The following is a 57,671-nucleotide window of genomic DNA, read 5'->3' as shown; positions in this document are numbered from 1 at the left end:
GAGCGCCCGTAGCTCAGTTGGATAGAGCATCCGCCTTCTAAGCGGATGGTCGCAGGTTCGAATCCTGCCGGGTGCGCCAACATAAACCCCTGAAGCCCAGAGAAATCAACGGCTTCAGGGGTTTTTCTTTTTCAGTGTCACATGAGTGTCACAGGCCATTCTAAAGCCGGAAATGTCACAATAGTGTCACCGGATTTCCGTCTTGGCAGTCTTGGCCCCAGCCACATAAAAGAACAAAAAATGGTAACTATTCAGCACTGAGCAAAGGCATATTACAGTAATTCCGAACAGCTCTATGAAGTGATTGATATATGTCCATTCCCTGTTTTCTGGCAGACGACAAATAGCTGCGAATCCGTGCAAACATAGAACCACCGTCTGCACTCCTGAAGCAGCCTGAGATTTTCTGCTTTAACTTGGCCATTCGAACATCCCGCTCACTGCCATTGTTATCGAAGGGAATGGTAAAATCTGACATGAAGCGCAGTGTCTCAGCCTTGAACTCAGTGAGTCGTTTGAAGAGATTGTAAGCTTTAGTATTCTTGACTTTCTTGCGCTTAAGCTCCTCTCGTTGCTTCTCCATATAGACGACTTCTTTCATTAGAGCCCGCTGAAGCAACCGGTCATAAATCTTCTCGATTCGTTCACAGACAACACTTGGCATCTGTAGCATACCTATGGTCTTAAAGCCCTTGCAGTAATGCCAGGAAAGCCTCAGTAGCTTCATCAATCGCAACGCCAGTTGATTGCTGTCCCTATCAACAACACCCAAAAGCTCCCTCAGGTGATGGGCATTGCAAAGTACGTGAGTTGCCGCATATGCAAAATAGGATTTCCAATGATCATGAACCAGAACGCCTGCAAATGTTAGCAGTATGCCCATCGTGTCCATGGCCTCACGACCTCGCTTTTCAGACAAGTAGTAGAGCGTCCATTGTTCATCCCGCATAACGTGTAGCCAGTGCAAAGAGCCCTCGGCCCGCATACCCGTTTCATCGGCTCCGGCAACAGACGATTCCCGCAAGGCGTCACGAATAACCTCTTCAGTAGAAGCCAGATTTTCATAGGTTCTGGCCACAAAATTGGCGACAGTGCCTGCACTTACACTCATTTTATAGAGAGTATTAAAATACTCTGACACGCGCTTAAAAGGCAGGAAATGGTATTGGTTAAGATAGACGGCCATAGCCTGTGTGGCTGAGCCATATTGTGCGGCAGCGGTAACACCTTCCGGGAATTCAGCCTGATTCCGACAACCACAAGTGCAGATTTTTACTTCAGCTCTATGGGCCGTTACTTCAAATTCACCCGGTCTCCCTGGTTCAAACACCTGTCGTTCAATATATTTGACCGGCTCACTATCAAGAAGAGACGCCTGACATTTATTGCATTCTTTAACCGGAAGGTACTCAATATAGTCAGGGATATCGACCTGTTTAAGACAAGTGCCCTGATGCCCTTTCTTTCCACCGGCTTTATTACCAGAAGACTGTCTCAGACTTTTAGGATTGGGTTTTTCATCCGATGGATCGGTACCTTTATCTGCGGAAAGGTCGTCAGAATGATCTGGAGAATTACTGTTTTTACAAGGTTTTTGATAACCATCAGACGATGGCGGCTTGCTGCTGTTTTGACTGTTCTTGCCAACCTTTTCTTCCAATTCTCGACATCGCTCTTCCAGACAGGCAACTCTCATCCGCAGCTCTGCATTCTCTTTCAAGAGAATCTCAGCCGACATAGTTGCGGGTAGTTCTGGAATCATGCTGGCGAATATTGTGGAAAAATGGTGCTTAAGAGGATGGTATAAAAATCAGAAAATTCCAGATTTATGTGGGGGTGCTGAACAGTTACAAAAAATGTTCAAAAAGCCCTAAAGTGTGAGTGTGGTGAGGAGTGATTTTTTTTGGATAGATCTTGGCTGGCAAACATTATTTTCATGCATACGTTGGTTCAAAATTAGAAAATAAATTTTGTAGGATTTTCGATTCATCAGATGAAAAAAATGCGGGTCTCAAGACCCGCAATTCTGGACAAGGAGTTTTTGTTTAACTAATGCCTCGCAATTTTTTCAGTGTTGTTAGCTGATCTTCCGAGAGCATTAAATGGGCTTGAATGCTGGCCTCAATATATTCCGGTATTTCACGTTTGCCGTTGCGGTATTCAGACACTCTTGATTGGGACACACATAAAAAAGCGCCCGCATCTTTTTGTCTGGAAACACCAAGACGGATTAGGGCATCTGCAAAAGCTTTTGGTGTCATTGTGCAATCCAATATCCAAAAACAAGACTGACAAGTGACACGGTAAGAGCGATATAAAACAAGGTTTTTGGCTTCATACTTTGCTCAGTATTTTGATTGATCATTTAGAATCTCCAAATTGCAAAATAACTATATCCAAAATGGATATTATTATCAATGGGGGGTTGAAAGCCCGATCAGTGATCGGGCTGCTTTCATAACACTTTTATCAACTCCTTAATCAAGGTTGGTGTCGCACTTTGTCCGGCGGCAATAATTGAGATCCATATTGCCCATCTCCGTAGCTCCTAGCCTAAGAAAGCAAAGCTGTTATATCCATATTAGATATTTTGATCAAGTGTTTTGCTCCCTTTTTTGATCAAAAAATCCACAAAAAAAGCTCCCAGATCGGGAGCTTTGAGTCATTGGAGCCATCAAACCCCAAACTTTTTTCCTGCCTCGGTTCCAGCCACGGTTATCAGTAATTCAGCAGTAAGAGCGACTATTGGCCGGATGGGAGCCTCTCCATTTTCCCATTTCTGATACTGGCGTAACCCGGTACGCATAACATCCGCCATTTTGTTCTGGGTCAGCCCGAGTGTTGCCCGGGCTGCTTTCAGTTCATCAACGGTCACTGCTCTGTCTCCCTTGTATCGATAACAAACCAGGGAGCGTCAGCCCATCTTGGAAACTCATAAACCAGGTAACTGTCACCAGGTTTTATTTGAACACTGATCCGGTTAGCGGCCAGCATGGCTATGGCGATAAAGCCGAGGTAACTATTCAGCACTGAGCAAAGGCATATTACAGTAATTCCGAACAGCTCTATGAAGTGATTGATATATGTCCATTCCCTGTTTTCTGGCAGACGACAAATAGCTGCGAATCCGTGCAAACATAGAACCACCGTCTGCACTCCTGAAGCAGCCTGAGATTTTCTGCTTTAACTTGGCCATTCGAACATCCCGCTCACTGCCATTGTTATCGAAGGGAATGGTAAAATCTGACATGAAGCGCAGTGTCTCAGCCTTGAACTCAGTGAGTCGTTTGAAGAGATTGTAAGCTTTAGTATTCTTGACTTTCTTGCGCTTAAGCTCCTCTCGTTGCTTCTCCATATAGACGACTTCTTTCATTAGAGCCCGCTGAAGCAACCGGTCATAAATCTTCTCGATTCGTTCACAGACAACACTTGGCATCTGTAGCATACCTATGGTCTTAAAGCCCTTGCAGTAATGCCAGGAAAGCCTCAGTAGCTTCATCAATCGCAACGCCAGTTGATTGCTGTCCCTATCAACAACACCCAAAAGCTCCCTCAGGTGATGGGCATTGCAAAGTACGTGAGTTGCCGCATATGCAAAATAGGATTTCCAATGATCATGAACCAGAACGCCTGCAAATGTTAGCAGTATGCCCATCGTGTCCATGGCCTCACGACCTCGCTTTTCAGACAAGTAGTAGAGCGTCCATTGTTCATCCCGCATAACGTGTAGCCAGTGCAAAGAGCCCTCGGCCCGCATACCCGTTTCATCGGCTCCGGCAACAGACGATTCCCGCAAGGCGTCACGAATAACCTCTTCAGTAGAAGCCAGATTTTCATAGGTTCTGGCCACAAAATTGGCGACAGTGCCTGCACTTACACTCATTTTATAGAGAGTATTAAAATACTCTGACACGCGCTTAAAAGGCAGGAAATGGTATTGGTTAAGATAGACGGCCATAGCCTGTGTGGCTGAGCCATATTGTGCGGCAGCGGTAACACCTTCCGGGAATTCAGCCTGATTCCGACAACCACAAGTGCAGATTTTTACTTCAGCTCTATGGGCCGTTACTTCAAATTCACCCGGTCTCCCTGGTTCAAACACCTGTCGTTCAATATATTTGACCGGCTCACTATCAAGAAGAGACGCCTGACATTTATTGCATTCTTTAACCGGAAGGTACTCAATATAGTCAGGGATATCGACCTGTTTAAGACAAGTGCCCTGATGCCCTTTCTTTCCACCGGCTTTATTACCAGAAGACTGTCTCAGACTTTTAGGATTGGGTTTTTCATCCGATGGATCGGTACCTTTATCTGCGGAAAGGTCGTCAGAATGATCTGGAGAATTACTGTTTTTACAAGGTTTTTGATAACCATCAGACGATGGCGGCTTGCTGCTGTTTTGACTGTTCTTGCCAACCTTTTCTTCCAATTCTCGACATCGCTCTTCCAGACAGGCAACTCTCATCCGCAGCTCTGCATTCTCTTTCAAGAGAATCTCAGCCGACATAGTTGCGGGTAGTTCTGGAATCATGCTGGCGAATATTGTGGAAAAATGGTGCTTAAGAGGATGGTATAAAAATCAGAAAATTCCAGATTTATGTGGGGGTGCTGAACAGTTACGCTTAATGATTTGAAAATGAAAGGCTGTGTCGGCTGGAAGGAGCGCCCTCTGTGCTGTTCAGGTAAAATATCTGTGCAAACAACGAAGCACCTGCGAGGTGCAACACAGGGACGCAGTACGATGATAATTCCCAAGCCTGAAAAAATCGAGATCGAATTCACTGACGCTAAACTAACCGGTATGGCTGGGGCTCTTTTTATCGCCCGCCTTGCCCGTCGTTTCAAATTACCTGAGCAGTTATCAACCCATATCCAGCTCAAAAAACGTAACCGAGGTTGTGATGATAAAGACAGCCTGCTGGGACTGATTTACAACTTTTGTGCGGGTAACGGACACCTTTCTGATATGGATATTCTGCAAAAAGACAGGCCAACCGTCAGTCTGCTTGGCCTCGAAGATGTCAGAGGCTCAAGGCGAATGGGAGAGTACTTTCCCGGTTCAAGGCCGATTCTGTGAAGGCGTTGTACGGCGTTATTCGTGATCTCTGCCGACAGGTAGCCCCCGATGTTATTGAACACGTCGTTAAGGAGAAAAGTTACCTTCCGATCTTTCTTGATGGAACGGAGATTGAGGTGGATGGCCATCTGTTTCAGGAAGCTAAAGTCGGCTACAGCGGCAGTCGGCAGTACTGGCTCCACAGTATTTTTATCGGGCACCTGTGGGCCAGTGCCCGCCTCAACCCGGGGCTTCTGACGTTTGTTATGGCTGGCAAGAGCAGCTTGAGAATGATGTCGTGCCTTTGGTGAGTGACGACATCCCCGTTTGGGCCAGAATGGACAATGCCTACTACAGAAAACAGATTGTGGAATGGTTTGAAGCCCGTCCGTGGGACTTCTCTATCAGCGTCACCAATGACAACTACTGCCGTCCAGTACTCGATTGTATTGAGGGTTTACCCAAAAGTGCCTGGACGCCTATCCGCAGTGACAACACAGAAGAGGCGATCCTGTCTTATCACCAGCCTGCCGGGTGGAACCGTCAGCAGACGTATGTCGTGACCCGCCGCTGGCATGACGGAAAACAGTGGCTGGCAGTGCCCCGCTACTCAGTGATACTGGTCAGCCGCTCTGATCTGCCGTTGGCAGAACTGGTGCGTCGCCACCGGGAGAAGCAGGGGCAGGAGAATGCCCAGAAAGGTCCACTGATTGATCTGGATTTGCACCATCCACCCTGTCGCTCATTTCACGCCAATCAGGCTTTTTACGCCTGTGGTCAAATGGCACAGATTTTACTGAGAGCTTTGCAGTACAAGGCTTTGCCAGAGAAAGAGAGAAGACATGGTATTCGCCCGCTGATCAGGAAAGTGATCCGGTCAGTGGGCCGGTTAACCTATAGCGGTAAAAAGTGGACATTGTGGTTCGTCAAAACGGCTGCAGATCTTGGATGGCTGTTGGAGATCAGCAACAGGCTGGACATGAAGCCTCCGCCGATTTGCAGCTGATCAGTCCAAGATTGCCGACTTGACGAATAACACAGAGTGCTGTGGAGCCCTGCTTTACCTAAAGGGTGATAATTGAACGCAAAACACACAGGTTGCACCATGAATACGAGCTGATTTGGATAGCATTTTATCGACCCTGTATGAAAACTGTACAAATTTGCTTCTGGTACAGAGTATCCGATCAGCTATCCATTCTTAAGCGGGAATTAAGGTTATTATGTTTGACCTTGCCTCCACAATAAACGACATTTATCTCTCATTAACCAAGCGGTGGAGAGTCATAAGCCAATGCCGAGCCTGGAGTCACCATGGCTAAACTGCTCAGCGCAAACAGGCTGAATAGTCTAAACATGAATAGTTCCCAAAGAATGTAATGCTTGGTTTCATCCTTATGGAATGCCGTTCAGAAACCGGTTACATTGTTTGCGTTCTCAAAAATTAGCCTTGCAGTCACTACAACACCGTGTGAATTCGATTACGAAACCAGGTAAATATCAGAAGTCTGCCATGAAAATGCCTTTTCAACCTGGAGACCAGGTGACCACCCATTTTTATCCGGTTCAGAAAAACCGCCTCAGAACAGTCATCCGCTGCTATCGCTCCATCGATTGCCCATCAGGCTGGCTGGTTGATACAAAGGACGACAGTGGTAAAATACTCAAAGCCCTGGACGCCAAGTGGTATCAACCAACGGGAATGGAAGAGTCACCAAAAAAAGAAATTATTCTGTAACTGTTCAGCACCCCCACATAAATCTGGAATTTTCTGATTTTTATACCATCCTCTTAAGCACCATTTTTCCACAATATTCGCCAGCATGATTCCAGAACTACCCGCAACTATGTCGGCTGAGATTCTCTTGAAAGAGAATGCAGAGCTGCGGATGAGAGTTGCCTGTCTGGAAGAGCGATGTCGAGAATTGGAAGAAAAGGTTGGCAAGAACAGTCAAAACAGCAGCAAGCCGCCATCGTCTGATGGTTATCAAAAACCTTGTAAAAACAGTAATTCTCCAGATCATTCTGACGACCTTTCCGCAGATAAAGGTACCGATCCATCGGATGAAAAACCCAATCCTAAAAGTCTGAGACAGTCTTCTGGTAATAAAGCCGGTGGAAAGAAAGGGCATCAGGGCACTTGTCTTAAACAGGTCGATATCCCTGACTATATTGAGTACCTTCCGGTTAAAGAATGCAATAAATGTCAGGCGTCTCTTCTTGATAGTGAGCCGGTCAAATATATTGAACGACAGGTGTTTGAACCAGGGAGACCGGGTGAATTTGAAGTAACGGCCCATAGAGCTGAAGTAAAAATCTGCACTTGTGGTTGTCGGAATCAGGCTGAATTCCCGGAAGGTGTTACCGCTGCCGCACAATATGGCTCAGCCACACAGGCTATGGCCGTCTATCTTAACCAATACCATTTCCTGCCTTTTAAGCGCGTGTCAGAGTATTTTAATACTCTCTATAAAATGAGTGTAAGTGCAGGCACTGTCGCCAATTTTGTGGCCAGAACCTATGAAAATCTGGCTTCTACTGAAGAGGTTATTCGTGACGCCTTGCGGGAATCGTCTGTTGCCGGAGCCGATGAAACGGGTATGCGGGCCGAGGGCTCTTTGCACTGGCTACACGTTATGCGGGATGAACAATGGACGCTCTACTACTTGTCTGAAAAGCGAGGTCGTGAGGCCATGGACACGATGGGCATACTGCTAACATTTGCAGGCGTTCTGGTTCATGATCATTGGAAATCCTATTTTGCATATGCGGCAACTCACGTACTTTGCAATGCCCATCACCTGAGGGAGCTTTTGGGTGTTGTTGATAGGGACAGCAATCAACTGGCGTTGCGATTGATGAAGCTACTGAGGCTTTCCTGGCATTACTGCAAGGGCTTTAAGACCATAGGTATGCTACAGATGCCAAGTGTTGTCTGTGAACGAATCGAGAAGATTTATGACCGGTTGCTTCAGCGGGCTCTAATGAAAGAAGTCGTCTATATGGAGAAGCAACGAGAGGAGCTTAAGCGCAAGAAAGTCAAGAATACTAAAGCTTACAATCTCTTCAAACGACTCACTGAGTTCAAGGCTGAGACACTGCGCTTCATGTCAGATTTTACCATTCCCTTCGATAACAATGGCAGTGAGCGGGATGTTCGAATGGCCAAGTTAAAGCAGAAAATCTCAGGCTGCTTCAGGAGTGCAGACGGTGGTTCTATGTTTGCACGGATTCGCAGCTATTTGTCGTCTGCCAGAAAACAGGGAATGGACATATATCAATCACTTCATAGAGCTGTTCGGAATTACTGTAATATGCCTTTGCTCAGTGCTGAATAGTTACATTATTCTTAATAACAAGGAGCAACCAGCAAAACCGGATTGGGATAAAATTGACTATGAACAATTAAACGTAGAATTGGTAGTCGGTACTGGACTTGAACCAGCGACCCCCACCATGTCAAGGTGGTGCTCTACCAACTGAGCTAACCGACTGAATTGACGCATATATTATCAATGCAGCTAAAAAATGCAACACTCCAATCGGCGTAATTCCAACAGGGAAAATACCTACTCTCAGTGTTTTAAGACCTGCTCACGAAGCAAGGCCATTTCATCCCGGACAGCAGCAGCCTGTTCAAACTCCAGGTTACGGGAATGCTCCATCATTTTTGCCTCCAGCTTCTTAATCGTTGCCGCCATGGTTTCAGGCGTCATGGGAACCTGATACTCAGTTCTAGGCTCAGCCACTCTCTGGGCTTTGCTGCCTTTTTTACGCCCGGGCACAACAGCCCCCTCGAGAATATCGGCAACCGATTTGAAGACACCTTTAGGCGTAATGTTGTATTTCTTGTTATAGGCAATCTGCTTTTTGCGACGCCTGTCAGTCTCGTTGATTGCACGCTCCATGGAGCCGGTCATCCGGTCGCCATAGAGAATCGCCCGGCCATTGATGTTTCGGGCGGCACGACCAATGGTCTGGATCAATGAACGATCAGAGCGAAGGAAACCTTCTTTATCAGCGTCCAAAACAGTGACCAGTGAGACCTCTGGCATATCAAGACCTTCCCGAAGCAGATTGATCCCCACCAACACATCAAAGGCACCGATACGCAGGTCACGGATAATCTCCACACGCTCCACGGTATCGATATCGGAGTGAAGATAGCGCACACGCACACCCTGCTCATGCAGGAATTCTGTTAAATCCTCTGCCATGCGCTTGGTGAGCACTGTGACCAATACCCGTTCCTCCTTAGCAACGGTTTTATGAATCTCCATCAGCAGATCGTCCACCTGGGTGGTTGCCGGGCGTACCTCAATCTCCGGATCCACCAGCCCGGTAGGCCTGACCACCTGATCAACCACCTGTCCCTGATTCTCTTCTTCATACTTACCCGGTGTCGCAGAAACAAAAATAGTCTGCGGCCGCCGCCCTTCCCACTCCTCAAACTTTAATGGCCGGTTATCGAGGGCAGAAGGAAGCCGGAAACCATACTCAACCAGTGTCTCTTTTCGGGAACGGTCTCCTTTATACATGGCGCCTATTTGCGGCACAGTAACATGGGACTCATCAATCACCAGCAAGGCATTATCCGGAATATAATCGAACAGCGTTGGCGGCGCTTCTCCGGGTTTATTGCCGGAGAGATAGCGGGAATAATTCTCAATACCGGTGCAGTAACCCAGCTCAATCATCATCTCCAGATCAAACTGCGTCCGTTGTTCAAGGCGCTGAGCTTCCACCAGCTTGTTGTTATCGCGCAAAACCCTGAGCCGATCGACCAGCTCGATCTTAATGGCTTCCACTGCATCCAGAATCGTCTGCCGGGGCGTGACATAGTGCGTTTTTGGATAGATCGTCGCCCGGGGCAGTTTTCTCAACACCTCACCGGTCAGCGGATCAAATTCACTGATGGCTTCCAGTTCATCGTCGAACAGCTCCAGACGAATGGCATCTTTTTCCGATTCTGCCGGGAAGATATCAATAACATCGCCCCGAACACGATAAGTTGCCCGTCGAAAATCAGCGTCATTTCGTGTGTACTGCAATTCTGCAAGACGACGCAGAATGGTTCGCTGATCAACCCTATCGCCACGGTCCAGATGCATCATCATTTTAAGATAAGATTGTGGATCACCCAAACCATAGATGGCTGACACCGTTGCCACAATAATCGCATCCTGCCGTTCCATCAGGGCCTTGGTCGCAGAGAGGCGCATCTGTTCAATATGTTCGTTGACCGACGCATCCTTCTCAATATAGGTATCTGAAGTGGGTACGTAAGCTTCTGGCTGGTAATAGTCATAGTAGGAAACAAAATACTCCACGGCATTCGTTGGAAAGAATTCCTTAAACTCACCATAGAGCTGCGCTGCCAATGTTTTGTTATGAGCCATGATGATCGTCGGCCGCTGTATTTTCTCGATCACATTGGCAACGGTAAATGTCTTGCCGGAGCCCGTCACACCCAGCAGTGTTTGACAGGCAAGGCCTGCATCAACGCCCTTGACCAGCTGCTCAATGGCAACCGGTTGATCACCCGCAGGACTGAAGCGGGAAGAAACTTTAAACAATCGACTCATGCCAAGGCCAACTCTTCCATCTGGAGCAGAAATTTTTTTACCGACAGCAACCGACAAACGGATGTCAACAGAACACTGTATTGTGTATGATGCCTTTTGTTGTTCGCACGACGGATACTCGCTACCTGTCACCGTTATAGTACAGGTATTGATAGATAGTTTCCGCCATAGGGAGTCTAACCAAACCAGCACAGATGCTTCCATTGGCTCACCAGGCACGATGCCACCCAGCGAATTTCTCCGGTCAATAGCGAAAGACAAATATCATTATAATTTTTAGTGTTACGACCCGTAAGTGTTACGACCCATAAGTGTTACAACCATAAACGAGGAAAACTGTGACTGGTCATCCATCCCAACGCGTGCAAATGGTCAAACCATCTCCTACGCTGGCGGTCACCGCCAAGGCTGCAGAGCTGAGATCTGCCGGACATGACATTATTGGCCTGGGTGCCGGAGAGCCCGATTTCGACACTCCGGAACACATTAAAGCGGCAGCGGTCAAAGCCATTGCCGAAGGGAAAACAAAATACACTGCCGTGGATGGAACCACCGAGCTGAAACAGGCAATTATTGACAAATTCAAGCGTGATAACGACCTTGACTATGGCCACAACCAGGTTCTGGTTTCCTGCGGCGGCAAGCAGAGTTTCTTCAACCTGGCCCTGGCGCTGCTGAACAAGGGCGATGAAGTCATTATTCCAGCCCCCTACTGGGTATCTTACCCGGACATGGTTGTCATCGCCGAGGGTGTGCCGGTTATCGTGGAAGCCGGTCTGGAAAACCGCTTCAAAATCACGCCCGCACAACTCGAAGCAGCAATAACTGACAAAACCAAACTGGTTGTACTTAACAGCCCCTCCAACCCAACCGGAACCGCTTATAACCGCAAAGAGCTCGAAGCACTGGGTGAAGTACTTAAAAAGTACCCTGATGTAATGGTGGCAACCGATGATATGTATGAGCATATCCTCTGGACCGAAGATCCCTTCTGTAACATTCTTATGGCCTGCCCGGAACTCTATGATCGTACGATTGTTCTTAATGGTGTGTCCAAGGCTTATTCCATGACTGGCTGGCGTATTGGTTATGCTGGCGGGCCTGAGTGGCTCATCAAGAGCATGAAAAAGATCCAGTCACAGAGCACCTCCAACCCCTGTTCCATCGCCCAGGCAGCAGCGGTTGCCGCATTGAATGGGCCTCAGGATTGCGTGAAAGATATGCTCAAGGTATTTAAAAAACGCCATGACTACGTGGTAGGCCGACTGAATCAGCTACCGGGCGTCAGTGCTATCGAAGGTGACGGAACTTTCTATGCTTTTGCCGATTTCAGCGAAGCCATGAAAAAACTGGGCTTTGAGAAGGATACCGATCTTGCGGCTCTCTTTCTGGAGAAAGGCGTTGCCATGGTTCCCGGATCAGCCTTTGGCTCTGATGGCTGCATGAGACTCTCGTTTGCCACCAGCGATGAGGCACTTGAGAAAGCTCTGGACAGACTACAGGCGACTCTGGCCTGATCGGTTATCAATACTGAGTACCAGTGTCTGGTACTCAATAACTTGACAGGTACATTAGGAAAGGTATCATTTATTAAATTCTTGATCCCCGATAGCTCAGTTGGTAGAGCAAATGACTGTTAATCATTGGGTCGCTGGTTCGAGTCCAGCTCGGGGAGCCAATCAGTCTATTAATTCACGCCTCTTCTTCACATCCTCTACATTTACTGCTTACACCATTAAGCAGTTCACAATGTAAAAAACTTAGCACTCTCCAGACTACTCCCCCTCAAACCCTTGAATAGGGGTTACAGTCCCCCAACAATGACAGCGGGGACATTGCCAGTGCATTTTTTTACCGGAAAACCCGCAACGACCACAGGAAAAGACAGGCTTAAGTTCAAGCATCCTATCCATAAGACGCTGAATCAATGCCAACACATTGTCCGGCAAGTCCCCCTGAAACTGACGGCGAAGATCAATCAGTTCATTCAGCCCTCTCAGCGTAGGACGACGTTCAAGTTGGGCTGTTAAAAAATTAACAGCCTGGGACTCCCCGGACTCCCTGAGCAAAAGACGAGTCATTGCGATAATGATGGCAGTACCGGGTCGTTCATTCAGGCAGCGACCAAGATAAGCCCCAAACCCTCGCATACTTCCTACATGCTCAAAGGATTTTTCCAACAATGGAAGAGAAAGCGGCATGAAGCTGATATCCTGAACCAATATTCTCTGCAACACTTTAATTGCTTCCTTGTATGCTCCTTCATCAAACTCCATTTGACCAAGCAAAAGACTGGCCCTGACACTGTTTTTATCCCGGGAAAACGCCAGACGAATGAAACGACGAGCTGCCACGCGATCATTCTGATCAAGCGCTATTTGACACTGCTCGCAATAATAATGAGCCAGAATTTCAGCGAAATACTCACCCTGGGTTCGTCTCAGCCTTTCTGCAACATCTGCAGCCTTTGCCCACTCCCGCTCCTGCTCATAAACCTTAAGCAATTGTTGTAAAGCCTGATCTTTAAGCTCATGATTCTGACGACTCAAGTCAATCAGAATGCACTCTGCACGATCCAGCAATCCGGCAGAAGAGTAATTAAAAGCCAGCGCCAGTTGAACTTGAAAGGATTGGGTTGATGTCAAGCTTGGGCGAGCGAGCAGGTCCTGATGAACGCGGATTGATTTCTCAACCTCTCCACGCTTACTGAACAAACTTCCCAACGCCAGATAGGTATCCACTGTGTCGTTATTGATATCCAGGGCTTTGATAAAAACATCAATAGCCTCATCGGTCTGTTCGTTAATCAGATAGTTCAGGCCAACAAAATAATCTTTAGAAAGCTGTCCAGAGCTACCCATGAGTCTTCTCTTCTGTTCACGCCCCCCCAGAAAGTAACCAATGACGATAGCCACTAGAATAAGGCCCAATAACGCAATATCAGGCATCCGTTAACCCTTTCAGGGCACTGGATCTCAACTTCTTAAGTTCGGCATCACGCCGGGCAAGCTTTCTTCTCAGACTGGCATTAGCCAGTCGCAAACGAATAACAAGCATCAAAGATACCAGCAAGCCGGCAAAACCACCCAGCACAAAGGGTACCATCACCAGCGTGGAACTGCTTACTGCCGGAATTGTTAATCCACCCATTTCAAGACTGATCTGCTCGGTATTGGACAGAGTAAAGTTGACAAAAAGCACCAGCAGAACAACAAACAATGCCAAAACCAAAAGACGCTTGATCCATACGACTATTGTCGCAAAACCACTCTTGACAAGAGGCAACTCATAGTCAGCCATAAACTTATTTCACGATCAATCCGCTTCAGCCTGTAAGCCGCGATTCACCCTTTCCCGTAGCTCTTTGCCCGGCTTGAAATGGGGAACATATTTACCATCAAGACTTACTGCATCACCGGTTTTAGGGTTACGCCCTACTCTGGGGGCACGATAATGAAGGGAGAAGCTACCAAACCCCCTGATCTCAACTCGCTCGCCATTGGCCAGCGAATTGGACATTTGTTCAATGATAGCCTTTACCGCCAACTCAATATCCTTGATAGAGAGCTGAGGTTGCAACTGGGCAATCCGCTCAATCAATTCAGACCGGGTCATCGTCGTTTTTCCTTTCCCTGCCATTCCCGGAATGTCTAAAAGGTCCTGCAGACCTTGATAGACACCGCTTATTGTTCAAAAGCGCCTTCAATAATCAGACAGCTTCTACACTAGCTAACCCACACTAAGAAATCAAGCAACCCTTTGATTAGCCCACATATTTCATAAAAATGCCTGTTACCCGGTATCCCTGGTAAGTAACACCACATGCAAACACTGAAACACAAGGACTGACTCATACAGCCTGTCGATCAAAAAAAAACCGCGAGACAGGAGCACTCGCGGTTTTTTTTCTACTCTCAAGGACAGCTTTTAAGGACAACAAGAACAAAAAGCGTCTTGAGTGCTATCAGCAAGAAGATGGATTACTTGCCTTCCATCTGAGCCTTGATCAGATCACCAATGGTGGTCGGACCAGCAGCTTCTTCGTCCTGCTTGGTACGCAGCTCTTTCATTGCTGCTTTTTCATCGGCCTGGTCTTTCGCTTTGATCGACAGGCTGATATTGCGGTTCTTGCGGTCGATGCTGATGATACGAGCTTCGACTTCTTCACCTTCTTTCAGAACGTTAGTTGCGTCTTCAACGCGGTCAACACTGATTTCAGAAGCTTTCAGGGTAGCCAGAACATCTTCCGCCAGCTCGACAACAGCCGCTTTGGCAGTGACTTCCTTAACAATACCCTTAACAACAGAACCTTTTTCATTCAGGCCAGCGTAGGCATTGAATGGGTCTTCGGACAGTTGCTTGATACCCAGGGAGATACGCTCACGCTCAGCGTCAATCGCCAGGATAACCGCTTCTACTTCGTCGCCCTTACGGTACTGACGAACAGCTTCTTCACCGGTTTCGTTCCAAGAGATATCAGACAGGTGAACCAGACCATCGATACCACCGTCCAGACCGATAAAGATACCGAAGTCAGTGATAGACTTGATCTTACCAGCCAGCTTGTCGCCCTTGTTGAAGGAGCCGGAGAAGTCTTCCCATGGGTTGGTCTTGCACTGCTTGATACCCAGAGAAATACGACGACGCTCTTCGTCAATGTCCAGAACCTGAACTTCAACTTCGTCACCCAGGTTAACAACCTTGGATGGGTGAATATTCTTGTTGGTCCAATCCATTTCAGAAACGTGTACCAGACCTTCAACACCTTCTTCCAGCTCAACGAAGCAGCCGTAGTCAGTCAGGTTGGTTACGCGGCCAGAAGCACGGGCACCTTCAGGGAAGCGCTTGGTGATAGCAACCCATGGATCTTCACCCAGCTGCTTGAGACCCAGGGATACACGGTTACGGTCACGGTCAAACTTCAGAACCTTAACGTTGATTTCGTCACCAACGTTAACGATTTCGCTAGGATGCTTGATACGCTTCCAGGCCATGTCAGTGATGTGCAGCAGGCCGTCGACGCCGCCCAGATCAACGAAGGCACCGTAGTCAGTCAGGTTCTTAACGATACCCTTAACTTCCAGACCTTCCTGCAGAGAGCCCAGCAGCTGCTCACGCTCAGCACTGTTTTCAGCTTCCAGAACACTGCGACGGGAAACCACCACGTTGTTACGCTTCTGGTCCAGCTTGATAACCTTGAACTCAAGCTCTTTGCCTTCCAGGTGCGCTGTGTCGCGAACCGGACGAACGTCTACCAGAGAGCCTGGCAGGAACGCACGGATAGTTGCCACGTCAACAGTGAAGCCACCCTTGACTTTACCACTGATAACACCCTTAACAACGTCTTCAGCTTCGAAGGCTTTTTCCAGTTCCTTCCAGGCTTCCATACGCTTGGCTTTTTCACGGGACAGACGGGTCTCACCGAAACCGTCTTCTACCGCGTCCAGGGCTACCTGGACTTCATCACCAATAGCGATGGTCAGTTCACCGTTCTCATCCTGGAACTGAGCCTTGGGAATAACACCTTCAGACTTCAGACCAGCGTGAACAGTTACCCAGTCGCTGTCGATATCAACCACCACACCACTGACAATGGCGCCTGGCTTCATTTCGATTTCTTTCAGGCTCTCTTCAAACAGTTCTGCAAAGCTTTCGCTCATGATTTTTCCTGTGACAGTGTACGCATCTGCAAAGTCTCTGCCTTATCAGCAAAAAACCAGCCAATGATAACCGGATAACGTACACTGGTTGTCATCCACACCGCCAGCCGGAGTGGGTTACTTTAATCAGGTCCGATTCTGCAATGCTGGCTTTACGCCAGAAACGAACCTCCAAAAAAAATGTTGAGTACCGCCTACAAACGTACTCTGACCTATTGAAGTGGAAAGCCCACTTCCACGCACCTGAACATTCCTAAAAAAGACCTTTCAGGCGCATCTGTTCCAGCACCTTGTTGAATACCTCTTGGATACTCATTCGGGTACTGTCAAGAATGATGGCATCATCGGCAGGTTTGAGCGGTGCTACAGCCCTCTGGCTATCTCGCTCATCTCTGGCCTGAATATCTGCCAAAAGGCGATCAAAACTAGCATCAATCCCTTTTTGATGCAACTGGTCATAACGTCTTTTTGCCCGCTCTTCAGCACTGGCTGTCAGGAAGACTTTCAGCGCAGCATCAGGAAACACAACCGTCCCCATGTCACGACCATCGGCCACCAGCCCCGGCAGTTCGGCAAAGTCACGCTGCCTTTGTAACAAAGCAGCCCGAACACCCGGCAGCGCTGCAACCCTTGATGCCATGGCACCCACCTCTTCCGTTCGCAGGCTTGCACCCACCCGCTCTCCTTCGAGAATAATGGTCAGACCTGCGCCGGTTTCTGATGGTAAGAACTGAACATCAAGATGGCCCGCCAAAACCTCCAGGGATGACTCATCGGCAAAATCGACCCCATGATTCATTGCCGCCAGGGCGGTTAACCGATACAACGCACCACTATCCAGAAGCTTCCAGCCAAGCTCCCCGGCCAGAAGCGCAGCAATCGTTCCTTTGCCAGACCCACTGGGACCATCAATGGTGACCACTGTCACTGGTGTCTGAGACTCATTCACTGACATTTACCTTTAACCACAATACGCATACCGGCTCGATTTGCCAGACCTGCAAAATCCGGGAATGATGTCGCCACATTTGCACAATCCAGAATGCGAATATCATCCTTTGCCCGCAGAGCTGCCACGGCGAATGACATGGCAATACGATGATCGCCATGACTGTCAATAGTGCCGCCGTTGAATACAGGTTTCACCCGCTGTTCGGAAAGGGAATCACCGGAACCGTTAATCATCATACCATCAGGCAGTGGCTGAGCATCAATGCCCAGGGCAATGAGACCATCAGCCATTGCCTGAATTCGATCACTCTCTTTTACCCGAAGCTCACGGGCACCGGTCAGCAACGTTCTGCCTTCTGCACAGGCGGCTGCAATAAAAAGCACCGGAAATTCATCAATAGCAATGGGAACCAGGCGCTCGGGAATATCAATACCTTTCAACTGAGCAGAGCGCACCACCAGATCAGCCACTGGCTCTCCCCCGACAACAGACTCATTTTCAAGCGTAATATCCGCCCCCATCAGCTGCAGAATCTCAATCACACCGGAACGTGTCGGGTTCATTCCCACGTGGGAAAGCCGGAGCTCTGACGCCTCTGCTATTGACGCCGCCACCATGAAGAACGCGGCTGAAGACACATCGGACGGAACATCAATTCGGGTCGCCGTCAGTTTGCCACCACCTTTGAGTGCAACTATCGTCGTGATATCTGTGGCGATATCTGTGGCGATATCGCTACCATTTTCACCACTGATAATTTCTGCACAGGAAAGCGGGTATCCAAATCCTTCCAACATACGGTTGGTATGGTCACGGACAATACCCGGCGTAACCGTCACCGTTTCACCTTCGGCGAACATGCCAGCCAGTAACAGGCAGGATTGCACCTGGGCAGAAGCCATGGGCAGATGATATTCAATACCTTTCAGCCGGGCACCGCCACTGATCTTGAGCGGGGGACGACCGCCCTCTGCCGTCTCAATGATTGCCCCCATCTGACGAAGAGGATCCACCACTCGATTCATCGGCCGACCTGATAGGGAATGATCACCTGTCAGTGTGACATCAAAGGACTGGGCGGCCATCAATCCTGCCATCAGACGCATCGCCGTACCGGCATTGCCCAGATACATTGGTCCCTCCGGACGCTTGAGACCATACATGCCGACTCCCTGTATGGTTACCTTCCCCTGATAAGGCCCATCAATTTGAACCCCCATATCACGGAAAGCCTTCAACGTTGCCAGAGCATCTTCGCCTTCAAGAAACCCCTCTATAACCGTTTCCCCTTCTGCCAGCGCACCCAACATGATGGATCGATGAGAAATCGACTTATCCCCGGGAACACGCAAGTCACCGGAGATAGATCCTCCGGGGCGAGCAATAAACGTCTGTGTACTCTCTTTCATACTGCCCATAGCGTCTTGTTTTGTATCTTCGTCCTCAACCAGTACAGAACCCGAAAAACCATTGCAAACCATGACAGATTCAGGCAACGACTTCACGCGCTGCTTCCTGCTCTCCAGAAGAGAAGAGAAGTGCTGACGTGCGGATTGCGCACGACTGAATACCCCCAGAAGCGACTGGCTGTCCTTCTGGACAATCGCCTGTCGGAGCACCTGAAGACCTTCGGTAAACTGATCCAGTGCTTGCAACACTGCCTGATCATTTCCCAGCGCAACATCATGCCACATAATAGGGTCGCTGCCAGCGATCCGGGTAAAATCCCGAAAGCCGCCCGCAGCAAACCGGAAAATATCCTGATTATCCGGATTCCCGGCCAATGTATCCACCAGTGAGAATGCCAGGAAATGGGGAAGATGGCTGGTCTTTGCCAGAACCTCATCATGATGACAGGGGTCCATACGGGTGACCACTGCCCCGCAGGCCTCCCAGAGCAGCTTGACTTTTTCCAGTGCCAGGGCGTTGGTATTTTCCAACGGGGTCAGGATCACATCGTGGGCCTGAAACAAGGTAGCTTTTGCGGCACCGACACCACTTTTTTCCGACCCTGCTATTGGATGACCGGGTACCAGCCAGGTGGGAACCCCTCCAAATACCTCAAGTGCAGCATCAAGCAGTGCTTTTTTACTGGATCCGGCATCCGTAACTACTTTCTGAACAGGCAATTCAGCAGGCAAACCGGCAAACGACAGAGAAAGCTGCTCAAGAACAGGCTTCATTGCCAGCATGGGAATAGCCAGCATAATCAGGTCAGCAGCCATGACGCCCTCGGCAAGGCTTTCGCAGCCATAATCGATGATCCCGAGCGCCTGCGCCTCTTCCAGCGAGGTTCGGTTCAGATCGTAACCATACACTTGCCGGCATGCCCCGGCCAATTTTACCGCCGCCGCAAAAGATCCCCCGATCAGTCCCAGCCCAACCACCAGCAGTGTATCAACTGTTTTCACCAACGCACTCCTTACGACGGAAGCAGCTTATGCCAGAATCTGGCCCAGCGCGTCCAGACAGCGACGATTCTCTTCCGGCAGGCCAATTGAGATACGAAGATGTTCAGGCATACCGTAACTGGCGACAGGCCGGACAATAACGCCTCTTGACAACAAACCTTCATAGATCGGCATGGCATTTCGTTTGAAATCAACCGTAACGAAATTAGCCGATGAAGGAATCCAGTCCAGCCCAAGACCAGCCAACCCCTGCTCAAGGTACTTCATACCCTGCTGATTAATCGCAATGGACTGCTGCAGATAAGCATCATCCCCAAGAGCCGCCATCGCACCAGCCTGGGCAGGAAGATTCAGGTTAAATGGCTGCCTTAAACGATTCAGCACATCCGCTATATCAGGGTTAGATATCGAGTAACCGACTCGCGCCCCTGCCAGCCCGTAAGCCTTGGAAAAGGTTCGGGTAACCACCAGATTGGAATAGCGGTCAAGCAATTCACTACCATTAGGCAGATCACCACCCAGCCCATACTCAAAATAGGCTTCATCAAGGACAACAATGACATCTTCCGGCACCTTACCAAGAAAACCAAACAATCCCTGTTCGCTGAAGCAGGTACCTGTCGGATTATTAGGATTTGCCAGAAAAACCATTCGGGTATTTTCCTGAATAGCCTCAGCCATGGCATCCAGATCATGACCATAGTTAAGCGCTGGAACTACAATACCTTCAGCCCCCACCGCTTTAACAGCCAGGGGATAAACAACAAACGCATATTGGGAAAAAACAGCAGAGCTATTTGTATCCAGAAATGACTCGGCGAGCAGCACCAGGACATCATTTGATCCATTACCCAGCGTGAGCTGTTCAGGTGCAACCCGCAATTTTTCCGCAAGGGCCTGCTTTAACAGATAACTACTGCCGTCAGGATAGCGGGCCAGTTCGACAAGAGATTCGGTCATGGCTTGCAACGCTGAAGGCGGCGGACCCAGAGGGTTCTCATTGCTGGCCAGTTTGACAATATCCTCAACCCTTAAGCCCTGCTCCCTGGCAAGTTCCTCTATAGGCTTGCCTGGTTGATAAGGGCTCATCTCTTTTACTCCGGGTACCGCCAGCTCCAGAAAATTACAGGACATATTTGTACTCCGCAAGATATTAGGAAGATCATCTCAATGCGTTATTGCGTCATAACGATTGCAAGCAACTTCCGGGACCAAGACAAATTATTTTTATCATTGAGTTGAGTTCAGAATGAAAGCACACCACCGGGAGGCTGACCGGGAATAGCACCCACAGCGAGGATGGCAGTCTATTCTCGGTCGGCCTAGACAACGCCTTTAGGATAAGAACCAAGCACACGGAGATCATTAGCCCGTTCACCGAGTTTTTCCAGCACCTTTCTGACCACAGGATCTTCCTGATGTCCTTCAAAATCCACAAAGAACACATAGTTCCAGATTCCGGTTCTGGATGGACGGGTCTCAACCCGTGTCAGGTCAATATTGTGCACATGAAAAGGCTCTAGAATTGCATGGAGCGCACCGGGCTGGTTACGCATACTGATGACAACCGACGTTTTGTCATCACCACTGGGCGGAACCGGCTGATTACCAATGATCAGAAACCGGGTTGAGTTATCCGGACGATCTTCAATTTTCTCAGCAATCTTTTCCAGGCCATACATTTCTGCCGCCATATCACCGGCAATGGCCGCCGAATTCCACTCGCCCTTGACCCGCTTGGCCGCTTCCGCATTAGAACTTACTGCAACCCGTTCAGCCATTGGCCAGTGGGAATCCAGCCATTTCCGACACTGGGCAAATGACTGAGCATGGGAGTAAATACGAGTAATATGATCCCGTCGGGTGTTTTCTGAAATCATCATATGCTGATGGATACGCAGAACCACTTCACCACAGATTTTCAGTGAAGAGTCCATAAAGCTGTCCAGCGTATGGCTAACGACACCTTCAGTGGAGTTCTCAACCGGAACCACACCATAGTTGACGGCACCGGCAGCCACTTCCCGGAACACCTCATCAATAGCCGCCATCGGCACACAGACGGCAGAATGACCAAAGTGTTTCAGCGATGCCTGTTGGGTAAACGTACCCTCAGGCCCCAGAAAGGCAACCTTGACCGGTTCCTCAAGCGCCAGACAGGCTGACATGATTTCACGAAACAGACGGGCCATCTCTTCGTCATTCAGGGGCCCATTATTTTTCTTCATTATTTTACGAAGCACCTGAGCTTCACGCTCAGGCCGGTAAAACACAGCAGAGGGGTCAGCGTCTGTTTTTACACGGGCCACTTCCTGGGCGCATCGCGCACGCTCGCTGATCAGGTCAAGGATTTGCTGATCCAGTGAATCAATTTGAATTCGCAACTGCCCCAGCTTCTCTTTCGCCATTATCCGTACCGCCGTTCAAATTCTTTCATGAAATCAATAAGCGTATCCACATGCTGTTCTGGTACTGCATTATAGATACTTGCCCGCATACCACCTGCGGCCTTGTGACCTTGCAGGTAACGAAAGCCTTCCTGTTCAGACTCGGCAAGGAAGGTCGCATCCAACTCTGGCCTGATCAGCGTGAAAGGCACATTCATACGGGAGCGCCATTGCGGAGCCACCGGATTCTGATAAAAACCGGAGCCATCAATCTGAGCATACAGCTTGGTAGCCTTACGTTCATTGAGTGCGTTAATCGCTTCAAGCCCACCCTGCTTTTTCAGCCATTTGAAGACCAGGCCTGCAAGATACCAGGCGAAAATCGGTGGCGTGTTATACATGGAGCCATTGCCAGCCTGCAGCTTATAATCCAGCACCGCAGGGCAGATCAATGAACTGCGCTCCAGCAGGTCATCACGCACAATCACCACGGTCAAACCCGCCGGACCAATATTTTTCTGGGCACCGGCGTAGATCACTCCAAACCGGCTAACATCAAGGGGACCCGAAAGAATATTGGACGACATATCCGCAACCAACGGAACATCACCGGTCTCGGGAATAAATGAAAACTCCAGCCCACCGATGGTTTCATTGGGGGTATAGTGCAAATAAGCAGCATCGTGACTTATCCGCCACTGGTCTTCGGCAGGCATGGCATTGAAGGCACTGGCCTTACCATCAGCGACAATATTCACATCCAGATAGCGCTGGGCTTCCTTGATGGCCGATTGAGCCCAGTGACCACTGTTGACATAGTCAGCAGAGGTTTTATCGCCTTTAAGGTTTAATGGCACAGCCGCAAACTGCCCCCGGGCACCACCTTGAAGAAAAAGCACCTGATAATTACCCGGTATCTTCAACAGTTCACGCAGGTCTTTTTCTGCCTCATGGGCAACCGCGAGAAACTCCTTGCCACGGTGGCTGACTTCCATCACAGAAGCACCCACATCCTGCCAGTTCATCATTTCATCCCGAGCTTGCTGAAGCACCTCATGAGGAATCGGTGCAGGCCCGGCTGAAAAGTTGTAAGCGCGGCTATCCAGTTGCGCCAGAACATCATTTAGACCATCGGTAACACAAGGATTCACAATGACACCCTCTCCACTAAAAAAGGCGGTTTATCCTGATCATTACGAAAAAAATTTATGCATCACTCTGAGTGACTGTCATTATGATAAAAAACGCCAGCACTGGGCTGGCGTTTTGTTAAACTATCAGGGCTCTACCGACCCTTCGTTGTCAACGGAATCACCCTGCCCTTCATTATCTTTAGCACCTTCAACAGCTTCAGCCTCGAACTCAGGACCATTGACAGTCTCAGGCTCCTCGACACGGGCAACACCCACCAGCTTTTCACCTTCAGAAACCCGGATCAGCGTAACCCCCTGAGTATTTCGACTCAGGGAAGAGACACCATCAACCCCGGTTCTTACCAGCGTTCCCTGGTCAGAAATCAGCATAATCTGCTCGCCGCTTTTGACCTGAATAGCACCGACGATTTCACCATTACGCTCAGTGCACTGCATGGAGATAACCCCCTGACCACCACGACTGGTGAGCCGGAATTCATCCACGGCAGTTCGCTTGCCGTAACCTTTAGCACTGGCCGTCAGGATCTGGGTATCTTCTTCTGGAATAATCAGGGAGATAATCCGCTGGCCTTCAGGCAACTTCATGCCACGGACGCCACGGGCAGTCCGACCCATCGCACGCACATCGGTTTCTTCAAAGCGGACCGCTTTACCACCATTGGACAGCAGCATCACCTGCTTTTCTCCAGTGGTAATTTCAGCACCCACCAGCGTATCGCCTTCATCAAGCCCCAGGGCAATCAAACCGGAAGAACGAGGACGGCCAAACTGTTCCAGAGGTGTCTTCTTGACAGTACCATTGAGCGTCGCCATAAAGACGAAATGGCCTTCGGTAAACTCTTCCACCGGCAGCATGGCCGTGATTTTCTCATTCTGCTCCAGCGGCAAAATATTAACGATCGGTCGACCACGGGACGTTCTGCCAGCCTGTGGAATCTGGTAGACCTTCAACCAGTAAACCTTGCCCTTGCTGGAGAAGCAGAGGATCTGGGTATGGGTATTTGCTACCAGCATGTGTTCGACGTAGTCTTCTTCCTTGACGGAAGCAGCTGACTTGCCACGACCACCTCGACGCTGCGCCTGATAGGTATCCAGAGGCGTTGTCTTGGCATAGCCACCGTGAGACAGGGTGACGACCATATCCTCTTCATCAATCAGGTCTTCTACGGTCAAATCGCGACGGGAACTGGTAATCTCGGTGCGACGCTCATCGCCAAACTCATCCCGAACCTGCTCAAGCTCTTCCCGGATCACGGCACGCAGCTTCATGGGGTCACAGAGGATCATAATCAGTTCGGCAATTTTCTCCAGCAGCTCGCGGTATTCAGACAGCAGCTTCTCATGCTCAAGTCCGGTCAGGCGGTGCAGACGCATGTCCAGAATGGCCTGAGCCTGAACCGGAGAGAGGTAGTAGAGACCGTCCCTGAGACCGTAAGCCTCAGGCAGATCATCCGGACGACAGGCATCAGCACCGGCTCGCTCGGCCATCTCCATCATATGACCGGGGTTCCAGCCCCTGGCAATCAACTTCTCTTTAGCTTCTGCCGGTGTTGGTGAATCCTTGATCAGCTGGATAACCGAATCAATATTGGACAGGGCAACCGCCATACCTTCCAGGATGTGGCCTCGCTCACGAGCTTTTCTCAGCTCATAAACCGTCCGGCGGGTTACCACCTCACGACGGTGGCGAATAAACGCTTCAAGAAACTCTTTCAGGTTGAGCAGCCTGGGTTGACCATCAACCAGTGCCACCAGATTAATACCAAAGACGGACTCAAGCTGGGTCTGGGCGTACAGATTATTGAGCACCACCTCGGCATTTTCACCGCGACGAAGCTCGATAACGACACGCAAGCCATCTTTATCAGATTCGTCACGCAACTCCGAGATGCCCTCGATCTTTCGATCTTTTACCAGTTCGGCAATCTTCTCAATCAGTCGCGCCTTATTCAGCTGATAAGGAATCTCAGTGATAATAATGGTGCTTTTGTTTTTCTTTTCATCGTGCTCGATATCGGCCCTGGCACGGATGTAAATCCGGCCACGGCCTGTGCGATAGGCCTGCAGAATACCGGCGCGACCATTGATAATCGCCGCCGTTGGAAAGTCCGGCCCCGGAATGTACTCCATCAGGTCATCAACCGTCAGTGCTTCATCTTCCAGAAGCGCCAGACAGCCATTGACCACCTCAGTCATATTATGGGGGGGAATATTGGTTGCCATGCCCACCGCAATACCGGCCGAACCATTCACCAGCAGGTTAGGCACCCGGGTGGGCAAAACGGCCGGGATCTGCTCTGTGCCATCGTAGTTAGGCACATAGTCTACGGTTTCCTTGTCAAGATCCGCCAGCAACTGATGGGCGATCTTATCCATCCGGATTTCCGTATAACGCATGGCCGCAGCGGAATCACCATCAATGGAGCCGAAATTGCCCTGACCATCAACCAGCATGTAGCGCAGGGAAAACGGCTGCGCCATCCGGACAATGGTGTCATAAACCGCAGAGTCGCCATGAGGATGGTATTTACCGATCACATCCCCGACAACACGCGCAGATTTTTTGTATGGTTTGTTCCAGTCGTTGCCCAGTTCACTCATGGCGAACAGTACGCGCCGGTGCACGGGCTTAAGCCCGTCACGTACATCAGGCAGGGCACGACCAACGATGACGCTCATGGCATAGTCCAGATAGGACTGCTTGAGTTCATCTTCAATATTTACCGGGAGAATCTCTTTGGCAATTTCAGTCATGGAAACCCAGTCGTCCTTTTGCTTACGGCCAACAGATAGCGGTCAGCATCCATTCCAGTTCTGTGGACCAGGATACCGATATTGAAAACTCTCTAATCAGAAGAACGCTAATCAGAAGAACGCTTTCATTCAGGGCATCACTATTCATAGGATCACCCAAGGTGAACCATCATTCGTCCGCTGTTGGAAGAGGTAATTAACAGTCAGGGGATGCCAAACCTGCCTCTTTGGTATTTGAGTGAACAGGCAAAACAGCAACCTCAAAAGCAGGTAGAGGGTACTCCATTCAACCACTTCTCAATGATACAGCGATTGGCTCGACAACCAACAATCGACAACCAACAAGGGAGCAAGGATACCACAGTCCATGCAGTGATCGCGAGATATCTCTGGGATAAAACCGCCAGATTCACTGGTTAGATTTTCAAACATCGCGAGACTGGAAATCAAGACTGTGGTCGACTGCACGATTAACGGTATAATCCGCACATATGGTAGTCCTGACTGCCTCAACCACACTGCTTTGACGGATCAGAACGAATGCCTGAAATGCGCTCAGCCCAAAATGTCGATCCTGGAGAAATTGCCAAGTTTGAAGAACTGGCCAGCCGCTGGTGGGACCCGGACAGTGAGTTCAAACCGCTTCATGAGATCAACCCCCTTCGTCTGAATTATATCGATGAACGTGTTGGACTGGCCGGAAAGCGCGTAGTGGATATTGGCTGCGGTGGTGGCATCCTGAGTGAGTCAATGGCTCGACGCGGTGCTGAGGTAACCGGTATTGATATGGGTGAAGCTCCCCTCTCCATTGCCCGTCTGCACAGCATGGAAAGTGGTGTCGCCGTAAACTATCGGCGAATTACCGCGGAAGAATTAGCCGAAGAGATGCCAGCCCAATTCGATGTGGTTACCTGCCTGGAAATGTTGGAACACGTCCCTGATCCGGCGTCTGTCATCAAGGCCTGCAGCAAACTCCTGAAACCGGGTGGGCAGATCTTTTTTGCAACCATTAACCGAAATCCCAAATCATTTCTCTTCGCCATCATCGGCGCAGAATACCTACTCAAACTGTTGCCTAAAGGAACCCACGAGCACAGCAAATTTATCAAACCCAGTGAATTAAGCCGGGATATGAGACAGTCTGGACTGCACATCCATGATATGACCGGGATGACCTACAACCCACTAACCAAAGTGTACCGGCTTAACCCGAAGGATGTGGACGTCAATTACCTGATTTATGGTGCTAAGCCAGCATCAAAGCAACCACAACCACAACCACAACCACAACCACAACCACAACCACCAAGATAACAACCAAGAGTAATGATGATGAAAGCCATTGAAGGCGTTTTTTTTGATCTGGATGGCACCCTTCTGGACACTGCAGAAGACTTTGTGATTACCGTGAACCAAATGCTGGCTGATCACCAACACCCTGGGATGGATGGCCATCTGATCCGGCAAAATGTGTCAGCTGGCTCGCGGGCACTGATGGGGCTTGCTTTTAACCTCACTCCCGGGGATGAACTGGAACAGAAAAGAGCCCTGTTCCTGCAATACTATGACCGACATATTCAGGACCACAGTCGTACAACATTTGCCCGGCCCTACCCCGGCATACTGCCACTGATCGATGAACTTGAATATCGAGATATTGCCTGGGGTATTGTCACCAATAAGCCCAGGCCCTATGCCCTTGCATTAATCCAGCAAACCGGGCTGCTTGAACGCAGTTATGCCATCGTCTGCCCAGAGGATGTCAAGCAGCCAAAACCCGAACCGGAAGCACTCTTTCTTGCCTGCAAGCAGGCTGGCTGCTCACCGGAGTCCAGCATCTATATTGGTGATCATCTGCGTGATATCGAGGCTGGAAAAAAAGCGGGCATGCTCACCGTTGCTGCTCATTATGGCTACATCAATGAAGGGGACGACCCGATGACATGGGATGCAGACCTTAATATTGACAATGCCCAACAACTGCACCGCTGGCTTGCAGCACACCACTGGAAAATACCGGCAACAACGACCTGAACAGCCACCAATAACACCCACAGTTTCCAAACCCGCAAACCATAGAAAATGCCGGAACTCCAAACCCTGAAAACACAGTACTTCCAACCCGGCATTTTCAAAGGAGTAGCATCATGTTTACATACCAGGCCCCGAAAAACCTTCTCAAGGATAAAGTTATACTGGTAACCGGTGCTGGCCGTGGCATCGGCCGGGTCGCCGCCCTGACCTATGCGCGTCACGGCGCTACCGTTATTCTGCTGGGAAGAAGTACTGAAACACTGGAAGCAGTGTATGATGAAATCGAGCTAAACCAGTGGCCACAGCCTGCAATCTACCCACTGAATCTGGAAAGTGCTGGTGATATTGATTTTTGCCATCTTGCCGAAACCATTGAGACCGAATTCGGTCGACTGGATGGTCTGTTACACAACGCCAGCCTTCTGGGTGAACTGCAACCCATCAGTCAGTTTCCAACAGAAACCTGGAAGCGAATCATGCAGGTTAACCTGAACTCTGCCTTTATGATGACCCGGGAACTGCTCCCCCTGCTGCGCCTCTCTGAAAAGGCTTCCGTGATTTTTACCTCGTCCGGAGTGGGTCACCGGGGACGAGCACACTGGGGTGCCTATAGCGTATCAAAATTTGCCACTGAGGGTCTGATGCAAGTCCTGGCGGATGAGGAAGACGGTATCAGTGCGGTGCGTGCCAACAGCATCGACCCGGGTGGCACCCGCACCTCAATGAGAGCCTCTGCTTTTCCAGGAGAGGACCCGGAAAAACTACCAACACCGGAAGATATTATGCCCGTTTACCTTTACCTGATGGGTGACGACAGCCAGAACATAAACGGTCAGGCTTTTCATGCCCAGCAAAGCTAACAATACAGCCAACCGCTCTGACTGAGCGGTCATGGCATTAAAACAACTGTTTCAACGACTTTGTCAATAAAAAAGAACTTATTCGTCAATGAAATGAGAGCAAACTCTTCCATAAATTGTATTTTTCATCGTCTATTCTGATTCCGTCCTTTTTATCCCAAATAGAATTATGAAAATCAGACGTTTTATGGAAAAGAAAATTGCTAAAAAAGTTTTGCCATTGCTATTTATTGCACCATTGTTAAGCGCACAATCCTTCTTAGCCAGTAGCTTTGAACAGAAAGACTTAAATAATGAAATAATCATTGCAGCAAACTGGCAACAGCATTCCGGTGAGTACTCTGCTTACTTTTACCAGAGCTTTAACAGTGCAACCGATCAAATTGAAGCCATTTTACAAAGCACCCCTGAAGGTAAAAAGCCTGCTATTATCACTGACACTTAAGGTAGACATTAAGCCCCACCCACCGCACAAAGGCCTAATCTTGTACGTCCTGAACAACCATCCCGTGCAGGGTGTTCTCGTTTCGCATTATTTCCCCAGAAGTCCAGTAGCTTTTTAATGCATGAGACCAATGACTTTCCTGCATTCATCAACGATGAAATCACATTACCAAACAGGTGAGTCCCACTTTTCATCACCTTGTGCGTCGAGATTTCCTCAATGCTCCCACTTTCACAGAGGTTCGCCTGTGCAGCATGGGCAAGGTACCTTTTCAACGTCACAACCACAAAGGACATCAGAATCAGGCTAAACACCAGTGTCGCTGATTTGGTGTTAAAACGATGCCACCCTGAATAGGATTTGATCTCTTTGGGTGAAAGTCTCATATTGATTAGTACTAACGTTCAATATTACCCTTCCCTGATGAAAATGGAATCACATTATCACTGACCATATTTACCTTGGCCCGGTACGTTACCGACAGCAGCATCCAGCCACAGTCGAACCAACCACTTTGAATTAGTGACCTGAGTGTCAGAATGCCTTGCCCCCCGGGACACCGCCAACGCATTCCCGAACACTTCATTCGCTGTGTAACCAGCGTTTTACAGGACGCCTCAATGACCCCTGAGCCTATGGGCAGGTTGCGCGACAGGTGTTCTGCATAATTCATCCGTAACCGGTTTTTTCTGAAGTACTTTAACTCTGTCTTTAATTTCGATCGGCGGGGATGCTTGCTATGCTGGTAAGCCAGTGCCTTGATTATTTTTTCAACCCCACCCGGCTCCTCCTTCAGGATATGTCGGTAGGTGCTGAATTTCTCTTTGGACTTCGCGCTATTTTCACCGTAAGCCAGGTCAAATGCCTTCTTCAGGTGTTCTGCCGCATGGTAATAATCAACAATTTCTTCTCCCTCCGGTAGCTCTTTGGTGAAGTATGTCCAATTGTCCCGGGCTCCATCTGCCACTTTGACCAGAGTCAGATTTGGCTTTTGCTGAAGCACCTTATCCAGAAGGTTTGAAAGGGATTTTTTCAATGTCGCTTTCTTGCTTTCAGGCATTCGTCCCATCCTGATCGTAGAGAGGCGATCTCCCTGGTCATCGTAAAACGACAGTGTTCCACAACTGGCCTCCTGACAACCTGCTGGCCCTCGGGTACGTTTGCCTTCAGCAACACTCTTTTCACGTTTCTCCTGACGCTTGCCGTCTTTCATTGGTAGCATCACACCGTCAAGGGAAGCAGCTACCGTCACCGCGTCAGGCGGTACTGTGAGATTCTCCGCGAGAAGGGTCTCGAAAGGGTCAAGGTGCTGCTCCCATTGTTCGTTGAGTTTTTTGGGAAGACGTGCCAGAGAGCTGGTTGAGGGTGACATATTCCCCATTAGATCGAGTAAGCTTTTTACGTCCGCGGGCGGCAACTGGGCAACCATCCATGCTGCTTGCTTCGCAGCCTTTGGTAACCAGTAGCCTTCTACAACGCCAGCCTTGAGCTCTAAAGGGACAATGCACTTATCCCCTGCATTGCGGTAGAGGCTGCGCAATACCCGGACAGGTCCTGCTGCTGACTGGTAGGTTTGATAGCTGCGTAATGCCTGGTGATACACGACCCCATTCACTTCGATAGAAGCTTTATTGATGTCTAATTTTTGCAGTTCTTCTGCCAGTATTTCTCGCTCCGCCTGAATAAAGAGGGAGTGAATCTCGTTTTCATGATCCTCAAAATGCTGGATTGGATTATTGGACTGACGAAGTAGGGTCAGTTTTTGCTGCAGTTGGTCAATAGCAGGACAGGAATCATTGGCGACTTTGGTTAGTGGCTGACATACTTCCATCGGAGCGGCCTCTCACAGTTGACTCTTTGTTTGCTGTTAGAATCATAGCTGTGTTTGGCTGCTCTCCATTCAGTTTGAAAAATTTGGTGTTACGTCTGTTTGCTGTAGCTCAAGGCCTGTGGGTGTGATCAATATGAGACTTTCACCCATCTCTTTGAAAATCAGCTCTATCTGCCACCGTAGACGATAGGCCTGGAGCACATCACTCAAGGTGAACTCCACCCGGTTCAGGTTGGTCACAACGAAAACCCACTTCTGTTTTTTGTCATTCCAGCGGACAACCAAGCGGAATGGCCAGGCTTTGAATCCCGGCCATTCTACATCCAGGTCGAGGCACTGGTCTTTGGGGAAGCCAGACAGTACATCCTTCAGTTTTTGTCCTTTGTAGCGATTGAGATTCTTGCCATCCTCCCGTACCGCGCTGAGTATCGTCGGGTTGATACTCTGAGGTGCCTTGCAGATAAAAGAACCCTCCCTGTCATCAATAGCGGCAAAGAGTTCCAGCTCAAAATAACCGGCATCCATTAGCATCAGGATATAGGCCATGGATGTTGGCAGTGGTGGCAGACAGTCTCTTTCTGAACGGGTATCTTCAGTCAGCTGCACCCGCACCAGGTTGTTGGTGAGAAGATCCATTGTCGTATGAAGCTCGACGGCAGCAGGACTGACCGTTGAGAACCTGCCGAGAAATGCTTCTTTCAGGGCATCATAGACAGCTTGTGACGAACCGTCCTGAATCAGAATGTGCTCAAACTCTGAAAATGGACTGTCTTCATCAAACGCCATGACTTTGCGGGAAAATATTTCCAGACACTGCACCCATAGCCACAGGATAAGAGTAGGCAGCGCGTCCTTTTTAGCTTGATTTGCCCAAGAACGATAAGAGACATTCAGCCCCGTCAACTCGTTAAATTTACGGTGTAGATCCGCCTGGGTATCGCAGTTTCCATCACCAGCGAGGGCATCGATCAGTGAGAGGATAAAATCCAAAGGACGGATATCTCGCTGTCGTATAGTAAAACCAAGCTGTTCCGCCATACTTAGGAGTTCTGACCGGTCGAAACAGGTCAACAGTTTTTTTCAACTAATCTACTATTTGCAGTACTCATCTTGTTCAGCCATTGATAATGGTTTCGAAGCTTTATTGTGGCTGTTCAAGGTGGGTTCTGCCGCCGGAAACGAACCTTTTTTGAGCTTAATGTCTACCCTAAGATCACTGACATTGATGACACATTGATACTAGGCACCCGTTACTTCACCAGCATGGTTGATACCAATGAGTCCAGGAGTATTGAGCGATCGAAATTCTGGTGGAATCATCAGGAAGTTAAAGCGCTGCCGGGATCGGTTGATTTTATGCAAAAAGCGAACAGTCTTGGCATCGAAATATTTTATATCAGCGGCCGCTTTAACGATGTCAAAGCAATCACCATCAATAAACTAAAGCAACTGGGCTATCCGGTTAACAGTGAAAATCATGTTATTCTACAAGAACAAAAGAACATTACCCTTAGCAAAGAAGAAAAACGCCAGCAAATCATGAAAATGGGATACCACCCACTCATGTTATTTGGTGACCAGCTGGACGATCTTGGTGAAGCAGGAAAAGGTCTCTATCCGGAAAAGAAAAGCTGGGTAAATCAACATCAGGATAAGTTTGGTAGCCAATGGTTTATTCTGCCTAATACCGTTTACGGATTCTGGGAAGAAGCAATCAGCAAAAACTACCGAAAACTGTCCCCCGAAGAAAAACACCAGGTTCGAATACAGGAGATTAACTACCCGAATTTACCGGTACCTGTTCCCGAAAGTTACCTCCAGCATATTGTCATGGCGGATCTATGGATCAGAAAATCTGCAGACTTTAATGCTACCGCCCTGCAAACCTACAACCTTGCCAGCAAAGTCCTTGAAGCTGCTGAAAACCGCTATGCCAATAATCGCGCGATTATTGTTGATATTGACGGAACGCTGATAGATTACCCTCCGCTCCATTTGACCCCCCCGCTTTGTAAAACATTCCCCGAACCTGAAGAGAAGATGAGAATCTATGAACAACAGCTTCAATTATCCTCTATTCCGGGTGCGAGAGCGTTTTTAAATAAAGCGGCCGCTCTGGGTTATGAAATCTTTTACGTAACGGCTCGTGAGCACTCTTCCGGTCGTTCAGGCCATACCGGAGATGTAGAAAGCTTCACTCTAAAGCAGCTTGCTTACCATGGGTTCCCGAAAGTCACACAGACTAACCTGCTGAATCGCTCTAAATATTGCCCGGCCAATAAAAAAAGCTGCAATAAGGAATACCAGAGAAAAGCCATCATATCAGGACAGATCGATGGAAAAAAATACAATGTCAGACTGTTTGTAGGCTAAGTTCCCTTTAATGGTTGGTGGTAGTTTTAATAGCTGTAGATATTCAGGTATTAAACAGAAATACTGAAACGCTATTAAAATTAAATATCAGCCATTGCCAGCTAAGAAATCCACTGAGCAAGGTCTTTCACTGCTCTTCCCAAGCCCTATGCTCTGTTGGTTTTTCTCAAGTACCTATAATAAATCTAAGTACTTATTACTCCAAGGTATGAAGAAAAAAACAACGCCAACCACTAAAGGGAACATAGCCCTGTTTGTAGGTGATCTGCTTGATGACTTTGATTTAAAAGAGCAAGGCCTATCGCCTTTTGACAGGGCTTCAGTTGAAAAAACCAAAAACCTTTACGGAAGAAAATATTTTATCATTCCCAATCCGGTCAATAAAACCTGGATGAGGCACTACTATTCAAATATTGCAGGAAAAGATATTTGCCAGATGAGTGACCAGGAACGTTCTGACTTGCGCAAAAGCCTGATTGAAGATTGGCCTGAAAAAGATCTCTACAAGGCAGTCCAACGCTAGCTTTTTAGCATTAACATTGCAGCCTGTTGAGCTTTTCCACAGCTTCCGTGGGAACACCCCCCCACTGCAACGTCAAACAGAAATGACGATGTTAGCTAGTTCTCGTCCAAAAACGCATCAGGCAATCATAATTAGATTGTACGTGCGTTTTGATATTTCCTGAAATTCCAGAGAGCCGCAAAAACTCTTCCCTTTTTTTCTCTAATCTGGGACGGATATTGGAGAAAAACGCGAAAAGCAGGCAGAAAACATCCTCCCACCATGCTGGAAAGGTACTTTCATGTAGCGTGGAGGTGGCTATCAGGATGGTGCCGGGTGTCTGGCCAGAATCACCAGGTTGTAACAGACCACCGATAACCAGCAATGAGAATCAAAACGCTCAGAACCCTTGCAGTGGCAACGTGATAGCCCAAAACATCTCTTTAGCCACGAAATTCCCGCTTCAATACCTGCCCGGAAGCGAAAGAGCGTTTTATACACATACTGACTTTTAGTCATCTCTTCGACTTCAAGTCCGCGCTTCTTATTAAAAGCTACATCGCTGATTCCCATGGCCTTGGCTTTTTCCAAATTAGCGCGACACGCGTATCCGCCGTCACCGCTTGTCTGGCGAGGTACACGACCATAAATTTCTTTTTGTCTTTCCATCATCGGAATGAATTGGTCCGAATCCGCTGGGTTACCTTCCTCAATAACCAGGTCCAGGATCAATCGACTTTTTCCCTGAACCAGGTTCAGTTTATGGCCATACTGTACTTGCCGCCTGTCTTTTACGATGATATCCGTATGGGGTTCATACAGGCTAACCACTTTTTCCTGGGCTGGCACCTTTTCACCCTTAAAGACCCTGCGCTCTGTCTGGGAGACTATTGCATCCACCAGGGGTAACAGGTGATCCACATCGGCCTGCCACTTGTCGGCATCATCAGCCAGGAGACACTGCCCCTGCTGACGGGCGTTTGCTAGCGTGACAGTAGCTTCGATAAGTACCTTCCGGGATTTTCGGGTCAACTGCAGCAGTTTTTTATAATGCTGATGCCGCTCTTCTTTGCCAGCGTAGATGCATTTTCTGGCCGCATCTTTTACGGCTCGGTTGTGATGGGTATATTCATAAAGCGGTGTCGCTGTCAGTGTTTGTCCCCGTTCCAGCAGCCGACAAATTTCTTTAACGGAACTGGCTAAAAGATCACTGTCGCAAGGAGGTTTGATATCCGATTCGGTGACTGTGCTGTCAATAGCCACAGTGCGCCCTTTTTCAATACCCTGATCTTTAGCGGTCATTAGCTGACAGTTATTAATCCGTTCCCATGTAGATGCAGTAAGAAGGCTGATGAGCCCATGCAAACTGGAGCGACTGGGGCGCTGGTTTGGTTCGAGGCGACAAAAGTCTCGAAAGAGCATGGAGTCCATCAAAACAAACGACAAGTAGTCATAATCACAATTCAAATACTGTTTCAGGAGTGCCGCACGAAGAACGGATTCTGCTGATAGTCCGTTCCGCCCAGTGTTCTGTTTATCACCAGAACTTAAGTCCTCATAAATCCAGTCATTGAACTGTGGATGGGCGTCAAGCCATTGCGAGATACCGGAAAGCTGGGAGCAGATTTCATGAGGTACGTAATGGAGTTCCATACTACACTGCGGGTTGCGTTTTTTGCGCATTTGGAGTCCTCTGTTTTTGGCAATCCCTTATGTTTCTTGCTCTTGGGAAGTTTAGTCGCCAGATAGCAGTAGGGCTCCACTTAATTTTTCAGGATAAAATCTACAGTTTTCAATTGGTTGTGTTTTTGGACGAGAACTAGCTAGTTCTCGTCCAAAAACGCATCAGGCAATCATAATTAGATTGTACGTGCGTTTTGATATTTCCTGAAATTCCAGAGAGCCGCAAAAACTCTTCCCTTTTTTTCTCTAATCTGGGACGGATATTGGAGAAAAACGCGAAAAGCAGGCAGAAAACATCCTCCCACCATGCTGGAAAGGTACTTTCATGTAGCGTGGAGGTGGCTATCAGGATGGTGCCGGGTGTCTGGCCAGAATCACCAGGTTGTAACAGACCACCGATAACCAGCAATGAGAATCAAAACGCTCAGAACCCTTGCAGTGGCAACGTGATAGCCCAAAACATCTCTTTAGCCACGAAATTCCCGCTTCAATACCTGCCCGGAAGCGAAAGAGCGTTTTATACACATACTGACTTTTAGTCATCTCTTCGACTTCAAGTCCGCGCTTCTTATTAAAAGCTACATCGCTGATTCCCATGGCCTTGGCTTTTTCCAAATTAGCGCGACACGCGTATCCGCCGTCACCGCTTGTCTGGCGAGGTACACGACCATAAATTTCTTTGGCTCTTGTAGGATTTCAGACTGCTACTGGGTTGAACATTGCTGAAGCCCTTTATCTACAAAGGTTGTCAGCATATTGTCCGGTAATGTTGCTCAATCCTTGTTTTTCGTGACCTACAGTCAGTTTTCACTGTAGAGCAGTTCGTAATCAAAATAGAGCCATTTCTTTTTGTCTTTCCATCATCGGAATGAATTGGTCCGAATCCGCTGGGTTACCTTCCTCAATAACCAGGTCCAGGATCAATCGACTTTTTCCCTGAACCAGGTTCAGTTTATGGCCATACTGTACTTGCCGCCTGTCTTTTACGATGATATCCGTATGGGGTTCATACAGGCTAACCACTTTTTCCTGGGCTGGCACCTTTTCACCCTTAAAGACCCTGCGCTCTGTCTGGGAGACTATTGCATCCACCAGGGGTAACAGGTGATCCACATCGGCCTGCCACTTGTCGGCATCATCAGCCAGGAGACACTGCCCCTGCTGACGGGCGTTTGCTAGCGTGACAGTAGCTTCGATAAGTACCTTCCGGGATTTTCGGGTCAACTGCAGCAGTTTTTTATAATGCTGATGCCGCTCTTCTTTGCCAGCGTAGATGCATTTTCTGGCCGCATCTTTTACGGCTCGGTTGTGATGGGTATATTCATAAAGCGGTGTCGCTGTCAGTGTTTGTCCCCGTTCCAGCAGCCGACAAATTTCTTTAACGGAACTGGCTAAAAGATCACTGTCGCAAGGAGGTTTGATATCCGATTCGGTGACTGTGCTGTCAATAGCCACAGTGCGCCCTTTTTCAATACCCTGATCTTTAGCGGTCATTAGCTGACAGTTATTAATCCGTTCCCATGTAGATGCAGTAAGAAGGCTGATGAGCCCATGCAAACTGGAGCGACTGGGGCGCTGGTTTGGTTCGAGGCGACAAAAGTCTCGAAAGAGCATGGAGTCCATCAAAACAAACGACAAGTAGTCATAATCACAATTCAAATACTGTTTCAGGAGTGCCGCACGAAGAACGGATTCTGCTGATAGTCCGTTCCGCCCAGTGTTCTGTTTATCACCAGAACTTAAGTCCTCATAAATCCAGTCATTGAACTGTGGATGGGCGTCAAGCCATTGCGAGATACCGGAAAGCTGGGAGCAGATTTCATGAGGTACGTAATGGAGTTCCATACTACACTGCAGGTTGCGTTTTTTGCGCATTTGGAGTCCTCTGTTTTTGGCAATCCCTTATGTTTCTTGCTCTTGGGAAGTTTAGTCGCCAGATAGCAGTAGGGCTCCACTTAATTTTTCAGGATAAAATCTACAGTTTTCAATTGGTTGTGTTTTTGGACGAGAACTAGCTAAATACCTCTACAAAGACCCTATATTTGTCAAACAGCCATTTTCCATTCGATAGACCTCCCCCATCCTCTCCAGTGCGGTTGTCTTGTGGGTAATCAAAATGATGGTGCTGTGTTTAAATTGACGGAAAACGGTATCCATCAGCGTCTGTTCGCTGTGAACATCCAGCCCCTCTCCCGGCTCATCCATAACCAGTATGGGGGCTGGCTTCAACATAGCCCTGGCAAGAGCCAGACGACGCTGCTCACCACCGGATAGTGCAATACCTCCCTGCCCCAACCAGATATCCAGCAAATCGCCATGGTTCTCTCTGGCGGCAGCAAGCCTATTCAGACCTGAACGCTTAACTGCCTCTAACAGTGCCTCATCACTTGCCGCAGGTGCCGCCAGTAACAGATTTTCCCTGAACGTGGCACTGAACACATGGGTTTTCTGAGGCACAAACGTGATGGCCCGGTAAAGCGCCTGTTCAGTAAACCCTTGAATTACCTGTCCATCCAGTAAAATCTGGCCATCGATAGGTTCAAGCCCACGATTCAATAATTTGATCAGTGTTGATTTGCCGCACCCGGTTTTGCCAAGCAGTGCAACATGACTGCCTGCAGGAATAGTCAGCGACAGCTGGTTAATGACTGGCTGCTCATTGCTGTAGCCACAGGATACATCCGTAAACTGAATCTCACCTTGTAACACGTCTCCAGCGGCCTTTTCGGGAAATACAACTACAGGTAAATTCACCACACGGCGCAATCGACTGGCCGCATGTCGTGTATGGCCAAGAAACTGAAATGCCACGGGTAGCGGCATCAGTGCTTCAAAACTGGCCAACATCCCAAAGACCATCATGACCATAACCGGCCCATTGAACAGGCCTGAACTCATTTCACCACTGGCAATATACAATACCAGTAATGCCGCCGCACCGGAGCCGGAAACAAACAGAGCTGAGCCGAGCCCTTCCATTACCGCCATCCGGGACTGATCCTGAACCAACTGATCCTCAGATTCTGCAATCGTGGCACGGCTATTGGCATCACTGCCGTAAATCTGCTGCTCAGCCATGCCCTGCAGATAATCCAGCACCTCTTGGCGCAAGCGAGCCTGCCTGACGCCCATGGATTCTCCGGTCCTGCGCCCCAGGACATAAAAAAGCAACGGCACGGAGACGATCCAGAGCATCATCACCAGCAATACCGCCAGTGCCACAGTGGCACTGAAAAAAGAGATAAACAGTGAAAACAGCAGCGCAACAATGACAGCGGAGAGTAATGGGCTGACCAGCCGCAGGTAAAGCTGATCCAGCGCATCAATGTCAGCCACCAGCCGGTCAAGTAACTCACCTTTACGATACTGTCCCAGCTGCTCCTGAGAGACTGGAATCAGTTTACTGAAAAACCAGCTGCGCAGGCCTGATAGCAGTCGAAACGTTGCATCATGACTTACCAGGCGCTCAGCATAGCGGGCAGCGGTCCGGGCGATGGAAAACCCCCGAACGCCGGCCCCCGGAGTAAAGAAGTTAAAGCTCTGGGCTGTTGTAAAGGTGAGTCCGGCGATCGCTGTAGCGGTAATAAACCAACCGGACAGTGAAAGCAAACTGAGACTCGTCAGCAAGGTAACAATGGCCAACAACACACCCAACGACAACATGACCAGATGCTGACGGTACAATTTCAGGAAAGGCCACAGATCATTCATCATCGAGGCTCCCGTTCTTGTGTAGAGTGTTGTAAAGAGGGTTGTAAAGAGAGTTTTGAAAAGAATGGTTATGAGAATGCATGCTGATGAACTGCTGATACAGAGAGTTCTCCCCGGCCAGTGTTGCCGGAGAACCATCGGCAACCAGCTTTCCCTTATCCAGCATCAGAATCTGATCCATGGCATTGAGCTGGCTGATTCGATGGGTGATGGTGATCACTGTGCAATCATCCGGTATGGCAGCAAGCGCATCCAGCACCAGGCTCTCACTGACCGAATCCAGGCTGGCCGTTGGCTCATCCAGAATCAATAATCGTACCGGAAGTAACAGAGCCCTTGCCAGGGCAATCCGCTGGGCCTGACCAACCGATAAATTCCCACCCTGTTCCTTAAGTACGCTGTTCAGACCATCCGGAAGACTGGCAATAATATCCATCCCCTGGGCCCTGGCCAGCGCTTCAAGGCACTGCTCATGGGAAACAGCGCAACCGGAGGACTGCCGACCAAAAACAATGTTGTCATAAACCGTGCCTTGAATGATCAATGGATGCTGTCCCAGCCAGGCAATCTGCTTACGCCAGCTGTCGAGCTGAGTATCCGCCAGTAATTGCCCCCCTACTGTTATCTCGCCCTGATAGCTCCAGAAACCCATTAGCGTATTAATCAGCGTTGTTTTGCCAGCCCCGCTACTGCCAATAATACCGACTCTGGTGCCGGGCTCGATCTTAAACGACAGACGATCCAGTAATAGCGGATGTTGTTGTTCTGAATCACCCGTTGGCTCTGAGTCTGCTGCGGATCTTATGGTTGCCGAAACCGAGAGTTCTTTGGCCTCTATGGTCAGAGGCACAGCTTCTGGCAAAGACAACCCGCCACGGTGCGCTTCCGGTTCTTTCCGGGACAATACTTCCAGTATCTCTTCGGTTGCCCCCACGGCCTTGGCCTTGGCATGATAGTAAGTTCCCAGCTCCCGCAGTGGCTGATAATACTCAGGGGCCAGCAGCAACAGAAAGAGTCCGGTATACAGCGTAACGTCGCCACCAAAGGTAATGTGACCGAGAAAACTCATCCCCAGAAATACCGCCACAAGCGCAATGGACACCGAAGCAAAAAACTCCAGTACCGCTGACGACAGAAAAGCCAGACGGAGTACCTGCATGGTTTTTATCCGAAAGTCTTCACTGGCATCGGCCAACTGTGTTTGCGCAAAACGGGTTCGCTGAAAGATTTTTAGCGTTTCCAGTCCGTGCAACCGATCCAGAAAAAAGCCGCCCAGACGTGAGAGTGCCTGAAAGTTCTTCCGGTTCGCCTGCGCCGCTTTCATGCCCACAAGAATCATGAAAACAGGAATCAGTGGTGCAGTGCCCAGGAAAATAATGCCGACCACCCAACTCTGTGGAAAAGCAACCAGCAGTATAACGGCCGGAATCATCACAGCCAGGGCCATCTGGGGCAGGTATTTGGCAATGAACTCCTGAAGCTCTTCCACCTGTTCAACCGCGATCGCTGACCAGCTGCCAGCTGGCCGTTCAGCAATCACCAGTGGGCCAAGGCGACACAGCTTATCCAACAGCAATTTGCGTACTTCTACCCGAATAGCTGCACCCGCCTGGAAACCACAAAACTCCCGCCCCCAGGTACAGGCTCCACGGACAAGCACCAGCAGCAGAACCCAGAGAAAATCCTCCGTTAACCCCTCCCGGGATGCACTTTCCATCACCAACTGATGGATCATTCCTGCCATAACGGAAGCCTGAATAATCAGAAAGATGCCATTGATCAACCCCAGGATCATGGAAGCCATTAGCCACTGCCGGGCTGGCCTTATCTGCCTTAACAACCAGCGATAGGCCTGCTTTTGGGTAATGTTAAGACTGGATTGCCTCATCTTTTGAATCTGTTTCCCGGTCTACTGACAAAGTGAAGAGCATTGTACATAACTCAATCAGTACTCACCACGAACATACGGGCTGGTTTTCAAGCAGTTACGCCCCCTATAATTACGGATGAAAATCACTGTGTGGTTCAGAGCTGTCTGACAGGACAGCTTATTCAGTAACTCAGCCATTGGTCACCATGCTTCAGAATATTCGCATCATCCTTATTAACACCTTTCACCCCGGCAACATAGGCTCAGCTGCCCGGGCCATGAAAACCATGGGCCTGAGTGACCTCTGCCTGGTGACCCCACAAAGATTTCCGGCCCCTGAAGCAGATTCGATGGCGGCCGGGGCACTGGATGTGCTTGACCATGCCCGGGTATTTGACACTCTGGATGAAGCCATTGCCGATTGCTCCCTGGTCATTGGCACCAGTGCCAGAACACGCACCCACTCTTTTTCACGCCCGATGCTGGGTGCTGAAGACTGTGCTGAGAAACTGCTCTCGGAATCCCGCCAATCGCCAGTTGCCCTGGTATTTGGCCAGGAAACCATGGGCCTTACCAACACCGAACTGGAAAAGTGCCACTTTCATACCAGTATCGATGCCAATCCCGACTATCCGGTGCTCAATGTTGCCTCCGCCATTCAGATTCTCTGTTACGAGATCTTCAAGGCTTCGCTGAAAAAAGAGAACGACTGGCTCGGTGAAAAACCGGAAGAGGAATACCCTTTGAACCAGGAACTGGAAATGTTCTATGAGCATCTGGAAACCACACTGACCGATATCGGTTTTATTATCCGACAGCACCCGGGCCTGGTAATGACACGGCTTCGTCGCTTGTTCAACCGCGCCCGTCCTGAAGCTAAAGAGCTGAATATGTTGCGCGGCATTCTTGGAGCCGCCCAGAAAGTATCCGGAAAAAAATGACCAATTACTGAATTCACTCCGCTTGCCATTGGGTAGCTCAACCCCATCGCCTTTCCTCTGGTTAATCGCTTTTTTACCAGAGGCAGGCTTCTTCAGCCCGGAGCTGGACAGTGTCCCATCTGATATCCTGAACCCGTGCCCGGGGCAGCGCCAACAGAACTGCGTTGTCTTGCTGATGAGCCATTGCCTGAACTCGTTGCCCAAAGTAGGCCAGAGATCTCATCGCCCATCAGTAAACGATGTTGATTCGGTTTGATATCTCCCAGAAGTATATTCACCATTCGAATGCGCTGTAGATCCATTACACGATACCCCAGTGCCTGACACATCCGACGTATCTGACGATTCAGCCCCTGGGTCAAAATAATCTGAAAGGCATAACGGTCGACCTTCTCTATCCGGCAGGGCTTTGTTGTTACATTGCCATAGCGGACACCTGCTGCCATCGACCAGAGAAATGCCTCATCAACCGGCTTATGACTGTAACCAGATACTCTTTTTCATGGTAATAATCCGGATGCAGCAGCGTCTGACACAGTTCACCGTGGTTAGTGAGCAGCATCAAACCATGGGAATCCTTATCCAGCCTGCCAACGGGAAAAACCCGTAAGTTGCCATTCAGGGCAGGTAAACGGTGAACAATACTGGCCGGATTCCTGACGTCACAAACAGAGTCAATGCCCACCGGCTTATTGTATAGAAAATATGTTTTGCCAGTCGTTGATTTCAGCTCACGGCCATCAACCGTCACAGAATCACTGTCGTTGACTCGATCAATATGCAGTCCCGGCCTGCCATTGATCAGCACACAACCACTGTCAATCAGCCGTGAGGCCTGACGCCGTGAGCAAAGACCGGCATCAGCAATGAATTTGGCAAGGCGAATCATGGTTTAATTACTTACATTGCTGCCAATAGCTTTCCATCTCTTCCAACGTCAGCTGCTCAAAACGTTGCTCATGTTCTGTGGCAAGAGCTTCCATTTTTCTGAACCGACCATCGAATTTGTGACAGGCCTTGCGCAGCGCCATATCGGCATCAACACCAAGGTGCCGGGCCAGATTGACACAGGCAAATAACAGATCACCCACCTCTTCCGAAATCCGCTCCCGACTTTCACTTCTGGCGGCACGGATTTCATCCAGCTCTTCATGAATCTTGTCAAATACCGGCTCTGGCTCAGGCCAGTCAAAACCGGCACTTGCTGCGGCCGTCTGAATTTTTTCAGCGCGCTGCAATGTTGGCAACATAACTGGCAAATCATCAGGCATGGCAGAGTGGCTCTCTTGCTGTCCTTTCCGTCCTTTCCATCCTTTCTGCTTTTTTTCTTCTGCCTTTATTTCCTGCCAGGTCTGTTTGACCTGTTCGGATGTCAGCTTCTGCCCGGCAGCAAACGACTCCAGGCTACCACCTGGAAAGATATGGGGGTGTCTGCGCAACAGCTTGGCCAACAACCCCTGACTGATATCAGCAAAGTCAAAAAAGCCGCTCTCCGAAGCCATCTGGGCATGGAATATCACCTGAAATAATAGGTCGCCTAACTCTTCCTTAAGGTTGTCATAATCTTCACGTTCAATGGCTTCAGCGACTTCGCAAGCCTCTTCCAGGGTGTAGGGGGCAATAGTGGCGAAGGTCTGTTTCAGATCCCATGGACAGCCATGTTCGGTATCTCTGAGTCTGGCCATTAAAGTAATCAGATCATCAATGGAATGTGACAAACCAGACTCCTGCAAGAATGTAAAAGCATAAAAAAGAGGGCGTTTCCACGCAGAGCGTGGAAAACGATAGCAGCTTAACTCATTTTACGATGTCGAACGGCATCGATAACATTGGGTAACTGACTGACCTTGGCAAGAATGCGCCCCAGGCTCTCCAGGCTTGGCACCTCCATGGTCAACAACATGCTGGCTAAATGCTCTTCCTTGCTGGTACGGGTCTGCATGGAGAGAACATTCACCTTATCGTTAGCCAGTACCACGGTAATGTCTCTTAACAAGCCCGGGCGGTCATAAGCCGTGATGATGACATCAACCGGATAACTGTAGTCGGGTTTGCTTCCCCAGTTGACCTCTATCAGGCGTTCAGGCTCATGGCTTCGCAAAGACAGCGCATTGCTGCAGTCTTCCCGGTGAATCGTTACGCCACGTCCAACGGTTATATAGCCGATAATCGGATCCCCGGGCACCGGCTGGCAGCAGCCCGCCATCTGAGTCAACAGATTACCGACACCATCGATGGTAATGGTGCTGTCCGATAGACGATCCTGCCGTGGCTTGGTGCGAATTTCAAACTTTTTCTCTTCTTCTGGTGCAACCTGCTTTTGTGCCAGCGAAACCACATGGCGAAGCTTTATGTCACCGGCTCCAATACCGGCAAACAGATCATCGGGCGAAAGGCAGTTGACAGCCTGAGCAAGCTCTGAGTAACTGACACCGTGCAACGCCTGACGTTTAAGTTCCAGCTCCAGAAGGCTCTGACCGTCGCTAATGTTGGCGTCCCGATCCTGTTTTTTGAACCAGCTGGTGATCTTGGCTCTGGCACGACTGGTGGTAACATAGCCAAGGTCAGGGTTCAGCCAGTCACGGCTGGGATGGGCATTCGGAGCAGTAAGGATTTCGACCTGATCCCCGGTTTTGAGTTTATGAGTTAACGGTACAATACGGCCAGCGACTTTTGCACCTCTGCAGCGACTGCCCACTTCAGAGTGAATCCGATAGGCAAAATCGATAGGCGTAGCTCCCACCGACAGATCAACAACATGCCCATCTTTGGTAAACACATAGATCCGGTCTGGTTCTACATCGGCACGCCACTGACCACCGAGTTCGCCCAGATCGCCAAGGTCTTCGTGCCACTCCATAACCTGGCGCAGCCAGGAGATTTTTTCCTCGTAGCTATCACTGCGGCTATTAACATCAGTACCCTTGTACTTCCAGTGAGCACAGACCCCAAGTTCCGCTTCTTCATGCATATCATGGGTACGTATCTGCACTTCGAGGGTTTTTCCTTCAGGGCCAAACACCGCTGTATGAAGAGAGCGGTAGCCATTCTCTTTCGGAGTGGCAATGTAATCATCGAATTCTTTGGGAATATGATTCCAGAGCGAGTGGACGACCCCCAGGGCCGCATAACAGTCGCGGACTTCATGGGTAAGAATACGGACTGCACGAATATCATAGAGATCTCGGAAATCAATATTTTTCCGTTTCATCTTTCGCCAGATACTGTAAATGTGCTTTACCCGCCCATTAACATCACCTTCAATTCGGGCATCCGACAGTGCTGATTTCAGGGTATCAACGACATCAGTAATGTATTTCTGTCGATCAAGCCGTTTGCCGTCCAGCAGCTTGGCTATTTTCTTATAGTCATGGGGTTTGAGATATCGGAAGGAGAGATCTTCGAGCTCCCACTTGATATAACCAATACCAAGCCGGTGGGCCAGCGGTGCATAGATCTCAAAAACCTCTCTGGCAACCCGCTGCCGTTTCTCCTTACTGGCATGCTGCACTGCCCGGATAGCGCAGGTTCGCTCTGCCAGTTTGATCAGGGCAACTCGGACATCGTCAATAATGGAAACCAGCATCTTGCGAACTTTTTCCAACTGGTCCTGACGATGATCCAGAACCTGCCTTCTGGGGTTCTGGATATTGCTGATGGCCGCCATACCCTGAACGTCTTTGATCAGGCCGGCAACCACCTTGCCAAAATTTTCTTCGACCTGGTCAAGGGACAGTTTGGTTTCACGGACAGCCCGATAGAGGACAGCGGCAACCAGGGTATCCATATCCAGTTTCAGCTCTGCCAGGATTTCCGCCATTTCCAGCCCGGTTCGAAAACACCCTTTCCCCGTTGGCCAGACCGTGTCGTTAGCGTGATGAAGAGACCGCTGCAGTGCCAGCAGTTCAGCCTGTTGAGCCAGCTCACAGGCCTCTCTCAGACTATCAGTATCACCAACACCATAACGTTCCTGCAGGCGATTCAGCCAGGCTCCGAGATCGACACTGCCGTCGAAGTGCTGAGGCTGATCCTCTCTGACCTTGACCATCTATTCCATTCCGTCTCTTTTATATGCATGATGCCCTGTCGCCCTTCCTGGCACTTAAAGTCCCGCCAGGCGTCGGGCTTAAGACTACTATCTGAAGGCAGCCATTAACAGACTGCTTGCTAATAAATTACTGTGTGAGCATCTATTCTCTGATCATCAACAGTCTGACCATCAACACTCTGATCATCAATACTGCGACCATCTATGCTTTGACAAAAAGCGCCATGGACTCCACATGAGCCGTTTGCGGAAACATGTCCATAACGCACAAACGCTGCAATTTGAAACCATAAGAAGCAAGGCTGCCAGCATCCCTGGCAAGGGTTGCCGGGTTACAGGAAATATACAACAGTCGATCAGGCAATAAACCAGCCAGTTGCTCAATCATGAAATCTGCACCAGCCCTGGGTGGATCCAGAACCACGATGTCATAATGAGTTTTTGCCCAGGATTCTGTACTGAAGTCACGCGACAGATCCACACAGTGAAAACTGACATTCTTCAACCCATTCAGACCAGCATTTCTAATGGCCTGCTCCACTGAACCCGAAGAGCCCTCAACCCCCGTCACATGACCAGACTGTTTAGCCAGTGGCAGCGAGAAATTACCCAGCCCACAAAACAGATCAAGTACTTTATCGGATGCTTTTGGTGTAAGCCACTGAATGGCCTGTTCAACCATCATCTGATTGATCACCCAATTGACCTGGGTAAAATCCTGTGGCCGAAAGTACAGGTTTAGCCCTGATTCTGGCAGACGGTAGTACAATGCTTCCGACACAGCTTCATCGGCCATCAGGGGATGTAAAAGCATAATGCGCTCCGGACTACCCTGCAGATACAGAAATAGCTGATGGGCAGAAGCAAAGGTTTTCAACAGCGCCCGGTCCTCTTCCGACAGAGGACGAATATGGCGCAACAGCAATCCACGTCCCTGCTCTGACAGAAAGCATTCTGCATGAGAAATGGCTTCCCGGCCTTTTAGCGTTGGCAAAAATGACTTAAGTAGTGAGGGCATTTCCTGCAAAGGCTCTACCAAAATCGGGCATTCACTAATTTCGCAGATGGTTTTACTGCCCTTTTCCCGAAACCCAAGACTCAGCCTTCCTTTGTACCAGTGCATGGCAAAACGGCAACGGTGACGATATCCATAGGCAGGAGAAATCAGAGGTTCCTCGATATGCTCAGGCACAACGTTAGCAAAACGCCTCAGTTGATCGAGCACAATTTGCTGTTTGCTTTCGAGCTGCCCTTGATGAGACCAGTACTGCAGGCTGCAGCCGCCACACTGATGAAAATGGGAACAGGCGGCCTCACAGCGCTCAGGTGATGCCGAGAGCACATCGGTTACACGAGCGTTGATAAAACGCCGCTTATCTTCCAGAACCCGGGCACGAACAGTTTCACCGGGCAGTGCACCATCAATAAAGAGGGTTTTCCCATGGTAGCGGGCTATGCCGCGACCATCATGGGAAAGTCCGTCAATACGCACATCCTCATTCAGAAAAACAGGGTTTGAGGTCGCACGTTTAAAACGCATAGAGTACTTCCAACATTCTGATTACTTGCCCGCTCATGCTCAGGGCTGTTTAAAAAAATTCAATTCTACATTGGATATGGGGCACAACAAACCCGTAGTCACATTTCCATATCGGTGATCGGTGGCAGAAATACGCCTGTTGAAAGATAACGGTCACCACGATCGCAGATAATCGCCACGATGGTGGCATTCTCGACGTTTTTTGAAAGTCTCAGGGCTGCAGCAACGGCACCGCCTGAAGAAACACCGCAGAATATGCCTTCTTCACGGGCCAGCTGTCTCATGCACTCTTCAGCTTCTGTCTGACCAATATCCATCACGTCATCAATGGCCGATAGATCAAAAATCGTGGGCAGGTATTCAGGACGCCAACGACGGATACCCGGTATTTGAGCCCCCTCCTCCGGCTGCAGGCCGACAATCTGAATGGCTGGATTCATTGTTTTCAGATAACGGGAGGTGCCCATTATTGTTCCGGTTGTCCCCATGGCGCTGATAAAGTGCGTCACCATACCCTGACTCTTGATCACATCTCTCCAGCGCTGAACTGCCGGGCTATCTGCCAGGTTTTTACCCGATCCTGCAATTTCGCCCAGCCTTCCCATACCACTAACCAGCCGGGCTGCCCTGTATGCTTTGAATCACCCCAACCACCAAGCCGAGCAATCGTTTGAAGCAGCCAAGTGACTGTTGGCGGCTTATCGGGCAACGCTTTTTTTTCATAGGTTAGCCAGAGAACCTGCCATTCATCATCACTGACCACCTCATTCGCGAGTGTTTTTTCACTCCAAAGCTTTCTGTCTTTGTGCTGCCTGTCATTCGGTAACATTAATGCTTCACGGATTTGCATTAGTCTGACAGCGACAAACATTAATATGACCGCAAGTCGTTCAATGTTATCCGGAGATTGCAGACGAAGCCTTTCTACTCCTGCTCCCGATTTCCAAGCCTTATGGAACTCTTCTATTCGCCATCGGAGCTCGTAAAATCGAATGATAGAGCGACAGTCTTCGAATGTTTCAATATCTTCAGTTGTCAATAGTACCCAGTGCAAACGGTCTTCGGAGTCATTGCCAATCTCTTCAGCCGACACAATATTCATAGTTACCGTTCCGGCCTGCCGCCTGGCCTTTGCGGCGCCTGTATTGTCATCTTCTTTCTTTTGACCTGCAGCGTTGCCTTTCGCTTCTTTCTACCTCCTTTTTGAGGAACCACTATCGTATATTTCCCCAACACTTCAGTCTGAGCTAAGGAATCAAATAATAAGAGTTCGCCATCCACCAGGATTCTGTTTTGTGTAGCTCTTACAACAAACCGCTGTCGGTTATCCAGTTTGTAGTGCATATATTCGTATATATCCGCCTCCCGGTCGCAAACACTGATGATGTCAGGCATTTTACCCCCCATCCTTTGTTCTGTGTTTTCAGAGGCTCTTTGCCACTTAAAGCTTTCCTTTCCCTCGTAAGGTAGCTGACGACGTTGGTTCTTTTTCCCCCGCTGAACGTCCTCTCTAACCCATCGTTCTTGATCAATAAGCCCAATGCTTCGCTCTGTATCCGCATCAACCAAGAAGACAGAGTGGACGTGGAATCCTCTGGTTTTAGAGCCTTCAGGACCTCCAAGATCACCAAGCTCGGATCTGACAGCATGTTTATAACCCAGGGTTGTTGTATCTTCGAGAGCCAGAAGTAGGCGAGACTGTCTCGCTATTTTGGCAGTTGCCTGAAAGCCTGCCTCAGCTATTGCTTCAGGCTTTACGGCCTCATTCTCAATCAGCCGGTAAGCTCCAGTTACCAGTGCGGTATAACCTTCGCATGAAGATGACAAAGAATTACCGGTATGAGCTGAAAGCTCGGCAGCAACTTTGACAAGTCGTTTTGTACGTCGAGTATCGCCCAAATCAGCACATCCAAAAGTTAGTTCTGACCATGGTTTAGGAGAAAGTGGAAGCATGACCTGTTTTATCAGTGAGAAATGATAGAACAAGGTAGCTATTTGTGATCAAGAGACAGCACCATACCCCGGGTCTGCTGCCAGATTTCCGGCCCGGTCGTCCCATAGTGAGCCAATGGTTTATCGGGATTAGCAAACTGGTTAAGCACCTTCCCAACCCCCTGTTCCTGCAGTTCCAGCGCCTTATCCCGCGCACTTTCCATACCATCACTGACCAGTATCAGTTCTGCGCCGTAGGCACTCATGGCGGCCCGTCGCTCGGCACTCATGTTGTCCGGCATTATCAGAATCATGCGATAACCACGAACCGCAGCTGCCATGGCAAGCGCTATTCCTGTATTACCACTGGTCGCTTCAATCAAGGTATCCCCTGGAACAATGGCCTTACGGGCTTCAGCTTCGGCAATCATGGACAGGGCCGGGCGATCTTTCACCGAGCCAGCCGGATTCTGCCCTTCGAGCTTGAGTAATAGGGTATTGGAGCTCTTCCCCTGCATGCGTTGCAGGCGCACCAGCGGGGTATTGCCAATAATCGACTCTATTGTGGGGTATTCCATAGACATACAACTTACGCAGACTTTATTATTCCAGCACAGAGAAGGACAATTCTGGCTAGTGGCTGTTTATCAGTGTCCAGTAAATAACAACAGACTCTGGGTATAAAGCATTAAATTTTTAATCTTTTTGTCCATGACCCGGCTCAATGGGTGGGAATTAAAGAACCTTGATACGTCTGAATCCGGAGCATGACATTCCCCCCCCCTGTTATGGGCATAACGCACTGGAAATAAAGACAAAACGTAACTGTTCAGCACCCCCACATAAATCTGGAATTTTCTGATTTTTATACCATCCTCTTAAGCACCATTTTTCCACAATATTCGCCAGCATGATTCCAGAACTACCCGCAACTATGTCGGCTGAGATTCTCTTGAAAGAGAATGCAGAGCTGCGGATGAGAGTTGCCTGTCTGGAAGAGCGATGTCGAGAATTGGAAGAAAAGGTTGGCAAGAACAGTCAAAACAGCAGCAAGCCGCCATCGTCTGATGGTTATCAAAAACCTTGTAAAAACAGTAATTCTCCAGATCATTCTGACGACCTTTCCGCAGATAAAGGTACCGATCCATCGGATGAAAAACCCAATCCTAGAAAGTCTGAGACAGTCTTCTGGTAATAAAGCCGGTGGAAAGAAAGGGCATCAGGGCACTTGTCTTAAACAGGTCGATATCCCTGACTATATTGAGTACCTTCCGGTTAAAGAATGCAATAAATGTCAGGCGTCTCTTCTTGATAGTGAGCCGGTCAAATATATTGAACGACAGGTGTTTGAACCAGGGAGACCGGGTGAATTTGAAGTAACGGCCCATAGAGCTGAAGTAAAAATCTGCACTTGTGGTTGTCGGAATCAGGCTGAATTCCCGGAAGGTGTTACCGCTGCCGCACAATATGGCTCAGCCACACAGGCTATGGCCGTCTATCTTAACCAATACCATTTCCTGCCTTTTAAGCGCGTGTCAGAGTATTTTAATACTCTCTATAAAATGAGTGTAAGTGCAGGCACTGTCGCCAATTTTGTGGCCAGAACCTATGAAAATCTGGCTTCTACTGAAGAGGTTATTCGTGACGCCTTGCGGGAATCGTCTGTTGCCGGAGCCGATGAAACGGGTATGCGGGCCGAGGGCTCTTTGCACTGGCTACACGTTATGCGGGATGAACAATGGACGCTCTACTACTTGTCTGAAAAGCGAGGTCGTGAGGCCATGGACACGATGGGCATACTGCTAACATTTGCAGGCGTTCTGGTTCATGATCATTGGAAATCCTATTTTGCATATGCGGCAACTCACGTACTTTGCAATGCCCATCACCTGAGGGAGCTTTTGGGTGTTGTTGATAGGGACAGCAATCAACTGGCGTTGCGATTGATGAAGCTACTGAGGCTTTCCTGGCATTACTGCAAGGGCTTTAAGACCATAGGTATGCTACAGATGCCAAGTGTTGTCTGTGAACGAATCGAGAAGATTTATGACCGGTTGCTTCAGCGGGCTCTAATGAAAGAAGTCGTCTATATGGAGAAGCAACGAGAGGAGCTTAAGCGCAAGAAAGTCAAGAATACTAAAGCTTACAATCTCTTCAAACGACTCACTGAGTTCAAGGCTGAGACACTGCGCTTCATGTCAGATTTTACCATTCCCTTCGATAACAATGGCAGTGAGCGGGATGTTCGAATGGCCAAGTTAAAGCAGAAAATCTCAGGCTGCTTCAGGAGTGCAGACGGTGGTTCTATGTTTGCACGGATTCGCAGCTATTTGTCGTCTGCCAGAAAACAGGGAATGGACATATATCAATCACTTCATAGAGCTGTTCGGAATTACTGTAATATGCCTTTGCTCAGTGCTGAATAGTTACAAGAATACTAAAGCTTACAATCTCTTCAAACGACTCACTGAGTTCAAGGCTGAGACACTGCGCTTCATGTCAGATTTTACCATTCCCTTCGATAACAATGGCAGTGAGCGGGATGTTCGAATGGCCAAGTTAAAGCAGAAAATCTCAGGCTGCTTCAGGAGTGCAGACGGTGGTTCTATGTTTGCACGGATTCGCAGCTATTTGTCGTCTGCCAGAAAACAGGGAATGGACATATATCAATCACTTCATAGAGCTGTTCGGAATTACTGTAATATGCCTTTGCTCAGTGCTGAATAGTTACGACAAAACAAAATGACGAATCACAGGCTATTACGGTAAGAAAGAGAGCTGATATCAGCTCTCCAGTACAACAAAAGCAATCGCATTATCCTGCTCATCAGCAAGACTGAGGTGAAGCTGTTTAACCACTCTTTGCTGCTGCAATTCAAGACCATAATCGTATAAATACAACTCAGGCGCACCCGATGTGTTATTTCTTACCTCTATGTGCTGGAATGAGAGCTTTCCGATTCCTGTACCAAACGCTTTGGCGACCGCTTCCTTGGCCGCAAATCGCTTGGCCAGCCAGGCAGCAGAGGATGAGCGCTCCTGCCATTGCGATAACTCATAGTCAGTGAGGACTCTTCTGGCAAACTTCTCACCCAGCCTGCTGAGTGAGCGATCTATTCGATCAATACGGACAATATCTGTCCCTATACCAGCAATCACCTAAAACGCATTCCGTGAAGCTTCCAACATAAGCACTTTCATCTCACGAACCGCTGGTTTCAAACCGGTAAACAGTGCACGGGCAATGATCGAGTGACCAATATTCAGCTCATTGATACCGGCAATCATCGCTACAGGCTCAACATTCTGATAATTAAGGCCATGGCCAGCATTGACGACCAGCCCCTGTTCCACGCCAAACACGACAGCATTTCTGATACGATCAAGCTCATCCTGCATTACTTCAGCCGTCGTGGCATCAGCATAAGCACCGGTATGCAGTTCAATCGCAGGCGCTCCCGCCCTGACTGCTGCCTCCACCTGATCCAGATCAGGATCAATAAACAGTGAGACCTCAATACCCTGTTTTCCCAGACGATCACAAGCTGAAGCCACACTGTCAAAATGGCCTTTCACATCCAGTCCGCCTTCAGTGGTTACTTCTTCCCGCTTCTCAGGCACCAGGCAGACATGTTCAGGTTTAACCTTTTCAGCAATACCAAGCATTTCACTGGTCACCGCCATTTCCAGATTCATTCGCGTCTGCAAGACATTTCGAATGCGGAATACGTCATGATCCTGAATATGCCGACGGTCTTCGCGCAGGTGCAGTGTGATGCCATCGGCACCCGCCTCTTCAGCTTCAATGGCCGCCTGAACCGGATCAGGGTAACGAATACCCCTGGCCTGCCTGATGGTGGCAATGTGATCAATGTTGACGCCCAGCAAAATACGCCGATGAGGAATCATGAGTAAGCCCATTGTGGAAATTTACGTACTGTATTATGCGATAGTAATCATGATGTGGAGATTACGCTATTTTTTACTACTGCCCACCCGATAGCAAGTTGCGCTTATTGCCAGCGAACAGCATTCGGCTCTGCATAGGCCTTTCCCCAATCAGTGGTTTCATGGCCTGCCTGGTAAACCGCTTAAAACCCGAATAGAAATCAGTATTGGAAAAATCCCTGACCGACAGCGCTTTAAGCAACTCTGCGGTATAGCAAAATGGCCTCTCATAGTGAGCGATTTGCCCACGTGTCGGTATCAGCCCATGCTCAGGCTCGAAGCGGTAAACCATACCTTCTTTTAAAGGAGCACCACTGAGTGCATCCCGGTTAAGCGAGGGGGCATAACCACAGAGTTCCAGCAAATCCAATTCAAATGATCGAAGCAAAGGCTCAAGAGGCGCTGACTGATAAAGATGGGCCAGTGTTTCCCGGTATAAATCCGTAACACCATCGACCAGCTGCCCAGGAATCATTGATCTCATCAATAACTCATTGGCATAGAACCCGCAATAGAGCCGTTCACCGGTAAGAAAGGTAAAGCGATCAAGCTCAAGGTCAACCAGCGTTTTCAGCTCACCTCGCCCCTTCCAGCGAACCAACACCCGGTGAAAAGGCTGTAACAGTGAAGCTAAACGAGACTTCGACTGTCGTACCCCACGAACCACCATGGCAACACGACCATGGCCTTCCACTAAAAACTCAGCAATAACGGAGCGCTCTTTATAGGAGCGACGATGAAGCAACCAGGCTTTATGAAATTCATTGCCAATCACTGCATATCATTCATAAATTGTGATCATACCCCAGACTTTTCAGGGCACGCTCATCATCCGACCAACCTGCCTTGACCTTAACCCACAGATTGAGCATGACCTTTGAATCGAACATATGCTCCATATCCTTACGGGCTTCCTGTCCGATTTTCTTCAGTCTTGCTCCCCGGTCACCAATAACAATGGCTTTCTGGCCTGCTCTCTCCACAAGAATCAACGCACTGATGGTCAACAGTGGACCTTTCGGCCTCATCTCATGCTTGAATTCTTCGATCTCTACCGTCACTTCATAAGGCAGCTCATCACCCAGCTGACGCATGACTTTCTCACGCACCAGCTCAGCGGCAAGAAAGCGTGAGCTCCGATCCGTCAGCTGATCTTCAGGAAAATGATGGACACCTTCCGGAATCAGCTGGGCAATCATTTCATCCAGCTGTTTCAGGTTATGACCATGCTGTGCAGAGATCGGCACAACGGCATGGTAATCCATTTTTGCCGACAGAGACTCAAGGTGCGGGATCAATTGCGCTTTATCACTGATCTTGTCCACCTTGTTTACGGCAAGAATAACCGGACAATGGGCGCCTTTTACCTTTTCAAGGACCATTTGATCCTCTTCATTCCAGGTAAGGCGATCAACCACAAAAACTATGGCATCGATACCTGCCAGGGCACTGCTGGCAGCCTTATTCATATAACGGTTGATCGCTTTTTTCTGAACCTTGTGCATCCCCGGTGTATCAACATACACCGTTTGAGCCCCCTGCTCCGTCTTGATGCCAAGAACCTGATGACGCGTAGTCTGAGGCCGGCGGGAGGTAATAGAAAGCTTCTGTCCGAGAAGATGATTCAACAGGGTAGATTTACCCACATTAGGTCTACCGACAATGGCAACATAGCCACAGTGGCTGAGTTCCGGAGCGGGATCGGACAGGCTGAATTCATGAGCAGTGGGCTCTTCGCGATTTACATCAGATGTCATCTGTTTTCTGCTCTCTATAAGCTCAATGCGCTCTTAATGATCCACGCCAAGCAACTTCAATGCATTTCGAGCCGCCTGCTGTTCAGCACCGCGACGACTCGACCCTTCCCCTGTCGATGGTTTATCCAGACATTCCAGTACACAACTTACTGAAAAGTGCTGATCATGAGCCTCTCCCTGAATGTCGATCACCTGATATTTTGGCAGTGACTGCTGCCGCGCCTGCAGATACTCCTGCAAACGGGTTTTCGGGTCTTTATTTTGCTCATCCGTGGTGGTCAGTTGATCAAGGCGAGTGGTAAACCAGCTGCGAATTCGCTGGTCACAAACGGCCATACCGGCATCAAGATACATCGCGCCAATAATTGCCTCAACTGCATCAGCAAGAATAGACTCCCGCCTGAAGCCACCACTTTTAAGCTCACCGGAACCGAGACGGAGAAAATCGCCCAGCTCAAACTCCCGACCAAGCTCGGCAAGCGTTGCACCGCGAACCATTCGAGCCCGCAGACGGCTTAACTGGCCTTCTTTGGCATCGGGAAAGCGCTCATAGAGCGCTTCAGCAATAACAAAGTTGACTATCGAGTCGCCAAGGAACTCCAATCTCTCATTATTACGACTGCCAAAACTGCGATGGGTGAGAGCCAGCGCCAGCAGGTTCTGATCGGAAAATTCATGCCCCAACTTTCTCTGCAATCGGGCAAGTTCAAGCATTTTCACTGAGTTCCAGCTTTCCAGTTATGTTCAAACGTTAATACCAGATCAACGTTATAGAAAAAATGAATCCGTCGCTCGTAGTCAATATCTACAGCAACAACACCGTTTTCGCGGATAACGTTAATCTCGTTGCGATCAAGTTTAACCAGGTTTAACTGCAGTCCTTTATTTATCAAGGCTCTAACCTGGGTAGCGGATGCAGTGGCAGATTCCGGTCGATCAGACAATGAAGACACTACCTGCTTCACCGAGTGGTCATCGATATAAAACGGCACAACCTTAACCGCAAAAGACAATAATAGTCCACCAATTAACAGGTAAAACAACCAACTGACTGCACCACTGCCTCGCTGCCTGCTCTTTATACCATACATAAAATTCTCTCCTTAGAGTTCCTATACAGCTTACTTAATTGCCCCGTTGTTCTTAAAGCCCGGGAGTTGCGTCCAGCTCGGCCAGTGCATCCAGATGTAAACCGCCTTACCAACAATATTTTCTTCTGGAACAAAGCCCCAGTATCGGCTGTCATTACTCCGGTCACGGTTATCCCCCATGACGAAGTACATTCCTTCAGGCACAACCCACTCACCTTCGGCCCGAAAATCATGACTGGTCAACTCTTTGCGAACCTGGTAGCGCTTGCCTTGATCACCTTCGTTATAGAGCCGATACATGGACCGGGCACCACTCAGCTGTGCCACAAACTCTTCAGGAACCGCCTGACCGTTGACCGTCAGTTGCTTACCCATATATCGCACAACATCGCCCGGCAAACCGATAACACGCTTGATAAAGTTGATATTTTCCTTACCTGGCTGTTTAAACACCATCACATCACCGCGATCCGGCTCACCGATGGAAAGAACCTTGGTTCCCGTTACGGGTAAACGCAAACCGTAGCTGTATTTATTCACCAGAATAAAATCACCCACTTCAAGGGTAGGAATCATCGAACCAGACGGAATTTGAAAAGGTTCAAATAAAAAGGATCGAATCACCAGAACAAAAAGCAAAACAGGGAAGATAGACTTGGAAGTCTCAACAACGGCGGGTTCCCTGACCAGTTTCTCGAGGGAGTCACCATCTGCTCCCTGGGCACTGAGCTTTGCAACAGCAGCCTTTCGCTTTGGCAACAGAATGAGTCGGTCAAAAAGTGCAATGATACCTGTAACAACAACCGACAGTACCAATAGCAGTGGAAAATTAAAATCCATGGCTGTTTTTCTCTAAACCTGTTTTATCTGACCTGAACAAATCGGTAAAACTGCACTACGACATCCAAAGTGAGCGTTTCCCGGTACGCAATAAGCCAGCTACCTGGCTCATGGTGTTAACCAACAGTAGGTTATTTGTAATCTATGGTAAATTACTTGTCGACCTTTAGAACGGCCAGGAAAGCCTCCTGCGGAATTTCCACACGCCCAACCTGCTTCATCCGTTTCTTACCTGCCTTCTGTTTTTCCAATAGTTTACGCTTGCGGCTCACGTCACCGCCATAGCATTTGGCAGTGACGTTC

The 57,671-nt window shown here is 49.0% G+C and carries 54 protein-coding genes, 3 tRNA genes and 3 pseudogenes (1 of these 60 only partly in view); 18 read left to right on the top strand and 42 right to left on the bottom strand.

All coding sequences use genetic code 11. The annotated features are described in order from the left end of the window. The first annotated feature begins 2 nt into the window (after positions 1–2). Positions 3–79: transfer RNA gene (locus MJO57_RS13800), tRNA-Arg, on the top strand. 168 nt (positions 80–247) lie between these two features. Here MJO57_RS13800 and MJO57_RS13795 read toward each other — a convergent pair. From MJO57_RS13795 to MJO57_RS13775, 5 genes are all read right to left on the bottom strand, one after another. Further along, entirely contained in the window at positions 248–1,762 is a 1,515-nt protein-coding gene (locus MJO57_RS13795; RefSeq protein ID WP_252017330.1) for an IS66 family transposase, read from the bottom strand. Between the two features lie 283 nt (positions 1,763–2,045). After that, positions 2,046–2,261 carry a hypothetical protein gene (locus tag MJO57_RS13790; protein WP_252026102.1) on the bottom strand — a complete coding sequence of 72 codons (216 nt, stop codon included), beginning with the start codon at positions 2,259–2,261 and terminating at the stop codon, positions 2,046–2,048. Between the two features lie 413 nt (positions 2,262–2,674). After that, positions 2,675–2,875, bottom strand: a complete 201-nt coding sequence (locus tag MJO57_RS13785; protein ID WP_252026100.1) for a DNA-binding transcriptional regulator — start codon at positions 2,873–2,875, stop codon at positions 2,675–2,677. Further along, complete coding sequence (locus tag MJO57_RS13780; protein WP_252026098.1) at positions 2,872–3,030, bottom strand: hypothetical protein; 159 nt, start codon at positions 3,028–3,030, stop codon at positions 2,872–2,874. Before MJO57_RS13780 ends, MJO57_RS13785 begins: the two co-directional genes overlap by 4 nt. Next, positions 3,020–4,534, bottom strand: a complete 1,515-nt coding sequence (locus MJO57_RS13775; protein WP_252017330.1) for an IS66 family transposase — start codon at positions 4,532–4,534, stop codon at positions 3,020–3,022. The genes MJO57_RS13780 and MJO57_RS13775 overlap by 11 nt, the downstream gene beginning before the upstream one ends. A 210-nt stretch (positions 4,535–4,744) precedes the next feature. Here MJO57_RS13775 and MJO57_RS13770 point away from each other — a divergent pair, with 210 nt between their 5' ends. The 5 genes from MJO57_RS13770 (at position 4,745) to MJO57_RS13750 (ending at position 8,397) form a co-directional block, all read left to right on the top strand. Further along, positions 4,745–5,080, top strand: a complete 336-nt coding sequence (locus tag MJO57_RS13770; protein ID WP_252026096.1) for a hypothetical protein — start codon at positions 4,745–4,747, stop codon at positions 5,078–5,080. Then, positions 5,077–5,370: a hypothetical protein gene (locus tag MJO57_RS13765; RefSeq protein WP_252026094.1), complete on the top strand. Its 294-nt coding sequence runs from the start codon at positions 5,077–5,079 to the stop codon at positions 5,368–5,370. The genes MJO57_RS13770 and MJO57_RS13765 overlap by 4 nt, the downstream gene beginning before the upstream one ends. Then, positions 5,358–6,065, top strand: coding sequence for a transposase (locus tag MJO57_RS13760; protein ID WP_252026092.1), 708 nt, complete (start codon positions 5,358–5,360; stop codon positions 6,063–6,065). The genes MJO57_RS13765 and MJO57_RS13760 overlap by 13 nt, the downstream gene beginning before the upstream one ends. A 513-nt stretch (positions 6,066–6,578) precedes the next feature. Continuing rightward, complete coding sequence (locus MJO57_RS13755) at positions 6,579–6,797, top strand: hypothetical protein (protein WP_252026080.1); 219 nt, start codon at positions 6,579–6,581, stop codon at positions 6,795–6,797. Positions 6,798–6,882: 85 nt separating this feature from the next. Then, the gene (locus tag MJO57_RS13750) at positions 6,883–8,397 is read left to right on the top strand and encodes an IS66 family transposase (RefSeq protein ID WP_252017330.1); all 1,515 of its coding nucleotides are present in this window, start codon (positions 6,883–6,885) and stop codon (positions 8,395–8,397) included. 80 nt (positions 8,398–8,477) lie between these two features. Here MJO57_RS13750 and MJO57_RS13745 read toward each other — a convergent pair. Next, a tRNA-Val gene (locus MJO57_RS13745) sits at positions 8,478–8,553 on the bottom strand. Between the two features lie 81 nt (positions 8,554–8,634). Further along, a complete protein-coding gene (gene uvrB / locus MJO57_RS13740) occupies positions 8,635–10,644 on the bottom strand; it encodes an excinuclease ABC subunit UvrB (RefSeq protein ID WP_252026078.1) in 2,010 nt (669 codons plus the stop codon). Positions 10,645–11,012: 368 nt separating this feature from the next. Between uvrB and MJO57_RS13735 the strand changes: the two genes are divergently transcribed. Both MJO57_RS13735 and MJO57_RS13730 read left to right on the top strand, forming a co-directional pair. Further along, positions 11,013–12,161, top strand: coding sequence for a pyridoxal phosphate-dependent aminotransferase (locus tag MJO57_RS13735; protein ID WP_252026077.1), 1,149 nt, complete (start codon positions 11,013–11,015; stop codon positions 12,159–12,161). 85 nt (positions 12,162–12,246) lie between these two features. Next, positions 12,247–12,322, top strand: a tRNA-Asn gene (locus MJO57_RS13730). A gap of 97 nt (positions 12,323–12,419) precedes the next feature. Here MJO57_RS13730 and lapB read toward each other — a convergent pair. The 10 genes from lapB to gyrA all read right to left on the bottom strand — a co-directional run bounded on the left by lapB (position 12,420) and on the right by gyrA (position 25,962). Further along, positions 12,420–13,592, bottom strand: coding sequence for a lipopolysaccharide assembly protein LapB (gene lapB / locus MJO57_RS13725; protein WP_252026075.1), 1,173 nt, complete (start codon positions 13,590–13,592; stop codon positions 12,420–12,422). Then, complete coding sequence (locus MJO57_RS13720; RefSeq protein ID WP_252026073.1) at positions 13,585–13,944, bottom strand: LapA family protein; 360 nt, start codon at positions 13,942–13,944, stop codon at positions 13,585–13,587. Before MJO57_RS13720 ends, lapB begins: the two co-directional genes overlap by 8 nt. 15 nt (positions 13,945–13,959) lie before the next feature. Further along, on the bottom strand, positions 13,960–14,259 hold the full coding sequence (gene ihfB / locus MJO57_RS13715) for an integration host factor subunit beta (RefSeq protein ID WP_252027027.1): 300 nt from the start codon (positions 14,257–14,259) through the stop codon (positions 13,960–13,962). Positions 14,260–14,624: 365 nt separating this feature from the next. Further along, a complete protein-coding gene (gene rpsA, locus MJO57_RS13710) occupies positions 14,625–16,304 on the bottom strand; it encodes a 30S ribosomal protein S1 (protein ID WP_252026072.1) in 1,680 nt (559 codons plus the stop codon). 253 nt (positions 16,305–16,557) lie between these two features. Further along, positions 16,558–17,259 carry a (d)CMP kinase gene (gene cmk, locus MJO57_RS13705; RefSeq protein WP_252026070.1) on the bottom strand — a complete coding sequence of 234 codons (702 nt, stop codon included), beginning with the start codon at positions 17,257–17,259 and terminating at the stop codon, positions 16,558–16,560. Further along, entirely contained in the window at positions 17,250–19,667 is a 2,418-nt protein-coding gene (locus MJO57_RS13700; RefSeq protein ID WP_252026068.1) for a bifunctional prephenate dehydrogenase/3-phosphoshikimate 1-carboxyvinyltransferase, read from the bottom strand. Before MJO57_RS13700 ends, cmk begins: the two co-directional genes overlap by 10 nt. A gap of 27 nt (positions 19,668–19,694) precedes the next feature. After that, positions 19,695–20,801 carry a histidinol-phosphate transaminase gene (gene hisC / locus MJO57_RS13695; RefSeq protein ID WP_252026066.1) on the bottom strand — a complete coding sequence of 369 codons (1,107 nt, stop codon included), beginning with the start codon at positions 20,799–20,801 and terminating at the stop codon, positions 19,695–19,697. A 188-nt stretch (positions 20,802–20,989) separates the two neighbouring features. Beyond that, positions 20,990–22,075 (bottom strand): prephenate dehydratase, encoded by a 1,086-nt coding sequence (gene pheA, locus MJO57_RS13690; protein ID WP_252026064.1) that lies wholly within the window; start codon positions 22,073–22,075, stop codon positions 20,990–20,992. After that, on the bottom strand, positions 22,075–23,205 hold the full coding sequence (serC, locus tag MJO57_RS13685) for a 3-phosphoserine/phosphohydroxythreonine transaminase (protein WP_252026062.1): 1,131 nt from the start codon (positions 23,203–23,205) through the stop codon (positions 22,075–22,077). Before serC ends, pheA begins: the two co-directional genes overlap by 1 nt. 126 nt (positions 23,206–23,331) lie before the next feature. Further along, entirely contained in the window at positions 23,332–25,962 is a 2,631-nt protein-coding gene (gene gyrA, locus MJO57_RS13680) for a DNA gyrase subunit A (RefSeq protein WP_252026060.1), read from the bottom strand. Positions 25,963–26,511: 549 nt separating this feature from the next. Here gyrA and ubiG point away from each other — a divergent pair. The 4 genes from ubiG (at position 26,512) to MJO57_RS13660 (ending at position 29,301) form a co-directional block, all read left to right on the top strand. Then, positions 26,512–27,276, top strand: coding sequence for a bifunctional 2-polyprenyl-6-hydroxyphenol methylase/3-demethylubiquinol 3-O-methyltransferase UbiG (gene ubiG / locus MJO57_RS13675; protein ID WP_305881929.1), 765 nt, complete (start codon positions 26,512–26,514; stop codon positions 27,274–27,276). Positions 27,277–27,288: 12 nt separating this feature from the next. Beyond that, positions 27,289–27,996 (top strand): HAD family hydrolase, encoded by a 708-nt coding sequence (locus MJO57_RS13670; RefSeq protein ID WP_252026056.1) that lies wholly within the window; start codon positions 27,289–27,291, stop codon positions 27,994–27,996. A 113-nt stretch (positions 27,997–28,109) separates the two neighbouring features. Next, complete coding sequence (locus MJO57_RS13665; protein WP_252026054.1) at positions 28,110–28,856, top strand: YciK family oxidoreductase; 747 nt, start codon at positions 28,110–28,112, stop codon at positions 28,854–28,856. Between the two features lie 187 nt (positions 28,857–29,043). Beyond that, positions 29,044–29,301 carry a hypothetical protein gene (locus MJO57_RS13660; protein WP_252026052.1) on the top strand — a complete coding sequence of 86 codons (258 nt, stop codon included), beginning with the start codon at positions 29,044–29,046 and terminating at the stop codon, positions 29,299–29,301. 8 nt (positions 29,302–29,309) lie between these two features. Here the strand turns inward: MJO57_RS13660 and MJO57_RS13655 are convergent, their stop codons facing one another. From MJO57_RS13655 to MJO57_RS13645, 3 genes are all read right to left on the bottom strand, one after another. Next, positions 29,310–29,687 carry a hypothetical protein gene (locus MJO57_RS13655; RefSeq protein ID WP_252026050.1) on the bottom strand — a complete coding sequence of 126 codons (378 nt, stop codon included), beginning with the start codon at positions 29,685–29,687 and terminating at the stop codon, positions 29,310–29,312. A gap of 11 nt (positions 29,688–29,698) precedes the next feature. Then, positions 29,699–31,132, bottom strand: coding sequence for a hypothetical protein (locus tag MJO57_RS13650; RefSeq protein WP_252023447.1), 1,434 nt, complete (start codon positions 31,130–31,132; stop codon positions 29,699–29,701). Positions 31,133–31,201: 69 nt separating this feature from the next. Further along, entirely contained in the window at positions 31,202–32,203 is a 1,002-nt protein-coding gene (locus MJO57_RS13645) for an IS4 family transposase (protein WP_256493294.1), read from the bottom strand. A gap of 75 nt (positions 32,204–32,278) precedes the next feature. On the opposite strand from MJO57_RS13645, the gene MJO57_RS13640 reads away from it, so the two are divergent. After that, positions 32,279–33,505, top strand: coding sequence for an HAD family acid phosphatase (locus MJO57_RS13640; RefSeq protein WP_252026046.1), 1,227 nt, complete (start codon positions 32,279–32,281; stop codon positions 33,503–33,505). A gap of 208 nt (positions 33,506–33,713) precedes the next feature. Next, entirely contained in the window at positions 33,714–34,028 is a 315-nt protein-coding gene (locus MJO57_RS13635) for a hypothetical protein (protein WP_252026044.1), read from the top strand. A 300-nt stretch (positions 34,029–34,328) separates the two neighbouring features. On the opposite strand, the gene MJO57_RS13630 is transcribed toward MJO57_RS13635, so the two are convergent. The 5 genes from MJO57_RS13630 to cydD all read right to left on the bottom strand — a co-directional run bounded on the left by MJO57_RS13630 (position 34,329) and on the right by cydD (position 41,289). After that, a complete protein-coding gene (locus tag MJO57_RS13630; protein WP_252017318.1) occupies positions 34,329–35,690 on the bottom strand; it encodes an ISNCY family transposase in 1,362 nt (453 codons plus the stop codon). Positions 35,691–36,035: 345 nt separating this feature from the next. Next, the gene (locus MJO57_RS13625; RefSeq protein ID WP_256493344.1) at positions 36,036–36,365 is read right to left on the bottom strand and encodes a transposase; all 330 of its coding nucleotides are present in this window, start codon (positions 36,363–36,365) and stop codon (positions 36,036–36,038) included. A gap of 153 nt (positions 36,366–36,518) precedes the next feature. Continuing rightward, positions 36,519–37,565 carry an ISNCY family transposase gene (locus MJO57_RS13620; RefSeq protein ID WP_252026042.1) on the bottom strand — a complete coding sequence of 349 codons (1,047 nt, stop codon included), beginning with the start codon at positions 37,563–37,565 and terminating at the stop codon, positions 36,519–36,521. Between the two features lie 150 nt (positions 37,566–37,715). Further along, complete coding sequence (gene cydC, locus MJO57_RS13615; RefSeq protein WP_252026040.1) at positions 37,716–39,404, bottom strand: cysteine/glutathione ABC transporter ATP-binding protein/permease CydC; 1,689 nt, start codon at positions 39,402–39,404, stop codon at positions 37,716–37,718. After that, a complete protein-coding gene (gene cydD, locus MJO57_RS13610) occupies positions 39,394–41,289 on the bottom strand; it encodes a cysteine/glutathione ABC transporter permease/ATP-binding protein CydD (protein WP_252026039.1) in 1,896 nt (631 codons plus the stop codon). The genes cydC and cydD overlap by 11 nt, the downstream gene beginning before the upstream one ends. Positions 41,290–41,477: 188 nt before the next feature. Here cydD and trmJ point away from each other — a divergent pair, with 188 nt between their 5' ends. Continuing rightward, a complete protein-coding gene (gene trmJ, locus MJO57_RS13605) occupies positions 41,478–42,212 on the top strand; it encodes a tRNA (cytosine(32)/uridine(32)-2'-O)-methyltransferase TrmJ (protein WP_252026037.1) in 735 nt (244 codons plus the stop codon). 92 nt (positions 42,213–42,304) lie between these two features. On the opposite strand, the gene MJO57_RS13600 is transcribed toward trmJ, so the two are convergent. The 9 genes and pseudogenes from MJO57_RS13600 to MJO57_RS32765 all read right to left on the bottom strand — a co-directional run bounded on the left by MJO57_RS13600 (position 42,305) and on the right by MJO57_RS32765 (position 50,644). Next, on the bottom strand, positions 42,305–42,658 hold the full coding sequence (locus tag MJO57_RS13600; RefSeq protein WP_252026035.1) for a hypothetical protein: 354 nt from the start codon (positions 42,656–42,658) through the stop codon (positions 42,305–42,307). After that, positions 42,628–43,101, bottom strand: coding sequence for a pseudouridine synthase (locus MJO57_RS13595; RefSeq protein ID WP_252026023.1), 474 nt, complete (start codon positions 43,099–43,101; stop codon positions 42,628–42,630). The genes MJO57_RS13600 and MJO57_RS13595 overlap by 31 nt, the downstream gene beginning before the upstream one ends. 7 nt (positions 43,102–43,108) lie before the next feature. Beyond that, positions 43,109–43,930 carry a nucleoside triphosphate pyrophosphohydrolase gene (gene mazG / locus MJO57_RS13590; protein WP_252026021.1) on the bottom strand — a complete coding sequence of 274 codons (822 nt, stop codon included), beginning with the start codon at positions 43,928–43,930 and terminating at the stop codon, positions 43,109–43,111. A 74-nt stretch (positions 43,931–44,004) separates the two neighbouring features. After that, positions 44,005–46,260, bottom strand: a complete 2,256-nt coding sequence (relA, locus tag MJO57_RS13585; RefSeq protein WP_252026019.1) for a GTP diphosphokinase — start codon at positions 46,258–46,260, stop codon at positions 44,005–44,007. Between the two features lie 202 nt (positions 46,261–46,462). Continuing rightward, on the bottom strand, positions 46,463–47,752 hold the full coding sequence (gene rlmD, locus MJO57_RS13580; RefSeq protein WP_252026017.1) for a 23S rRNA (uracil(1939)-C(5))-methyltransferase RlmD: 1,290 nt from the start codon (positions 47,750–47,752) through the stop codon (positions 46,463–46,465). A gap of 146 nt (positions 47,753–47,898) precedes the next feature. Continuing rightward, positions 47,899–48,315: pseudogene (locus MJO57_RS13575) on the bottom strand (pyridoxal-phosphate dependent enzyme); the annotation flags it as partial. An 11-nt stretch (positions 48,316–48,326) separates the two neighbouring features. After that, positions 48,327–49,753 (bottom strand): annotated as a pseudogene (locus tag MJO57_RS13570) (IS4 family transposase). Between the two features lie 59 nt (positions 49,754–49,812). Further along, positions 49,813–50,316 (bottom strand): annotated as a pseudogene (locus MJO57_RS13565) (pyridoxal-phosphate dependent enzyme); the annotation flags it as partial. Positions 50,317–50,518: 202 nt separating this feature from the next. Beyond that, entirely contained in the window at positions 50,519–50,644 is a 126-nt protein-coding gene (locus MJO57_RS32765) for a hypothetical protein (protein WP_256493293.1), read from the bottom strand. On the opposite strand from MJO57_RS32765, the gene MJO57_RS13560 reads away from it, so the two are divergent. From MJO57_RS13560 to MJO57_RS13550, 3 genes are read left to right on the top strand one after another with little or no spacing between them, the layout of a single operon-like run. Next, positions 50,643–50,927, top strand: coding sequence for a DUF6444 domain-containing protein (locus tag MJO57_RS13560; protein ID WP_252021084.1), 285 nt, complete (start codon positions 50,643–50,645; stop codon positions 50,925–50,927). The genes MJO57_RS32765 and MJO57_RS13560 overlap by 2 nt on opposite strands. Beyond that, positions 50,884–52,158, top strand: coding sequence for an IS66 family transposase (locus MJO57_RS13555; RefSeq protein ID WP_252021082.1), 1,275 nt, complete (start codon positions 50,884–50,886; stop codon positions 52,156–52,158). Before MJO57_RS13560 ends, MJO57_RS13555 begins: the two co-directional genes overlap by 44 nt. Beyond that, complete coding sequence (locus MJO57_RS13550) at positions 52,148–52,459, top strand: transposase (RefSeq protein ID WP_252019089.1); 312 nt, start codon at positions 52,148–52,150, stop codon at positions 52,457–52,459. Before MJO57_RS13555 ends, MJO57_RS13550 begins: the two co-directional genes overlap by 11 nt. Positions 52,460–52,516: 57 nt before the next feature. Here the strand turns inward: MJO57_RS13550 and acpS are convergent, their stop codons facing one another. From acpS to lepA, 8 genes are all read right to left on the bottom strand, one after another. Continuing rightward, a complete protein-coding gene (acpS, locus tag MJO57_RS13545) occupies positions 52,517–52,891 on the bottom strand; it encodes a holo-ACP synthase (protein WP_252026015.1) in 375 nt (124 codons plus the stop codon). Continuing rightward, entirely contained in the window at positions 52,892–53,641 is a 750-nt protein-coding gene (gene pdxJ / locus MJO57_RS13540) for a pyridoxine 5'-phosphate synthase (RefSeq protein WP_252026013.1), read from the bottom strand. 76 nt (positions 53,642–53,717) lie between these two features. After that, positions 53,718–54,455 carry a DNA repair protein RecO gene (recO, locus tag MJO57_RS13535; protein WP_252026011.1) on the bottom strand — a complete coding sequence of 246 codons (738 nt, stop codon included), beginning with the start codon at positions 54,453–54,455 and terminating at the stop codon, positions 53,718–53,720. 10 nt (positions 54,456–54,465) lie between these two features. Then, entirely contained in the window at positions 54,466–55,437 is a 972-nt protein-coding gene (era, locus tag MJO57_RS13530) for a GTPase Era (RefSeq protein WP_252026009.1), read from the bottom strand. Between the two features lie 33 nt (positions 55,438–55,470). Beyond that, positions 55,471–56,151 carry a ribonuclease III gene (gene rnc, locus MJO57_RS13525; protein WP_252026007.1) on the bottom strand — a complete coding sequence of 227 codons (681 nt, stop codon included), beginning with the start codon at positions 56,149–56,151 and terminating at the stop codon, positions 55,471–55,473. Positions 56,152–56,153: 2 nt separating this feature from the next. After that, complete coding sequence (locus tag MJO57_RS13520) at positions 56,154–56,450, bottom strand: DUF4845 domain-containing protein (protein ID WP_252026005.1); 297 nt, start codon at positions 56,448–56,450, stop codon at positions 56,154–56,156. A 108-nt stretch (positions 56,451–56,558) separates the two neighbouring features. Then, positions 56,559–57,368: a signal peptidase I gene (gene lepB / locus MJO57_RS13515; RefSeq protein ID WP_252026003.1), complete on the bottom strand. Its 810-nt coding sequence runs from the start codon at positions 57,366–57,368 to the stop codon at positions 56,559–56,561. Positions 57,369–57,520: 152 nt separating this feature from the next. Beyond that, positions 57,521–57,671, bottom strand: partial view of a translation elongation factor 4 gene (gene lepA, locus MJO57_RS13510; RefSeq protein WP_305881916.1) — the final stretch only. The gene runs 1,649 nt beyond the window's last position; the window shows 151 of its 1,800 coding nt (coding positions 1,650–1,800); the start codon falls outside the window, past its right edge; the stop codon is at positions 57,521–57,523.

Source organism: Endozoicomonas sp. SCSIO W0465 (assembly GCF_023716865.1).
Lineage (GTDB): Bacteria > Pseudomonadota > Gammaproteobacteria > Pseudomonadales > Endozoicomonadaceae > Endozoicomonas.
This window is presented reverse-complemented; position numbering and strand designations above follow the sequence as displayed.

What these genes read in the sequence shown, in the direction of transcription:
- MJO57_RS13795 (WP_252017330.1), bottom strand. Translation starts at nt 1,762, where the DNA reads ATGATTCCAGAACTACCCGCAACTATGTCGGCTGAGATTCTCTTGAAA.
- MJO57_RS13790 (WP_252026102.1), bottom strand. Translation starts at nt 2,261, where the DNA reads ATGACACCAAAAGCTTTTGCAGATGCCCTAATCCGTCTTGGTGTTTCC.
- MJO57_RS13775 (WP_252017330.1), bottom strand. Translation starts at nt 4,534, where the DNA reads ATGATTCCAGAACTACCCGCAACTATGTCGGCTGAGATTCTCTTGAAA.
- MJO57_RS13770 (WP_252026096.1), top strand. Translation starts at nt 4,745, where the DNA reads ATGATAATTCCCAAGCCTGAAAAAATCGAGATCGAATTCACTGACGCT.
- MJO57_RS13755 (WP_252026080.1), top strand. Translation starts at nt 6,579, where the DNA reads ATGCCTTTTCAACCTGGAGACCAGGTGACCACCCATTTTTATCCGGTT.
- MJO57_RS13750 (WP_252017330.1), top strand. Translation starts at nt 6,883, where the DNA reads ATGATTCCAGAACTACCCGCAACTATGTCGGCTGAGATTCTCTTGAAA.
- uvrB (WP_252026078.1), bottom strand. Translation starts at nt 10,644, where the DNA reads ATGAGTCGATTGTTTAAAGTTTCTTCCCGCTTCAGTCCTGCGGGTGAT.
- MJO57_RS13735 (WP_252026077.1), top strand. Translation starts at nt 11,013, where the DNA reads ATGGTCAAACCATCTCCTACGCTGGCGGTCACCGCCAAGGCTGCAGAG.
- lapB (WP_252026075.1), bottom strand. Translation starts at nt 13,592, where the DNA reads ATGCCTGATATTGCGTTATTGGGCCTTATTCTAGTGGCTATCGTCATT.
- MJO57_RS13720 (WP_252026073.1), bottom strand. Translation starts at nt 13,944, where the DNA reads ATGGCTGACTATGAGTTGCCTCTTGTCAAGAGTGGTTTTGCGACAATA.
- ihfB (WP_252027027.1), bottom strand. Translation starts at nt 14,259, where the DNA reads ATGACCCGGTCTGAATTGATTGAGCGGATTGCCCAGTTGCAACCTCAG.
- rpsA (WP_252026072.1), bottom strand. Translation starts at nt 16,304, where the DNA reads ATGAGCGAAAGCTTTGCAGAACTGTTTGAAGAGAGCCTGAAAGAAATC.
- cmk (WP_252026070.1), bottom strand. Translation starts at nt 17,259, where the DNA reads ATGTCAGTGAATGAGTCTCAGACACCAGTGACAGTGGTCACCATTGAT.
- hisC (WP_252026066.1), bottom strand. Translation starts at nt 20,801, where the DNA reads ATGTCCTGTAATTTTCTGGAGCTGGCGGTACCCGGAGTAAAAGAGATG.
- pheA (WP_252026064.1), bottom strand. Translation starts at nt 22,075, where the DNA reads ATGGCGAAAGAGAAGCTGGGGCAGTTGCGAATTCAAATTGATTCACTG.
- gyrA (WP_252026060.1), bottom strand. Translation starts at nt 25,962, where the DNA reads ATGACTGAAATTGCCAAAGAGATTCTCCCGGTAAATATTGAAGATGAA.
- ubiG (WP_305881929.1), top strand. Translation starts at nt 26,512, where the DNA reads ATGCGCTCAGCCCAAAATGTCGATCCTGGAGAAATTGCCAAGTTTGAA.
- MJO57_RS13670 (WP_252026056.1), top strand. Translation starts at nt 27,289, where the DNA reads ATGATGATGAAAGCCATTGAAGGCGTTTTTTTTGATCTGGATGGCACC.
- MJO57_RS13665 (WP_252026054.1), top strand. Translation starts at nt 28,110, where the DNA reads ATGTTTACATACCAGGCCCCGAAAAACCTTCTCAAGGATAAAGTTATA.
- MJO57_RS13660 (WP_252026052.1), top strand. Translation starts at nt 29,044, where the DNA reads ATGGAAAAGAAAATTGCTAAAAAAGTTTTGCCATTGCTATTTATTGCA.
- MJO57_RS13655 (WP_252026050.1), bottom strand. Translation starts at nt 29,687, where the DNA reads ATGAGACTTTCACCCAAAGAGATCAAATCCTATTCAGGGTGGCATCGT.
- MJO57_RS13650 (WP_252023447.1), bottom strand. Translation starts at nt 31,132, where the DNA reads ATGGAAGTATGTCAGCCACTAACCAAAGTCGCCAATGATTCCTGTCCT.
- MJO57_RS13635 (WP_252026044.1), top strand. Translation starts at nt 33,714, where the DNA reads ATGAAGAAAAAAACAACGCCAACCACTAAAGGGAACATAGCCCTGTTT.
- MJO57_RS13630 (WP_252017318.1), bottom strand. Translation starts at nt 35,690, where the DNA reads ATGCGCAAAAAACGCAACCCGCAGTGTAGTATGGAACTCCATTACGTA.
- MJO57_RS13620 (WP_252026042.1), bottom strand. Translation starts at nt 37,565, where the DNA reads ATGCGCAAAAAACGCAACCTGCAGTGTAGTATGGAACTCCATTACGTA.
- cydC (WP_252026040.1), bottom strand. Translation starts at nt 39,404, where the DNA reads ATGATGAATGATCTGTGGCCTTTCCTGAAATTGTACCGTCAGCATCTG.
- cydD (WP_252026039.1), bottom strand. Translation starts at nt 41,289, where the DNA reads ATGAGGCAATCCAGTCTTAACATTACCCAAAAGCAGGCCTATCGCTGG.
- trmJ (WP_252026037.1), top strand. Translation starts at nt 41,478, where the DNA reads ATGCTTCAGAATATTCGCATCATCCTTATTAACACCTTTCACCCCGGC.
- MJO57_RS13600 (WP_252026035.1), bottom strand. Translation starts at nt 42,658, where the DNA reads ATGGCAGCAGGTGTCCGCTATGGCAATGTAACAACAAAGCCCTGCCGG.
- MJO57_RS13595 (WP_252026023.1), bottom strand. Translation starts at nt 43,101, where the DNA reads ATGATTCGCCTTGCCAAATTCATTGCTGATGCCGGTCTTTGCTCACGG.
- relA (WP_252026019.1), bottom strand. Translation starts at nt 46,260, where the DNA reads ATGGTCAAGGTCAGAGAGGATCAGCCTCAGCACTTCGACGGCAGTGTC.
- MJO57_RS13560 (WP_252021084.1), top strand. Translation starts at nt 50,643, where the DNA reads ATGATTCCAGAACTACCCGCAACTATGTCGGCTGAGATTCTCTTGAAA.
- MJO57_RS32765 (WP_256493293.1), bottom strand. Translation starts at nt 50,644, where the DNA reads ATGCTGGCGAATATTGTGGAAAAATGGTGCTTAAGAGGATGGTATAAA.
- MJO57_RS13555 (WP_252021082.1), top strand. Translation starts at nt 50,884, where the DNA reads ATGAAAAACCCAATCCTAGAAAGTCTGAGACAGTCTTCTGGTAATAAA.
- pdxJ (WP_252026013.1), bottom strand. Translation starts at nt 53,641, where the DNA reads ATGATTCCTCATCGGCGTATTTTGCTGGGCGTCAACATTGATCACATT.
- era (WP_252026009.1), bottom strand. Translation starts at nt 55,437, where the DNA reads ATGACATCTGATGTAAATCGCGAAGAGCCCACTGCTCATGAATTCAGC.
- rnc (WP_252026007.1), bottom strand. Translation starts at nt 56,151, where the DNA reads ATGCTTGAACTTGCCCGATTGCAGAGAAAGTTGGGGCATGAATTTTCC.
- lepB (WP_252026003.1), bottom strand. Translation starts at nt 57,368, where the DNA reads ATGGATTTTAATTTTCCACTGCTATTGGTACTGTCGGTTGTTGTTACA.